Source organism: Oceanospirillum maris DSM 6286 (genome assembly GCF_000422865.1).
GTDB lineage: Bacteria > Pseudomonadota > Gammaproteobacteria > Pseudomonadales > Halomonadaceae > Oceanospirillum > Oceanospirillum maris.
Map to the genome: position 1 here is coordinate 1 of NZ_AUGW01000003.1, position 57,671 is coordinate 57,671.

The following is a 57,671-nucleotide window of genomic DNA, read 5'->3' on the forward strand; positions in this document are numbered from 1 at the left end:
CCGCATGCAGGGTGTTGTGGGGGCTGGAGGCTAGATACCTCCGGCTACCCGATTAGGCATTTTCAAGACTAACACCAAACTTTTTTACTCTCCTTTTATTTATCTCACTTTCGGAAGCTATTTTCTGAAGAGCTTTCGTTGCTCGTTCAGCGATTTCCTTTTGTTGATCATTCGGGTTAGAAAATTGACCAAACTTCAGGCACTTTGTAACAAAAGAAGATAAATGCCTTCCTTCTTCGTTTTTAAATAATTCGTAGTACTCATTAACAGTTGTATTTGCTAATACCGTTTCATCACTAGGATTCCAACCATTACTACTAGCTATACGATCTAAAACCTGTTTTGCGGATTCTTGTGGGACTGATTGGTTATAAATGGCATTAAATTTTTGAACTACGTCTGGATCTCGAATATCACCGAAGATATAAATTTCATCCATATCAAACAGCTCTACCTCATCCTTTCGGTTTTCAATATAGATATCAATTATTTCCAACGCCTTTTGTTCTTCGCCAAGTTCTTTAAAAAGGGTTACGGTACCATTTAAGTTAGTTGGTGTTATGTATTTACAATTTGCTTTAAAGCTTTCATATAATTCGCCAATAACAACATCGCCATTATTATCAAATGTATCGTGATATAGCCTCCACGCGTTAGAAAATGAATTTTCTGATTTTGAAGCAATGATTTGTTGATTTTTTAATTTAGCTTTTTCATTCACTTCACTTTCAACAAAGAAACCTGTTTTTACGGCTTCCGCTAAAACTAAATCTAAATCATCAGTGAGTTGGTAGTTGTACGCTTGTAAGGTAGTTTGCCAACCTTTTTCTTTATCTGTAATTTCATCATCACCTATCCCAAGCAATGAATATCCCTTACTTGTAATAAAATCGAGTGGAGGTATTCCATCATCAGTATTTGAAGTGAAATAGCTCCAAGAATAAAGTACAAGTGTGTGTATAACTTGATCTAATATTTCCGGTTCAAAATCTTTTACTAAAGGTAGAGATAAATCAATTAACCTCTCTATTTTCTTTAAAATTCTTATATTTCTTATATTAAGGCTGGTTGTTAATTCTTTAAGTCGATTGTGATAGCTAGCATTACCCGAGAAAGCAATAGCTGCACTTTCTTTTGGTTCTGGTGAAAAAGCCAACTCTATATCAATAACTTTTTCACGATATTTTTCATAATCTTGAAGCCCATCTTCACCATCATTTAAAAGGAGTACTACCTTGCACCCTTTTTGTTCTTTTAATAATGAGACTAAGCCTAGGACATCTTTAATATCAAGTCCTTTGTCTTTTCTCTCTAGATCATCAATACAAATAAGTGTTTTGTTCAATGATAAAAAGGAAATTGCTTCGATAGCTGGGCTAAATGATTTTACAATAGGAGCGCCCTTAAATAGATTTATAGATTGTCTTCCAACAGATTCTATAAGGCTAGTTGTATTATCCCTAAATGTATCAATGCTTGCAGCAGTACCAATTAGGTCACGTTTTACAACATTTTCAAAAATAGTATATTTGAATGAGTCTAATGAACTTATGCCGAATAACGATACATATGAATAACGTTCAAGTTTCACCTTTTTATCCATACAAGCTTCAATCAGAAATTTTTTCCAACTAAAAGTTTTTCCTACACCCCACTCACCTTTTATTGCCATTACTTCTGGATGATCTGATGATAAGAATTTAAAAATTTGAGCTTTGATTATTTCGACTGACAAGGTGGTGACTCCAAGATGCCTAACGTTCAGGTTAAGGGGCGGGCTTTAGCCCGTCCCAGCGAGCGAAGCGAGTGATTTGAACCGCTTGTTAGGCTCGCGCTTGAGCCGAACGCTGTAAGCGGAAACAGCACGATAGCCGGCAATGCTTTTGCTTTTAAGTGCTGTGCCTGATCTTTCATGCTGTTTGTGCCGTTTCATGTGCTTTTTCTGCTTGGCGATTTTGGAGCGCCTCAGCGCCAGCGCGATGCCATGGCCGGTGTGCCGGATATTGCTGAACCAGGATTGTTTGGCCCGCCCGCGATTTCAAATACCCAAAATTCTTTTCATGAGAAATACACGGTTTTGAACTATTGAATCCGCGATTTTCCATGCGAGCACATTCCTTTGCTTTGTATGCCTAACATTTTAATCATAGGCATGCGCATTTATCCGATTTCAATATACCGGCAAAAACTGAGGAAAGAGTTTGATTAGAAAGGAAAAATCCATTTTCTAATTTGACTGCTTCCCTGCTAAACGCGCATGCGCATATACGTCAATAACCGTGCGCCTGTTATTCCTGCGCCCGTTCCTATAATTCATTGAATTTACAGCTTATCCAATTTCGTAGCACCAGTAAACCGAGCATTAAGTCGGACAAACCGAGCACGTTTTTCTGCAAAACCAAAAATATACTGTATATTTAACCATGCAAGAGCAAATATCACATGGAGGGCGGTTTATGGCTAAAAGTCCATTTTTGGAAAGCATCAGATCAGAGATTCGTTTGCGTGGCTACAGCATACGAACAGAGAAAACGTACATTCACTGGGTTAAACGCTTTATATTTTTTCATCAAAAACGTCATCCAGAATCGATGGGGGCAGAAGAGGTCAAAAGCTTTCTGACATCATTAGCGGTTCAGGGCAATGTTGCCATTAATACCCAAAAGACAGCGTTGAATGCATTGGCATTTCTGTATAACCAGGCTCTGAATCGGCCATTGGGAGACTTGGGTTTTCAATATGCTAGCAAGCCGAGAAATCTGCCCCATGTACTAAATAAGTACGAAGTAGGGAAAATACTAGCCGCATTAGAAGGCAAATACAGACTAATATTTTCAATCTTGTATGGCAGTGGTCTGAGGATTAGCGAATGCCTAAGATTAAGAGTTATGGATATTGACCTTGAGCGCTGCTGTTTAACTGTAAGAAACGGAAAGGGCAATAAAGACAGGCAAACGATACTACCCAGATCGGTGGTCAATGAGTTATCTGTAGCAATAGATGAAGCTATAAAAATCCAAAAAACTGATAACAAACAGGGTATAGGCCCATCGTTACCCTTTGCGCTGGATAGAAAATACCCAAATGCTTTCAGAGAACCGGCATGGATGTTCATCTTTCCATCATCAAGCCATTGTTCACACCCTATTAGCGGAAAAATTTGTCGCCATCATTTGCATGACTCGGTACCACGAAAGCAACTAAAAACAGCTGTGGGAAAAGCCGGTATTTTTAAAAAACGGGTTAATTGTCATACCTTCAGGCACTCATTCGCAACTCAGCTATTGCTGGATGGGAGAGACATACGAACCGTTCAGGAACTGCTTGGCCACAAAGATGTAAACACAACTCAAATCTATACTCATGTTGTTGGCCAATATTACGCAGGTACGAGTAGCCCGCTGGATCTACTTTAGCTGGATATATTCGGTACAAATAACGAGCTACTTTAACTCTCTCCCCAACATCGGTTTACCCACTTCCCCCGTACAAAGCGGACACTTCTTAACCGCAGGCATTATCCCTATGTTTTCTCTCTTTAAGTCTGACCCGACCAAGAAACTGAAAAAGGAATACGCGGCTAAGCTGGAGCAGGCGATGCTGGCTCAGCGTAATGGCGATATTAAAAGTTATTCATTTCTGACGGAGGAGGCGGAGGCGATCTATCAGCAGATTACGGCGTTGGAGGCGGAGGAATCCAAGTAAGGGCGGTATGTATTACCACGCGGAGCGTGGGAACGAGTCGAAACGTGGGAACGAGTTGTAAACGAAAAAAGCCCCGATCGGTCAACCGGGGCAACAAGCATCAAAAGGTGCACCTTTTACGGTGCGTAGAGAGGTAAGGACTGGCGATCAGCTCGGGAAGGCGAAGCTAACGCCTTCACGTACACCGCTGGAGGGCCAGCGTTGGGTGATGGTTTTGCGTTTGGTGTAGAAGCGAACACCATCCGGGCCGTAGGCGTGCAGGTCGCCGAACAGGGAGCGTTTCCAGCCGCCGAAGCTGTGGTACGCAACCGGCACCGGCAGGGGTACGTTGATACCCACCATGCCCACTTCGATCATGTCGGAGAAGTAACGGGCGGCTTCACCATCACGGGTGAAGATGCAGGTGCCGTTGCCGTATTCGTGATCGTTGATCAGCTGCATCGCTTCTTCCATGGTGTTTACGCGCACCACTTGTAATACGGGGCCGAAGATCTCTTCTTTATAGCTGACCATCTCCGGTGTTACGCGGTCGATCAGGGTTGCGCCAACAAAGAAGCCGTTGTCGTAACCGGCTACCTGAGGTTCGCGGCCATCAACGACGACGGTTGCGCCGTCTTTTTCGGAGCTTGAGATATAACCCACGACTTTATCCCGATGCTGGGCGGTAATCACTGGGCCAAAGTCGTTGCTTTGATCAGAAAACGCGCCGACTTTTAGCGGTTTCATCGCTTCCTGTAGTTTACTGACCAGGGCATCCGCCGCCTGATCGCCCACGGCAACAGCCACAGACAAGGCCATGCAACGCTCACCGGAGGAGCCAAAAGCCGCCCCCAACAGCTGGTTTACGGCGTTATCCATATCCGCATCCGGCATAACGATGGCGTGGTTTTTCGCACCGCCTAACGCCTGACAACGTTTACCGTTGGCACTGGCGGTGGCGTAGATATATTCCGCAATCGGGGTGGAGCCCACAAAGCTAACCGCCTTGATACGCTTATCCGTCAGTAGGGTATCCACCGCTTCTTTGTCGCCATTGACCACGTTCAGTACGCCTTCCGGCAGACCTGCTTCGTGCAGTAGCTGTGCAATATAAAGGGTTGAAGACGGATCACGCTCAGAGGGTTTCAGAACAAAGGTGTTACCGCAGGCGATGGCCAAGGGGAACATCCACATCGGTACCATGGCGGGGAAGTTAAACGGCGTAATACCGGCAACAACACCTAGTGGCTGGAATTCGCTCCAGGAGTCGATATTCGGGCCAACGTTTTTGCTGTATTCACCTTTTAATAATTCAGGAATACCGCAGGCAAATTCGACGTTTTCGATGCCCCGTTGCAGTTCACCCATAGCATCGTGGGCGATCTTGCCGTGCTCTTCGCCAACCAGGGCGCAGATCGCTTCGGCATTTTCTTCTAACAACTGCTTAAAGCGGAACATCACACGGGCACGCTTTAGCGGTGGTGTTTGTCGCCATGCGGGATAGGCCGCCTGTGCAGTGGCTATCGCCTCTTCAACGGTGGCTTTGGAGGCCAGACCGACGTGCTTACTAATCTCGCCGGTTGAAGGGTTAAATACCGGCTGGCTGCGCTCGGCGTCCTGTACAATTTGGCCGTTAATGAGATGGCCGATGGTTGTACCTGATGTCGTTGTCATATGGATTCGCTCCTGGTGCTTAAATTGGGTAAAGGTGCTGCGGTCTTAATCAACTTCGTTCAGAGATTCACCGATTGCGTTAATCACGCTATCAATCTCATCGGTCTCAACGGTAAAGGGCATACCCAACTGCAGGGTGTCGCCGCCGTAACGCACATAAAAACCTTTTTCCCAACACTTCATCGCCACCTGATAAGGGCGCAGAGCCGGTTCACCCGGTGCAGATTCCAGCGTGATACCGCCCGCTAAGCCATAGTTACGGATATCCGTTACATGGCGCGAACCTTTAAGACTGTGCAGCATCTCCTCAAACTTAGGCGACATCTGTTTAACACGGGGAATCAGCTGATCTTTTTCCAGAATATCCAAAGAGGCCAAACCTGCGGCACAGGCCAACGGGTGTGCCGAGTAGGTATAACCGTGGGGCAGTTCGATCATATAGTCGTTGCCGCCGTTATCCATAAAGGTATCGTAGATCTCTTGCTTGGCGATCACGCCGCCCATAGGGACAACACCGTTGGTGATCTGCTTCGCTACAACCATAAGATCAGGGGTTACACCAAACTCTTCCGCGCCGGAGTATGAGCCCATACGGCCAAAGCCGGTGATTACTTCATCAAAAATCAGCAGTAAGTTGTGCTTATCGCATAGCTCGCGCAGGCGCTTCAGGTAGCCTTTTGGCGGTGGAATCACGCCAATAGAACCAGCCATTGGCTCCACAATAACACCGGCAACATTAGAGGCATCACTTACCGCAAGCAGCTCTTCCAGATAGTCTGCCAGGTGCGCGCCATCATCCGGCATACCCTGCACAAACTTATTGTCGGGCAGCATGGTATGGGGCAGATGCACCGCATCAATACCCTGACCATAAAGCACTCGGTTCGGGCCGATGCCGCCCACACTGATACCGCCAAAGTTCACCCCGTGATAGCCCTTGGCACGGCCAATAAAGCGGGTTTTAGTGCCCTGGCCTTTCTTACGCCAATAAGCCCGGGCTATTTTTAACGCCGTTTCAACCCCTTCAGAACCTGAACCGGTAAAGAAAACACGGCTTAGCTCATCAGGCATAAGCGCTGTTATACGCTCAGCAAGCTGGAAAGATTTAGGGTGGCCGTACTGAAAAGCAGGGGCATAATCTAACTGTTTCACCTGCTGGCTGACCGCTTCAACGATCTCTGGGCGGGCATGACCGGCACCACAGTTCCAAAGACCCGAAAGCCCGTCAAAAATCTTACGACCATCTGCGTCGGTGTAATAATGGCCTTCAGCAGAAACCAATAAACGCGGATCTTTTTTAAACTCTCGGTTACTGGAGAAAGGCATCCAGTGAGCATCCAGTTGTGATTGGGTTAAATCACAGTTCGCCATGCGCTGTTCTTTTTGCTTCAAGCTATCGTTAGAAGGCATATCACACCTCGGTAAAAATGGTTGTTGGATTCCTCTGTCTGCATAGGGCCGGTTTATTCACTAACCGCCGGTTTGGCCAAACCCTGTAAACAGACAGGTGGTAACGCGTAACACCTTGATCGTTTGACCATTATCAATAAGTTTTTAGTTTATTAAATCCAAACATATTTACTCTAGGTTAACTTTTTAGTTAACTAATGGCTCCGCGCCTGTTCTGATATCCAGAAGCGCTGCAATAGAGACGCGCCAGCTATGAGCCAGAAAGATAACTTCCTACCTCGCCAGATTGGCGATGCCCATATCCGCCTATTGCGCATCTTTAAAGTGGTGGTAGAGTCTGGTGGCTTTGCCGCAGCGGAGGTGCAACTCAATATTAGTCGCCCGGCGATCAGCCAGGCCATTACCGAGCTTGAAGGTTTAATTAATACCCGCCTGTGTCATCGGGGGCGCTCTGGTTTCTCCGTGACAGAATCTGGGGAAGCGGTCTATCAGGCTACGCTGCAATTATTGGCAGGTCTTGAGGATTTTCGCAGCCAAATCAATGCGTTAAATCGAGATTTAAAAGGCGAACTGAACATCGGTATTACCGATAATATGGTGACAGTGCCCCAGATGCGGATCACCCGCGCCCTAGCTGCCTTAAAAGCCCGGGGGCCAGATGTGGTGATCAATATCCGTATGATTCCCCCCAATGATATTGAAAGTGCGGTACTGGATGGCAGCCTGCATATTGGCGTGGTGCCAGATCTACGCACCCTACCGGGCATTGAGTATCAATCCCTGTATGAAGAGCAATCCCTGCTGTACTGCAGCCACCAACACGCCCTATATCAAGATGATGATCGCACGCTAACCAACAGAAAATTAGCACAATACGATGCGGTGCTTCCCGCCTATGCTCAGGCCGCTCAGATCAAAAAACAGCAGTTGGTATTAAAAGCCTCCGCCAGCTCAACGGACCGAGAAGGTATCGCTTTTTTAATTTTAAGCGGGCGTTATATCGGATTTTTACCCACCCATTATGCGCAACGCTGGGTAACAGAGGCGAGATTACGCCCCCTGCAACCCGAGAAGCGTTATTTTCATACCCATTACTCCGCCATTACCCGTAAAGGCGCACGGCCTAACTTGGTACTGGACGCTTATTTAGAAGAGCTGGCTAAAACCGGAGACGAGATAGCAAGCACTGAGGGAAAGTACTAAAAGGAAAACTAATTTAACGGGGTCTATCACTACCTATCAGGTGATATTGTCGTGCCTTGATGCAAAGCGCACACTTAAATTTATTGCACGTGTCCGACAAGATTTTTTTATAAAAAAAGCTATAAAACTCGAACAATTATTCGTAAAGAGCCGCAAGCCTTATCGAATCAACAGACCAGGAATTGAGCTATGACACAGATCCCTATTATGCCACATACACAGCCGCAGCCCCTTAACGTTGAAGAGATCGACTGGGCGGCACAGATAAGCACCATTGCCACACCGAATTACGCCATTATTAATGGTGAAAATGTAAGCGCCCGCTCCGGTAAAACCCAACCGGTAATCAACCCAGCAACCGGTCAAAAAGTTGCTGATGTTGCAGACTGTGGGCCGGAAGATGCCGATATCGCGGTAAACATTGCCCGTAAGACCTTCGAAGCCGGTACTTGGGCTAACTTGGCTCCCGCCGCTCGCAAAAAAATCCTGCTACGCTGGGCGGATCTGATTGAAGAACACAAAGCTGAAATTGCCCTGCTAGAAAGCATCAGCGCCGGTAAACCGATTAGTGATTGTTTTGATATCGATGTACCCAGCTGTTTAAATACGATTCGCTGGACCGCAGAAGCGATCGACAAGGTTTATGAAGAGATCGCCCCAACCAGCCACGATACTTTGGCCCTGGTAACACGCTTACCTCTTGGGGTGATTACCGCCATTGTGCCGTGGAATTTTCCATTATCCACCACCGCGTGGAAGCTGGCCCCCGCTTTAGCGACCGGTAACTCGGTTATCTTAAAGCCAGATCCTAAAACTCCATTTACAGCGCTTAAAATCGCAGAACTTGCCCATAATGCTGGTCTACCCGCGGGTGTGCTACAGGTCTTGCCCGGCGATGGCATCAATCTAGGTAAGCACCTTTCTTTACACCCCGATATCGACGGTCAGACATTTACCGGCTCCACCGGCGTAGGCAAGCTGCTGATGCAGTATGCGGGGCAGTCCAATCTGAAACGCACCTTCCTTGAGCTAGGTGGCAAAAGTGCCAATATCGTCTTTGCCGATGCCAACTTAGAAAAAGCAGCGGATGCCGCAGTGCTTGCGGGCTTTTATAACTCTGGCCAAACCTGTACCGCTGGCACGCGTTTGCTGGTGCAAGATGAGATCTACGATACCTTTCTAGCCATGGTACTAGAGCGAGCCAAAAACTGGTGCCCCGACAACCCTCTCAGCCCAAAAACCAATATGGGGCCGGTGGTGGATCAGCGCCAGCTGGATACCATTCAGGGTTATGTGCAGAAGGGGATCAAAGAAGGTGCCAAACTCGTTTATGGCGGCAAGGTGATGCAACATGAGCTGGGCGGTTTCTTCCATGAACCCACCATTTTTGCAAACGTAGATAACGCCATGGCGATTGCACAGGAAGAGATCTTCGGCCCTGTCATGTCTGTGATCCGCTTTAAGGATGCGACAGATGCGGTACACATCGCCAATGACTCACCTTACGGCCTGGCGGGTGCCGTATGGAGTCTGAATATCAATACCGCGCACAAAGTTGCCGCCGCCGTACGTACCGGCACCATGGGCGTCAATAACTACTTTGGCGGTGATATCACCGTACCCTTTGGCGGCTTTAAAGAATCCGGCAATGGCCGCGATAAATCCCTACACGCCATGAATGACTACACTGAGCTAAAAACGACTTGGATTGAGTTTGAGTAATCGTCATATCCGGTAAGCCCTGCATTCCCACGCGGAGCATGGGAACGAGCCAACATTGACGCCCTAAAGGGCGACCTACAATAAGGCTGGCGGGCTTTAGCCGGTGGGCGTTGGAACGAAGTGAGCATTGACGCCCTAAAGGACGACCTACAATAAGGCTGGTAACCTGTGGGTCGGGCTTTAGCCGGTGGGCTTTGGAACGAAGTGAATATTGACACCCTAAAGGGCGACCTACAATAAGACTGGCAACCTGTGGGTCGGGCTTTAGCCCGTCAGACTGCCCCATATTCCCATGCTCTGCGGCTTGTGAAGTGTATTGTCACAGCCTCGAATCATGGGAACGAGCCAGAAAAGCCCGGTCAGCTATGTGGCTGACCGGACTTTCAGGTATCTCAATTCAACGGGCCGATCAAAGAAACATGCGCCGTAAGTCAGCCTTCACTCTCTTCATAAATCGCATAGAACTTTTTCGCATGACCTATCGTATGCCAGGTTCCTTTGTAGCCCGCAGGTATTACAAAGGCGTCCCCAGCACTTAGAATCTCTTCACTACCTTCTGCATCCGTTAGTACAACACGGCCTGAAATCAAGTAACAAAATTCATCCTCTGTATAATTCAGCTCCCACTTACCCTCGGTTGAAGACCAAACACCACAAAAGAAATTTTCTTTACTATTAGTAAATAGATTTTCAACACATTCTTTAGGTGATCCCGCTAGAACCCGCTCGGGGTTAACAGGATTAACCGCGCCGTCTGCCGCGCTATATCCGCTTTTAATGCGTTGTAATTTTTGTACTGGCTGTGTCATGTCGTGCTCTCGCTTCTTGAGTGATGGCAACTGATACGCGTCATGTTGCGGCTCATCCCATAAACACAGATAAATTATCGGCGTAGATGTTGATGGCTCTTAGAAATTAAATTTAGATATTGATCGGTATTAAATGTGATCAATGGTGCTTATTTTTCTGGCAAATAAGTCCGTAACAACGATGCCAGCATAAATTCAAGATCAGCAAAGGTGCGCTTGGCTCTATCGCCTTTCTGGTTAACCACCACCAGAAAAACACTGTGCGTGGTTTCCAGATACAAACGCCCAAGCCGCTCCCTTTCTCGGATATGGCGATTAATGCCCATCCGCTGAAACACCTCCGCCATGCGGGTGATTTCCAACTCATCATGCTGCTCATCAAGTTCTCGTAACTCCGGCACCGAGAACATCGCCTGTACCAACGCCAATATCGCTTTTTGACGACGATAAACACCAAGCTTAAGCTTCAGCATTTTAGGAAGTAGGGTATCAAGGCCCATCGTTTCAATTGGCCAGCGGGCTATTTCATCCAAGGCCGCTTCTACTTGCTCCAACCAACAGGTGCCCATGGCATGTAAAATGGCATGCTTGTTGGGAAAATAGTGATACAAAGATCCCACCGAGATACCCACCGCCTTCGCGATCAAAATAGTGTTCAGATCATCTAGGCCGATCTGATCCAGTAGCTCCGCTGTGGCATCAATAATCTGTTGAGAGCGCTGCTTAGAGCGATCTTGCACCGGCGCATGACGAGGCTTCAGACTCTGGGATTGTTTCTTTTGACGCACAGCGTTTGATACGGCCTGCGTTTTAGAGCCTGTTTTCGTATCCGTCATGGTGATCATCTTTCCTTATATTAAAAGAATCGGTCTCGGAGGGAATAAAACAACATACCCGCTACCAAACCCGGCCAACGCAGCAAGGTGCCACCGGGAAAACTTGGTGTTGGTACTTTTGCAAATAGATCAAAGCGCTCGGCACTGCCGCTAATCGCTTCCGCCATCAACTTACCGCCCAGTGTTGCCAGTGCAACACCATGACCGGAGTAACCTTGAGCAACGAAAATAGCGTCATCAACCCGATCAAAATGCGGCATACGGTTTAAGGTAATCGCCAAAGTGCCTCCCCAGCCATAATCAATGCGGGCATCTTTTAGCTCAGGGTAATATTCCAGCATATAGGGTCGAACAAAGTTACCGATATCCTTCGGGAATTTAGACGAGTAGTTTTCACCGCCGCCCCACAATAAGCGGTTATCGCCGGAAAGCTTAAAGTAGTTAATCACAAAGCGAGAATCAGCCACGGCAATATCATCACGATTGATACGCCGACAGGTCGCGTCATCTAAAGGTTCTGTTGCCAAAATAAAGTTATTAATTGGCATAATTTTACTGGCAATACGCGGTTCTAAATTGCCTAAATAACCGTTACAAGCCAGTAAGAGATATTTGGCTTTCACCTGACCTTGCTCGCACTCAACGGTTACCTGTGAACCCTCTACCGTTTTATGGCTGGCATAATGGCTAACGCGGCTATTCTCATAAAAACGAACACCTGCTTTCTCTGCGGCTTGAGCTAGGCCAAGGGCATAGTTTAAAGGATGCAGATGGGCACCTTCTGTCCAGTATTCACCTGCACCGAAACGTTCGCAGCCCAGCATGGCAGACACCTCGTCGGGTTCCACATATTTTAGAGCATCGTAATTCAGGACACGATTTTTGTACTCAACGGTTTCTTTAATATGGGCGTTGTGAGCTGGTTTTGCGGCAACATGCATAACGCCCTGCTTTAAATCACATTGAATATCATGTTTGGCGATCAACGCTCTAACAAGGTCGACCGACTCAAGGGACATCTGCCAAAGCAAATCAGCGCTGGCTTTACCCAGTTTTTTCTCAAGCTCTTCATGGCCCATATTATGACCTTGACACACTTGACCGCCATTACGGCCTGAAGCCCCCCAGCCGATGCGTTCCGCTTCAAGTACCGCAACCTGGTAACCTTGTTCCGCGAGATGCAACGCCGCCGAAAGCCCCGTAAAGCCTGCACCCACAATGCAAATATCCGCCTGAACCTCGCCTTTTAGGCAAGGGTAGTCTGGCTTAGCTTGAGCCGTATCGGTGTAATAAGACGGTTCATAGCCTAAAAGTCCGCAGCCCTTCGTCATAACGTGATCTCCAAAGAAAATCGCTGCAACGCTTGGCAAAAGTGCAGCAGTCCTTTAATCGTTAACCGAAAGTCATTGATAATTAACGGTTCAGATAAAGGCAAGTGTAAAAATAAAAGCGAATGTGAAAAAAACAAAACCTCGATAAACCGAATAATACTTCTAATAACTTAACGAAACAACGGGCTGTATACAGATAAAAAATAAACTTTTAACTTTTCCTGTGAAATTTTTATTGCGAAAGTATTTTTTTTAACCTAGCCTAGAAACCGAAACATAATTCGGTTTAATGTCTTGCGCTTACTGGACATCAACTAAGCGCCTGAACGCTTGACTAATAAAAACAGCAGACAGCACGGCACCGCTTCGCTTTAAGCGCCCCTGCTTTATGCCATGCCAAATAATGAAGGTGAGTTATGGAAGCCGTAGCTAGGTTTCTCAAAGAGAACGCAATCTCAGAAGTTGAATCTACTCTGCCAGATATGACCGGCAATGCCCGTGGGAAATTTTATCCACCTAAGAAGTTTCTCGATGAAAAGGGTGGGCGTATACCGGAAACCTTACTGGTTCAAACAGTAACGGGAGACTGGGCCGCCAATCATTTTGATATTGTCGATGCCGCCGACAAAGATATGATTCTGCAGCCCGATCCAGATACGTTGCGTATCGTACCTTGGGCCAACGAACCGACTGCGCAGGTAATCAACGATTGCTACACCACCGATGGCCAGCTTCATCCTCTTTCCAGCCGCTCTATCTTACGCAACGTACTTAAGTTGTTTGAAAAAGAGGGACTAAAACCGGTGATCGCTCCAGAAGTTGAATTCTATCTGGTGCAGAAAAATATCGACCCCGATTACGACCTAAAGCCTGCTATTGGACGCTCTGGTCGTCGCGAAACCGCTCGTCAATCCTATAGCATTGATGCGGTTAATGAATTTGATCCCCTCGTGGATACCCTATATAACTATTGTGAAGCTCAAGGGTTAGATGTCGATACCTTGATTCATGAAACTGGGGCGGCTCAAATGGAGATTAACTTTCTCCACGGAGACCCTCTTAAGCTTGCCGATCAGGTGTTTATTTTTAAACGCACCCTGCGGGAAGCCGCCATGAAACACGGCGCTTATGCCACCTTTATGGCTAAGCCGATGGAAGAAGAGCCGGGCAGCTCGATGCATATTCACCAAAGCCTGATCGATATTAAAACCGGTGAGAATATCTTTGCCGGTAAAAACGGTGAGAAATTTAGCCAAGAGTTTTATCACTACGTTGGCGGATTGCAGAAATATACCCCTAGTGCGATCAGTTTTTACGCGCCTAATGTAAACTCCTATCGCCGCTTTACACCGGATATCTCCGCGCCAGTAAACACAAAATGGGGCGTTGATAACCGCACCACCGGCCTACGGGCACCGGAAGCGCCACCGGCGGCAACTCGAATTGAGAACCGCTTCCCTGGAGCAGATTGCAACCCTTACTTAGCCATTGCCGCAAGCCTAGCCTGTGGTTACTTAGGGCTTAAGAACAAGCTGCAACCGAGTAAACCCACCACCGATGCCGCTGCAGAAGAGGGCGATCAAGTGGAAGTTGCCCGAACCTTAGAAGAAGGTCTGCGCTTACTGGATAACTGTCCAGAGCTGCGTGAAATTTTTGGCAATACCTTTGTCGAGGCCTATATTGGTGTTAAGCGCGCTGAATTTGAAACCTTTAACAAAGTCATCAGCTCGTGGGAGCGAGAATATCTCTTGCTAACGGTATAATCCGAGCCGACTGTATCATCTGAGCTAGCCCTATATAGCCTATGCTGGCCGTACAACCCGTCACATAGATTACTCATAATAATAAATCTGGCGATACAGCCCTGCTTTATGGCGGGGCTTTACCTCAGAATATTTCCTTTATAGGAAAGTGCGAGCTAAGTATTTGTTTAGTAAACTATTTAACAAATACCCCAAACGCTAAAATACAGAAAGACAGGAAAGGAAAGCTGATGAAAAAAAGTATAATGCCCCGCCTCAAGCTAACCCTCTCAGCCCTAGCTTTAGCCTTTACCGCAACGACGGTTCAAGCTGAAGAAGTGCTGAATTTCTATAACTGGTCGGACTATATCGCCGAAGACACCATTGCCAAGTTTGAAAAAGAAACGGGCATCAAGGTGAACTACGACGTTTACGACAGCAACGAGATTTTAGAAGCCAAGCTTCTAGCCGGTAATTCCGGTTATGATCTTGTGGTGCCTAGCTCACACTTTATGGAGCTACAGATTAAAGCGGGCATCTTTATGAAACTCAATAAAGGTGAACTGCCCAACCTTAAACACCTTGACCCAAGCCTGATGAAAACCCTGAACAAAAAAGATCCAGGGAATGAATACGGCGTACCTTATCTGTGGGGCACAACCGGTATCGGTTACAACCCAGCAATGGTAGCTAAAGCCCTAGGCGAAGATGCTCCCGTTGATAGCTGGGATCTTGTGTTTAAACCCGAAAATATGGAAAAGCTTAAAGATTGCGGTGTGACTTTCCTAGATTCTGCCGATGAGATGATTCCATTTGCATTGAACTATATTGGCGAAAACCCTGCGAGCAACAGCCGCTCTGTTTATAAAATGACAGGCCCTGCTGCCCAAGTGCTGCTTCCTGTACGCCCTTATGTTAAGCAATTTACCTCGTCTCAGTTCGTGAATGATCTGGCCAATGGTGATAGCTGTGTTGCCGTCGGTTACTCTGGCGATATCTTCCAAGCGGCAGCCCGCGCAGAAGAAGCAGGCAATGGCGTAGAAGTGATGTATAGCATCCCGAAAGAAGGCACCGAGATCTGGTTTGATATGCTGCTTATCCCTGCGGATTCTAAAAATGCAGATAACGCCCACAAATTTATTAACTTCTTGCTACGCCCTGAGATTATCGCTGAAATCACAGATTACGTGTGGTACGCCAACCCCAACAAAGATGCGACCGCCTTGGTTGACCCTGAAATTGTAGGCGATGGTGCCATCTATCCTAGCGATGAGACCAAAGCTAAGCTTTATATGACCGACAAACCATCAATGGCGATGTTGAAAGTTCGTAACCGTTTATGGACCGATATTAAAACCGGCCGCTAAGAACTCAGTTGCTAAACTAAATAGCGTCAGCAATGGGCTCATCTTGCTGGGCGGTGCCATACACGCCGTATGATCGCCGCTCAGTCTTTCAATCATCTTAGTCATCTAGCCTTTCATCACTCAGTCCTTCATCATCCGCTTTTCAATCATGCGCCATCGTTTATCGTGTGCCATTATTTATCGTGCAACAAAGAAGCTTTATAACCTCATGTTTTAACGGCAACGCACTGTTGCAGATCCTCTACGTTTAACAACAAAACACTAACATTTCCCGCTGCGGCCTGTGCTTAAATTGGTCTATCATTTTATTCGCCACAGAATCACCTAGCCATTACACAAACGATGCTAAGGGTAGGATACCTATGTACGTGGTTCTGCAAAGAAGGACTTTAGAGGAATAGACCATGACGACTTTTTTATCAGTGTTACGCTCCACCTTGCTGATTATTTTAATGACGACAGCGATGGTTATGCTGGTGAATAATGCACAAGCAGGCGTAATGAGCACCGCACAGTTTTACGCTAATAACGCAGACCGTTTAAAGGAAGAGGCTGCCCGCTTAGAGGCTCAAACTAAGAAAGCGCTCAAGCTGCATCAGCAATTATTACAAAGTGAAATCGGCACCCGTGAAGCGTTTCATAATTATTTATATCAGCTGACAACAGCAGAAAAGCATACCGATGATATTCTAAATCCTGCTCGTTTCCGTATCGGCATCCCTTCAAAGCGTGGCATTAAAGCAGAACAGTACCCTGCCATTAAGCTCTCTCTCGACAAAGACCTTCCTTATCGTACCCGTACCGTTGAGATACGTGATCTGGTAAAAAAAGAAAGCCGTCGTTATAAAGAGGTGCTTAAAGATAACGAACAAGCTTTTGTCAACGTTGAAGAGGTCTTAGCAAGCTTAGAAGAACTACGGGAAGATGTTGATAGAAGCCGTACTGATCAGCAAGCCAAACGCACATATGAACATTACCTACGTCGTCTCTCTAGCGCCAAACAGCTTTATTACAAAGCTCTGGATGAGTTTTGCATCGCTGCAGCTCAAGCCGAGTTTCGAGGTTTAACAGGTCGTCGTTTAGCCCCAAGTGACTCACCCTTTCAGCTTTACCCAAGCCAAGACGAGCTTAGCCAAAATGACTCTTGAGGCTGACGTATACATTCAATGGCTAGCTCTATAATCCACTTTCCCGATAGCTTGCCTGCTCAATAAATCGTGCGATCCACTGCCCTACTTTTAAATCATCTAGGGGTTCTCTTTTCAGCCCATCAAGCGCAAGGCTTAACGTAGGCTCAGGAAAGAGAACGCCTAAATCTGCGCTTAGCAGATCCTGCTCATAATCTCGATAAAACTCAGGATGGCCTTGGAGCGTCAAAATATGATGACCGATGACTAAACCCGCATGTTTACAGGATGGGGCGCTTGCAAAGGTATGGCTTTCTTTAGGAGCCTCCAGCACCTGATCTTGATGAATCGCATTGATTGCAAACTGAACAACGGGTTGATCAAAGCAGTCTAGCTGCTGCTCAATATGATAGTGTTGAATGCCTAAATTCCAGCCGCCGGAGAACTTCTCAACGCGACCGCCCAGAGCCTCAGCAATAATTTGATGACCAAAGCAGATCCCTATTAATGGTCGCTTTTGCTGATGTAGGCTACGAATCAGCTCACGCAGGGGGGCCATCCAGGGTAAATTGTCGTAGACACCCTGTGCGGAGCCTGTAATAAGCCAAGCATCGCACACGTCAATACTTGTGGGAAACACGCCGTCAATCAACGAGTAGTAACGATAATCAAAGGTGATATCGGTGCTATTGAGTAAACGTTCAAACAAATTAGCAAAATTGCCGTGATGCTGGAGCGCAGCTGGGCCAGTATCGGTAATTAAAATGCCTAGTGTTATGCTCACTGAACACTCCTTTTTTGAGTTAACCATCTAGACTTTAAATCTTGCCGTTAAGTTTGCAAGGTTATCGGATAGTGTTAATAGCCGTTCACTTTGGTGCGAGGATCGCCCTGCACCTTCTGTCGTTTGCGCAGTAACCCCATGAATCTCCGTTAGACTTTCACTAATATCAGCAACGGTACAGCTCTGTTGATCTGTTGCGGTGGCGACTTGAGCGTTCATCTGACTCATACCTTGAACCGTATCGCTGACCTGATGTAGCGCTTCTAAACTGAGATTTAATTGCGCGCTGTAACGTATGGCATCATCGCTACAGCCCGATAAAGTACTCGCGGCTTGCTGCGCGCCATCTTGCAACCGTTGCACAATTGTTTCAATTTCACCTACAGATTCCTGTGTTCGAGAGGCCAAAGAGCGAACCTCATCCGCCACAACCGCAAAGCCTCGCCCCGCTTCTCCAGCACGGGCTGCCTCAATAGCCGCGTTTAATGCAAGCAAATTGGTTTGCTCCGATACGGCGCGAATCACATCAATCACATCACTTATGCCGTCGCTACGGTCTTTAAGCTCCGCGACCTGCGTCATCGAGAGTAAGACTTGATCCGCTAAATGGGCAATAGCCTGTCGACTTTGTTCTAAATCTTGATGGCTGGAGGTCAATACGCGTTCTGCATCCTGTGCGCTAATACGGGTTTGTTCCGCATGTTGCGCGACCTCGATGGCGCTAGCTTCCATTTCACTGGCTGTAGCCGCCAAGCGATTGGTTTGTGTCGCTTGGGTCTCCGCTCCAGATAAGGTTTGCTCGCCAATCGTTCGGCTAATTTGAGCGGCTTCATGAACCGACTGCACGGTATGTGTCATCTGATTCACAAGATCATGTAAATGCTGAGCCAAGGTATTGGTACTAATCGCCACTTGAGCGATTTCATCATTGCCTTCCACGGGAACCCGAGTGGTTAAATCCCCTTGGGCAATCTGGCCAATAGCCCGAACCAAACGGGCAAGAGCCGTTTGCAAATAGCGGATCAAGCGAACGCCCAAAAGAAGCGATAACAGGGTTGCCGATATAGCACCCAGCAAGATGATATCTTTGCCCAGAGTTAAGGTTTCCTCTGTATGAGCGGTGGCGTTGCGGGCTTGTTCTTTAGCGGAGGTGATAAATAGGGCGATCTGCTGTTCGTTTTTATCAACCAACTGCTCAATTTTTAGCATGGCATCTTCTGATTCTCGGGTGGCCTGTAACGAGGACAAATGCTGCTGCAGGGTTAAATCAGCATCAACCAACTGCGCTTTGTAAGGCTGCCAAGTCTCATTTAAAGTGGTAAAAACCTCTTTATTCAAAGATGGAACGCGGGTGATCGCCTGATCAATACTGGCCAGCTTCCTAGCAATTTCCTGTGCATCACTATTGGCTTGGGCGTAATCCGTTGTATTCAATAACTGTTTTATGCCGCTATTCATAAAGGCGATATCATCGCGAATGGGCTTTAAAACCGACAGATACTCATAGCGGAATTCTTCATAAAGCAGGTCTTCTAAGGTGTAGCCCATTTCTGCGGTAAGGTATTTGAAATCTCGGGCTTGGGCGTCAACAACCGCCTGACTGGCACGGTGTGCCTGTTGTGCTTGAATCATCTGTTCAGCAGTACGAAAAATCTCATCAGTGACCTGCTCTAATTGCGTAATCCCTTGCACACCGATCTGTTTTAGCTGACTAAAATTCTGAGAAAACTCAGTCTGTAACGCATTCAATGACGCATCAATTGAATCCTCTTCAATCTGTTGTCCAGAAAGAAACTGCAATAGCAGGTACTTAGTTTCTGCCAAGCTACTGCGAAGATTACTACTGAGATACACCCTAGGCGATGCTTTATCGACAACAATACCAACATCGCGCTCCACCGAGTTAAAACTGTAGTATGCGCTAGCGGATGTCATCATAAACAGTAGTAAAATAACACCTAAATTAAGCGTGATCCTCTGTCCGACCGAGAGTGACATGAGTGTCGATAACAGGCCTTTCTTCGATGATTTCTTCGATAGCCTTTCTGACCTTGAAGCCTGTGATGATGCCTCGATAGATGACGCCGCAGATGATAACGTCTCAGCATTGGAGCATTCAGAGGATGCAGTAACAGCCATTTTCTTCTACCTTATTGCAGCAAAATTGCGATGCCGTCAGCGTATAAAAAACATAAAACGCCAAGCAGCCCTAACTACGACGCTGCTCGGCGCTCGTTTAAGCCGCTTGGCGTTCATTCCAAACGGCTTGAGGTTCGTTTTAAGCTTTAGGCCCACGCTGATTAAGAAAATCAGCCATCCAATGAGCCACCATAATAGAGTCGGTCGCCGCATCTTTTTCTTGGATAGTCGCTAACCCCAGCTCGGCGGTTTCATCAGGGATAACCTCACCACGACGCAGGGAGATTAAGCTGTTCTCATAGCTGATATTAAATTCAGGGTGTGCTTGAAAGGTCAAAATACGATCGTCGTACACAAGCCCTGCATAAGTACAGAAATCAGACGATGCAAAAACTTCAGCATTATCCGGCTTGGTTAAGACTTGATCTTGGTGCATGGCACTAATACAAAAAGAAGACGGTGCCGCTTTTAAGAAATCAAACGCCGGTTTTACACCATAGCTTTGCAAACCAACGCCCCAGCCACCTTGGTACTTATCAACTCGCCCACCAAAGGCATCAGCCACAATTTGATGACCAAAGCAGATACCGATTAAAGGACGATTTTCCCCGTGGATCTGCAAGATAAGCTCTTTTAGCTGCTGCATCCAAGGCAAGTTCTCATACACGTTGAACTTAGAACCCGTAATAATCCAGCCATCACAGTCTGTAGCGCTACTGGGAAAGTGTCCTTCACGTACATCAAACACTTGATAGTCAAACTGGTGGCCCGCCTGTTGAAAGAGCTGCACAAACATATCCGCATAAGAGCCATGCTCATCAATCAATTCATCAGGCGTAATACCCGTCGCCAAAATACCAATCTTCATTTCGATTACCCGTTGTTTCCGTTATTGCAGTGAAATAACTGTTGCAGTGAACAATGACCATTGCACCCGCCTCTAATGATGATGCTTAAGCGAATGGTTGGCTGCTGGTTTTAGCTCCAGCAGCCTATTTTAGAAATATTTTAATATGACTTTAGTTTTTAATTTTCAGGCTGGGCTAGCAAACGCGCCTGCCGACGCATCTGATACATAGCGCCTATCACGCCAATCGCAACCACTAGAATCATTAACGTGGCTAGCGCATTAACCTCAGGCGTAACCCCTAGGCGTACTTTAGAGAAAATCACCATTGGCAAAGTGCTGTTACCCGGGCCAGATACAAAGCTTGCAATCACTAAGTCATCCAGTGATAAGGTAAACGACAGTAGCCAACCAGAGATAATAGCGGGAGAAATCAGGGGTAGCGTGATCAAGAAAAATAACGATGACGGTTTAGCACCTAAATCCATCGCCGCTTCCTCTAAAGACTCATCCATAGACGACAGTCGAGCCTGAACAATCACCGCCACATAGGCCATACAAAAGGTGGTGTGGGCAATAATAATAGTGCCTGTACCGCGCCCCGCTGGCCAACCGAACATCCCCTCCATCGCCACAAACAGCAGCAATAAAGACAACCCTGTGATCACTTCTGGCATTACCAAGGGCGCAGAAATCCAGCCAGACAGAACCATCTTGCCTTTAAATGGCCCAAAGCGACTTAGGACAAACCCCGCCATAGTCCCCAGAACAACCGCCAACGTAGCCGTGATAAAAGCGATCTTAAAACTGAGCAGTGCCGCATCAATAATCTGATCATTTTTAAACAGCTCGGCGTACCACTTAAGCGACCAACCACCCCAAACCGTTACCAGCTTAGACGCGTTAAAACTATAGATGATCAGCGCAATAATAGGGGCGTATAGAAACAGGAACCCAAAACCAGCACTCATATTTAAAAATAGTGAACGGCGTTTCATTATGCAGCTCCCTCTTTACCCTGACCGTTACGAATCAGCATGATCGGCAACACAAGAATAATCAGCATGACAACGGCGACAGCAGAGGCCATCGGCCAATCACGGTTCAGGAAGAATTCATCCCACAAAACTCGACCGATCATTAGCGTGTCAGAACCGCCCAACAGAGCGGGAATCACAAACTCACCCACCGCTGGAATAAAGACCAATAAACAACCGGCAATCACACCGGGCATTGCCATTGGCAAAGTTACCAAAAAGAAACTTTGGTACGGACGTGCCCCTAAGTCTTCAGCGGCTTCCAATAAGGTCATATCCATTTTTTCCAGGGCGCTATACAACGGCAACACCATGAAAGGTAGGTAGGTATAGACGATACCGATATAGACTGCGAAATCGGTTTGCATCATCACCAAGGGTTGATCAATAAGCCCCATACTCATTAGGGTTTCGTTAATCAAACCATTCTTTTTCAACAGCCCCATCCATGCGTAAACACGCAGTAGGAAAGAGGTCCAGAACGGCAGAATAACCAGGGCTAACAGTAACGCACGGGTTGAACCTTCAGTGCGAGCCATCAGATAAGCAATCGGAAAGGCTACTAATAAGGTGAAGAATGTTGAGATCGCAGCAACTTTAATCGAGCTTAAATAAGCGCTCACATAAAAATCATCTTCCAACAGAAAGAGATAGTTACTAAGGCTTATTTTTACAGTGATGTAGGCTTCTTCAAGGTTCCAGTCTAGAACCGATGAGTAGGGAGGTACCGCAATCGCCGCCTCTGATAAAGAAATCTTGAACACAACGACAAAAGGAATAAAGAAGAAGATCGCCAGCCAGAGATAAGGCACCGCCACAACGGAGAAACGGCCCCAGTTAACACGACTGAAGAAGTTGTATTTGGTCATTTTAGTGTAGGAATCATTGATCCAAGCCACTCTGGATGCAGTACTCATGAGGTCAATACCACGCAGCTGTCCATATCCCATGACAGGAAGACTTTGTCATCCCACGTAAAGCGGCCACCGCTCTCACGGTTAATATTGGGCTGCGTCACGCGAACCTCTTTGCCACTAGGTAGCTTCACTTTAAAGACCGATAAGCTACCCATATAGGCGATATCCAGAATATTGCCTTCAATACAATTGAACGGCTGATCAGGACGTTGTTCACTAATGCGAACTTTTTCAGGGCGCACCGCCACATGGACTTCTTGATTCGGGGCGCAGCTAATACCGTGATTCACACATAGCACACCACCAGCTTCTGTGGATGTCACACAAACGGTATCAGGCTCATCGGTTGTCACTTCACCTTGGAACAGGTTCACCGAGCCCACAAACTCCGCAACAAAGCGACTGTTCGGGTACTCATAAACTTCATGGGGTTCGTCTGTTTGTACGATAACACCGTGGTTCATAACGCCAATTCGAGTGGCTAGGGTCATCGCTTCTTCCTGGTCGTGGGTTACAACCACAAAGGTAACACCTAATTCATCTTGAATATTGATCAGCTCGAACTGAGTTTCTTCACGCAGTTTTTTGTCCAGCGCGCCTAAGGGTTCGTCAAGTAACAGCAATTTAGGACGCTTGATTAGAGAGCGAGCCAAGGCTACCCGTTGACGTTGACCGCCAGATAATTGATTCGGTTTACGCTTGCCCAAATGACCAAGCTGAACCAGATCCAGCATTTCAGCAACGCGTTTTTTTACTTCAGTACCACGAATACCTTCACGCTTTAAGCCAAAGGCAATGTTTTCATTAACCGTTAAATGGGGAAAGAGTGCATAGGATTGGAACATCATATTAACGGGGCGATTCCAAGGCTGGATACCGGCCATATCTATGCCATCAATTAAGATTCTGCCGCTAGACGGTGCTTCAAAACCTGCCAGCATACGCAGCAAGGTGCTCTTACCTGAACCAGAGCCGCCGAGTAAGCAGAAGAGCTCATTCTCATAGATATCCAGCGAGATGTTGTCTACCGCGGTAAAGTCGTCGAATTTTTTTGTAATATTTTCGATCTGAACAAACGGTTTAGCATCGGTCTTCCAGGAAGGAAGTTTGATCTGCGCTTGTTCGCCAATGTTACTAGGATCAATCTTTTGCGGAGAAGTCATAAAACACTCGACTCTTTTGGTTTTGTTATTGTTAAGGCCTCCCCCAAAAGGGAGGCCTCTGAGCTTTTACCGGCCTGTTTTAATATTCACCCAAGTACGGGTTAACAGTCGGTCGAATTTTGCAGCGTGTGCTTTCTGAGCAAACAGCTTGGCTTTAACAGCATCCGATGGATAGATTCCTGGGTTTGAAATCACATCATCATTCAGCAATGGCTCAGCTGCTTTGTTAGGAACGGCGTAATACACGTAATTGGAGATACCCGCAGCGGTTTCACCTTCAAGAACATAGTTGATAAACTGGTAAGCCAGTTCTGGATGTGGGGCATCCGCTGGAATTGCCATCAAGTCGAACCAGATCAGCGTACCTTCTTTAGGAATGGCATAGCTGATGCTAACGCCTTGACCGGCTTCTTCTGCACGGCTTTGAGCTTGAAGGATGTCGCCGTTGTAGCCCAGTGCGACACAGATATCGCCATTGGCTAGATCAGAAATATACTTACCTGAGTGGAAATATTTATAATCACCACGAACCGCCTCTAAAACTTCAGCGCCTTTTTTCAAATCCGCTTTGCTTTCAGAGTTAGGATCAACCCCCGCATAATTCTGAGCGATCGACATCACTTCTGCTGGAGAATCCAGAACACCAATGCCGCAATCTTTTAGTTTAGCGGTTATTTCAGGGTTAAAAATCAGATCCAGAGTATCAAACTCCATATCACCTAAACGAGCTTTCACCGCATCGATGTTATAACCCAGACCAATGGTTCCCCATGCATAAGGAACATTGTGCAGATTACCTTTGTCGTGGGCAGAAACTTTTTCAATAAGAGCGGTATCTAGATTTGAATAGTTGCTCAGCTTAGATTTATCAATTTCCTGATAAATACCGGCCTGTAACTGACGTTCCAAAAAAGCACCGGTTGGTATAACTAAATCGTAACCAGAGCCACCGGCCATCAACTTGGCTTCTAATACCTCATTGCTGTCGTAAACATCGTAGTTCACTTTAATGCCGGTTTCTTTTTCAAAGCGGGCTATCGCTTCTGGTTCGATATAGTCAGACCAGTTATAGATGTTAAGCACTTTATCACTAGCAAAGGCATTGCCAGCAAGCAGTGCAGAACATACCGATAGGGTTAGGGCTTTTTTTATTGTCATGCTCACTTCCTCTTAAAGCAGATCCGATCAAGGTATCGCGCTTTGGGTTTTATTGTGGATAGGGGTTACTTCATTTATTGTCCTAAAATGTCCAGCGGTGGGGTGCAAGCACCCCACATCTGAATGATATTTACAGCTGCCGATCAACCGACATAAAGCGCTACGGATTCAAACACTATTAACACATCGCCTGTTTAGGGGCTGTTTATAGATAGGCTTCGTATTCAACATCCGAGATACGGCTCTGGATCTTGCGCTGTTCCTGCTCTTTTGCAGCAGAGTAAACACGCACAAAAGATTCACCCATATACTCTTTTAAGACTTCGCTCTCTTTTAATGCCAGAGTGGCATCATCCCAACGGGTTGGCAGTCGTGGAAGATCACGCTCTTCCGCTTCAGCGTAAGCATCGCCTTCAATGGCCGATGGTGGCTGTAGTTTGTTTTCGATACCGTATAACGCCCCAGCCAAAACAGACGCCAGTACTAAATAAGGATTGGCATCTGCACCGGAAACACGGTGTTCAATACGACGGGCTACCGGCTCACTTTCTGGCACACGCAGCGCTACAGTACGGTTCTCATAACCCCAGCTAGCAAATGTCGGAGCATGGGCTCCGGCTGCAAAGCGGCGGTAAGAGTTCAAATGCGGAGCAAAGATCAACATGCTGTCGGCCATCGTTTCCATCAAACCGGCAATCGCATGGCGCAGCAGCTCGGAACCGGCATCCGTACCATCGTCAAACACGTTATTGCCATTACTGTCGATCAAGCTGAAATGAACGTGGAAGCCGTTACCGCTTTTATCGGCATAAGGTTTAGCCATAAAAGTGGCACCGTAACCGTGTTTGCGTGCGACACCTTTAACCAAACGTTTAAACAGTGTGGCGTGATCTCCCGCAAGGGCTGGATCGGCAACGTGCATCAAATTGATCTCAAACTGACCGGGGCCTAATTCTGAAATAATGGTATCAGCAGGAATACCCTGCTCTTCGCAGGCGCTACGCACTTCTGCGAAGAAAGACGATAAGCCGTCCATCTCTTCAATGGAGTAGCAATCCGTATCATAGAGGCGACGACCGTGCCCTTCAGAGAGAATCGGTGGCTCAGGAATACGGTTCTCTTCTGATGCGCCATCAAGCAGATAGAACTCCAGCTCGGTTGCCATCACAGGCGTTAGCCCCATATCAGCAAACCGCTTTACAATACTCAGTAGGATTTGGCGTGGATCTGCATCAAAGGGTTTACCATCGGGATCAAACATCATTGCCAAAATCTGGCTGCGGGCTTCTTCTGACCAAGGAACATTGATCGGGGTACTATGAACCGGCATACAAACGCCATCACTATCACCGGTTTCAAACACTAAACCATTTTCTAAAACGTCATCACCCCAGTTATCAAAGCCGATCACCGAGCGCGGTAGCTTAACGCCCTCTTTGAAAACTTTTTTCAAGCTATTGCCTGGCATACGTTTGCCGCGCAGATTACCGTTCAAATCGGTAATAAACAGATCAAACTCGTTATTGTCGGAGTTAAAGCTGTCAAAACTTTTGTTGTCACCATTAAAATCTACAGACATTTTTTATCTCTCTTATAAAACTTTTCGGAACGCTTTCGGTGCTCTTGCAATACCGCGTTAGTATGCAGAGCCTAAATAAACAGAGCCTTGCTACCGCTCTCAACCTTTTTTGCTTTTAGTGTTAAGCATAAATTAGCATTGGGTGTCATTAATGCTAAATGTAATTGCTATTCAGCGGATCTTATTTATTTGTGATCACATTTCCTGATAATGATATGATCATAAATAAATAAATCGGTCAATAAATCAGAGCAACATTTTTACCGCACCATTTTAGTGATCACAAAAACAGTTCTGCACCATTATAGTGACTTATTCCATATCACTATTAATCACAACAATAATGATCGAACCAAACCAGTATTAGGCGACCCGTAATGGACAAGAAATCACCGATACAAGTTACATTAACCAAGCGCGATGATGCTGTAACTATCACCCAGTGGGTATATAGCACTTTGCGGAACGCCGTCATGAACGGTCAGATTCTACCGGGACGAGCCTTAACCATACGAGAGCTTGCGGCAATACTGGATGTTAGTCCTATGCCAGTAAGGGAAGCGTTGCGCCAGCTCGCTGCGGAAAATGCCTTAGAAATACAAGGCAATCGTCGGGTGATAGTACCCAAAATGACCGCCATGAAGTTCAGCGAGCTATGCGAGGCGCGTATTACCCTAGAATCCCATGCGGCAGCACGGGCCCTGCCTTATATTGATCATGATACGTTAGCAGAGCTTATCGCGCTGGATAAAGAGATCGACGAAGCTCAAGCAAATGGCGACCTTGAGCAAATCACAATACGCAACCAACGCTTTCACCGCAGACTCTACACCGCTAACCCTCATCAAATATCCTTGCCGTTAATTGAAAGCCTATGGCTCCAGCTAGGGCCTTTTATGCGCCTAGCAAACTCCCGCCTTAAAGAGCACTACACCATTGACCGTCATAACGAAGCGATCGAAGCCATTAAACAGAAAGACGGCCTAGCACTACAGATGGCGATTACATCAGATATAAGAGAAGGCTTTGCCTTTGCAGGAACCCCAGAGCTGCTATACAACTTTATTGAACAATCTGGCGCAAATACGTTTTAGACGGCCGCCGTCCTCAGGTTTAAGTCTTATAAAACTAGTTTTGTGATCACAATATAAGCATTGAACGTTTGACTTTTTCATTTTGTGATCACAAAATAGCCTCAAGAAAAGAAAACAGGAAAGACATTAGGGTAGGCCTGTTTATCCTAATTTGATCACAAATGTTGAAAACATGATCACAAAAAAGATGACGCTTCGCTAACAATAGCGGATTCGGTGACTCGCCTTTTACCGGTCAGAGAAAGCGCAACAACCCGATAGATAGACAATAGAGGACGAACAAATGGCTGCTGAAAATAACAACACCCGCGAGTGGCAAGCACTGGATGCAAAACACCACCTACATCCTTTTACAGATACCGGTGCCTTAAACAAAAAAGGTGCCCGCGTTATCACTAAAGCGGAAGGTGTTTACCTGTGGGATAGCGAAGGTAAAAAAATGCTAGACGGCATGGCCGGTCTTTGGTGTGTCAATATGGGCTATGGTCGCCAAGAGTTGATTGATGCCGCAAGCGAGCAGATGGCTACCTTGCCGTTCTACAACACCTTTTTCCAGACAACCCATTTACCTGTAGCAAAATTGGCTCAAGCCATTGCTGAAGTAACGCCGGGTGATCTGAACCGTATCTTCTTTGCCAATTCAGGTTCAGAGGCTATCGACACCATTATCCGCATGGTGCGCACCTACTGGGTGACACAAGGTAAACCGTATAAAAACATCATTATCAGCCGCGAAAATGCCTATCACGGTAGTACCGTAGCAGGCGCAAGCCTTGGCGGTATGAGCGGTATGCACAAGCAGGGCATTCCTATGGTGGGCGGTATTGAGCATATTCGTCAGCCGTACTGGTATGGTGAAGGCGGCGATATGACCGAAGAAGCCTTCGGTATTGCCTGCGCTAAAGCCTTAGAAGAGAAAATCTTGGCTGTAGGGCCAGATAATGTTGCCGCTTTTGTTGGGGAGCCGATTCAAGGCGCGGGCGGTGTCATTATTCCACCGGCGAACTACTGGTCTGAAATTCAAAAAATCTGTAAGAAGTATGATGTTTTGCTCGCCGCCGATGAGGTTATCTGTGGCTTTGGCCGTACCGGCAGTTGGTTTGGTTGCCAAACACTGGATATCGCACCCGATATTATGTCTATGGCGAAGGGCTTATCTTCTGGCTACTTGCCAATCTCTGCTGTTGCTGTGGGTGACCGTATTGCTAAGGCATTGGATGAGATGGGCGAAGACTTTAACCATGGCTTTACTTACTCCGGTCATCCGGTGGCCGCTGCGGTGGCTCTGGCTAATATCGAGCTGATGAAAAAAGAGAATATCGTCGATTATGTCGCAAACGATATTGGCCCTTACCTGCAAGAGAAGCTGCGTGAAACCTTAAAAGATCACCCTCTTGTGGGCCATATTAATGGCGTTGGCTTAATCGCTGGTTTTGCACTGGTTAAAGATAAGGCGACCAAAGAGCTGTTCCCATCGGATATTGATATAGGCTATATCTGCCGTGAACACTGCTTTAATAATGGCCTTATTATTCGCGCGGTGGGTAGCCGTATGGTGATGTCTCCGCCACTGGTCATTACCCGTGACGAAGTTGATGAACTGTGCGAAAAAGCAAAACTGTGCTTAGATCTAACCGTCGAATCCATTAATAAGCTGTAATCATTTTATTATTTATCTCCGCTAGAGACAGCGCCCAAGGGTAAATCCTTGGGCGTATTCATCTTACTGCCACAATCCTATACCGCAGCCTTATATAACAAGAAAAATATGCAATTATTCCAATCAGGCAGGATAATAAGCAATAAGCTCTATACTGCTTTAAACACGATTCCTATTAATATTACTGCAGCAACCGGAGCCTCAGCCAACATGCATCCAAAAACGAATCCGGAGCTAATTACTGCCCCCTGCGCCCGCGATATCGCCGCGCTAATCAACCACATTAAAGTACCGAGTTTTATGCCGGTACTGGAAGAAGTGTTAAGCCATCATTGTAACTTCGATACGATTCTTGTGGTGACGTACAAAAAGTCCTTCAAACCGATCATATTACATCCAAAGAGTCCCGCAGAGCACAGTCCAACACTAAAAAACTATATCGAAAAAGCCTATATTCTTGATCCTCTGTTTAACAGTATTCAAGATGGTCTAGGCTCTAACGTGTCTCGCTTGGTTGATATTGCACCGGACTCCTTCGATCAAACCGAATATTACCAATCCTGTTATCGCAAATTTGACCTAGTTGATGAGGTCAATATGACCATCACATTGAGCCAGCATACAACCTGCGCCATCGCCTTAGGTCGAAAGAGCGCCCTGGGCACAATCACCCGCGCAGAGCTGAACCGACTAAAGAGTATTTTTCCCGTCATTGAAGCCTTAGTGCAACAGTTCTGGCATGTGCAGTCAGGGGAGTTTGTGAAGTATGAACGTTCGGAAGGGCCGATCAAACAAGCACTAAAAACCTTCGCCAGCGGCGTACTAACCCAGCGGGAGCAAGAGATTTTGGGGCTTATTCTGCAAGGACATTCTTCCAAAGCGATTGCCGACATTCTTAGCATCAGCGTTGGCACCGTTAAAGTGCACCGAAAAAATATTCACAGCCGCTTAAACACATCCACTCAATCTGAGATATTCACACTGTTTTTAAGCCACCTTAACCAACTAGAAGCTTAACCGGCTTATTTCTGCTGTTTCTTACTACGTCTATTACTGCGGCGAATGCAGTTAATGCGGTTAAGGATTCGTGCTTTTTTGCACACAATTAGGGCGTAATTTTTTTATCTTTTTTTGTAAACGACATCATATTTGAAGCCATTGAGCCCACCTCATAAAATTTGATGTCGCTTTTTATCCCTGCCTATTACTATCCCAATCTATTACTATCCCAACCTATGTCAGACTTAATAGACCTCCATACCAACGGGTATTTTACTTAACCTTCGCTAAATCGCTGTCGAAATTCACTTGGGGTTAACCCCATAATATGAACAAAGCGTTTTCGACAAGCGCCAGCATCCTCATAACCAGCTTCTCGAGCGATCGTTTCAAAGGGTGCACGGCTCTCTTCCAGCCGCTCGCATGCTTTTTGAATACGTAAACGCTGCATATATTCTTTTGGTTTATATTGGGTCACTTTTTCAAACCGTCGTAGAAATGTTCGCTCTCCCATCGCCACTTGTTCAGCTAAGTCTTTTACGGAAGGCAGGTTAGGAAAAACCGTTTCTAGGTGCTCTTGGGCGGTGCGAATCAGTGCGTCACCGTGATGAAGATCGGGCTTAAAACGTCGATAAAAACGTTGGGATCGCCGTCCAGTATCCACCACTAAATATTTACCCATCAGGGGTACGATGCCGCTTGGCGCATATTGGGCGACCACTTCAAAACCGAGATCCAGCCAAGACATCATCCCCCCTGCGGTAATAACGGAGCCTTCATTAATCAAGATCTGATCCAGATCGAGCAACACGTTAGGGTAATGCGCTTTAAATAGAGATTCGAACGCCCAGTGAGTTGTGACTCGCTTGCCGCTCAACAAAGGCGTGGCGGCTAAAATAAAACTCCCCGCGCAAGCAGAGCAAATAATGGCGGATTGTGCCTGTTGCTGTAACCAATGGATTAACGTATCCGGTGGCTGTAAGTAGAAATCACTGCGTTGCCCAGGCGGTAAAATCACCACATCAAAGACCTCAGCACAGGACAGTTGATCCAGCGTGAGCACTTGAGGCAAAAAAAGTGAGGCGGTTTTTTGCTCTCTATTCTTCTCTCCATTCAGTCCTTCTTTCTGTTCACCATTCCGCCCACCACTCGATTCATTATACGGTTCACGACATAGCCGACTGGCTAAATGAAACAGCTCTTCTAAACCATAAACCGCTGATTTAAGGCTATTGGGATAAGCGAGAATAGCAATTCGCACGCCGTTCTCTATGGCTTTGTTATCTAGGTTTCGCCCCATGCTGACATGGCTCCTGTTGCTCTCTATTTTTAAATTTATAAGCGACCAAATATCAGACAAATGTCGTTTATGACCTTAAATATGTCATTTTTGACTCTAAAGATTAAGTCTATCGTCATTTAAAATACGATCATTCATAAAGCAATCCACAGAAAAGCTTAATCAAGCGCGGTCTTAATAAGACCTTATTTAAAACTGGAGCACTTCGCTATGTCTCAATCAACATCTCAAAAAACGACCCAAAAAGCCCTGATCGTTATCGATCCTCAAAATGATTATTTTCCTGAAGGTAAGTACCCGCTTTGGAATACCGAAACCGTACTGGCGAATATGCTAACGGCTATCCACACAGCCCAAGCGAGTCAGATGCCGATTGTTTTAGTGCAGCATGTTGGTAAACCGCAAAGTCCTTTCTTTCAGCCTGAAACAGAGGGTGTTGCCATCCATCGCGCCATCAAAGCAGCGGCTCCAGAGGCGAAGATTGTCGTTAAAAATTTTGCGGATAGCTTTGAACAAACCAAGCTGCACGAACTATTATCCGAGGCGGGTATCAATGAAATTATCTTATGCGGCATGATGACTCAGAACTGCATCACCCACACCGCATTATCGAAAACAGCAGAGCACTATCACGTTAAAGTGATTCAAGATGCCTGCACCACCGTTGATGGGATGATTCATGGTATTGCGATAAATGCGCTGTCGGTTAGAACAGAGCTGATTGATACCGGAGAACTGTTAGCTAACCGGAATCTACGCTCTCAGAAAAAGAGTAATTAATAAACACTAATACATAATACGACAGGCTATCAATCAACCTCCACCTACCATAAAATATGCGTGAATAAATACTCACCATTGGTACATTGATATCATCGATTAGTATGGCTCAAAGGCTTTTCAAGGGCTTGCTGTATATTTTTCTAATACGTGTATGACCATCAATATATCCAGCAAATCACCTATTTTATGGGGGTCCGCATGTTCTGGAAAAAAAGAGTCTTGCCCGAAACGCAGCCACAGGAATCACCGGTAAAAGTCATCCATCTACACCAAAACCAAATCAACCAGCAGCAACTTCAATCTCTGGCCTTTCATGATGGACAAGCTGCTTTAGTAATGGCTTTTATCTCTCCTTGGCTGCCCTTTGAGCAGACCGCCCGAGCTCTGAAGCAATCTCTGCCCTTTGCTCAGCAATTTATCGCGGTAATGACCGCCGGTGAGCTCAGCTCTTGTGGCCGCAGCTTATATCATAAGGCTGATGGCAAATGGGACAATATAGTATTACAGAGTTTCAGCCATCAGCTGTTCAATGCTCTGGAATTACGCACAGTTAATCTGCATTGCGATGATATAAAGCGCGGCCAGCCAAAAATGAGCGAACAGCAGCGCACGCAAAAAATTGAGCAGGAAATCAAACGCATCAATTTACCGTTTGATGTACAAGCGCAAGATACGCTAGCGTTAACCTTTTTTGATGGCTTAACCGCCAGCGAAAACTTCTTTATGCAGGCACTTTATGCCAGTAATAAGCTGCCTTGCTACTTTGTTGGCGGATCTGCTGGAGGTAAGCTCGATTTTCAGCAAGCGGCTGTGTTCGACGGCCAGCAGGTTGTCGATGGCAACGCTTTGATTCTATTTTGTAAACTCAGCCCAGAAACTCGCTATGGCATATTTAAAAGCCATAACTTCCAAAAAACCGGCACTCATTTCACCATTATCGAAGCCGATGCTCACACTCGAACTGTGCAATCTGTTATGCGTGATGGTGAGCACAGAGCCGTGTCCCTGGTTCAAGTATTATGTGATCATTTCCATTGTACGTCTGACACACTAGATCACCATTTAACTGGGTACTCTTTTGGCGTTGATATTGGCGATGAGCTGTTTATACGTTCGGTCGCAGATATTAATCAAGCAACGGAAACTGTCACCTTCTTTTGTGATCTTCATTTTGGCGATAGACTGCATTTGGTCAAGGCTGGTAGTTTTACCGATCAAACCGATCAGGCCTACAGGAAGTACTCTGCGGATAAACCTCAGCCAGTGGCGATGCTGGCTAACGATTGTATTTTACGCCGCATCAATAACGGGCCGAACCTAGACCGACTGAGCACCTTTAACCAGATTCCAACGGCGGGGTTTTCCACCTTCGGTGAGCTACTGGGGGTGCATATGAATCAGACCCTGACCGCTGTTTTCTTCTACCAACCGCTGAAAGGAGTACCTTTCCGTGACGAATACGCCGATAACTTCCCTCAATACTACAGTCACTTCCGTATGTATTTTATGGAATCACGGCTAAACAGTTTGCGTCAGATCAACCAGCTACAGGCACTGTTGATTGACCGTATGGCAGAGTACAAACCTTTGGTGAAATCTATTATAGGAGGCTTTGATTCACTGCAGAGTTACACCGCAAGTTCCCAGGATGTACTGAGCAATATTCAACAGCGTTTTGACTATTTCAACAACCTAATCCTTGAGCAAGAATCTGACCGGATACAGCTACGTTCCGATGTAAATGTGCTACAAAACAATGCAGAAGAGGTGACAGCCGTCTTAGGTGTGATCTCCAATATTGCCGACCAAACCAGTCTGCTGGCGCTGAATGCCGCCATTGAAGCCGCAAGAGCTGGGGATGCTGGCCGAGGCTTTGCCGTCGTCGCCGACGAGGTACGCAACCTATCACAAAATACGCAAAAGAGTGTCGACGAAACCGGAAAAACCATCAGTAATGTTTCCAACTCTATCATCAGTATTAAGGGCACCATTGACCGCACCAGTCAGTTTGTTGAGGAGATCGCCTCTGGTTCTTCAGAACTAAGCGATGATATTAACAATATGGTCACATCTTCAGTCCAAACCGGAGAGGAGGTTAGTGCAAATATTGAACATATGAATAATTTGGCGCAGCGACTAGAAGAGATCGACGAGGAAGTGGATGCGATCCATCACCTAAAATCTCTAAGCGAGTATTAACACAAGCTCAGGTCTATCTACCCCAACATGATCGTCGACCCTAATGCGGTGCGGCGGTCTGATCCAGCGCCTGAATCTCAGGCTTATGCGCGTTATCACCCAGTTCTGAGATCACCATCGCCACCACAATACAGATTGCGCCAATAACCCCCATAACGCCAAGATGCTCATTCAATACAACCCAAGCCGTGATATGGGCAAAAATAGGCTCTAAAGCAAACACAAGGGCCACTTTATGGGAAGGAAGTAACTTTTGACACGCGGATTGCGCCCAAACCGCATAGGCCGTACCCAGTGTTGACGCCACCACAATGGAAAAAATAACCACGGGCTTACTGAACAACGCCCAACCGGTAATAGGCGGTGTTCCCGCGTAATAAAAGATCGGATGGTCGCCTATGGCAGCACCAATAACACTATAAATGGACACGGCTAATAGCTGTAAAATACTTAAGGTAATAACGGGCATATCGCCAACCCATCGACCGGTCAGCACAATATGAGCGGCAAAGCCAAAGGCGCAGATCAGCACTAAAATATCGCCCTTATTAAACTCATAGGCTGCGCCCCCCATTGTGAGCAAGTACAAACCCAGGGTCGCTAGCGAAACACCCAACCACACCATGGTACGTACTTGCTGGCGAAAAATAAGAAAACCTAACACCGGCACCAAGGGCACACTTAACGCCGTAATAAATCCCGCATTAGAGACACTGGTAAAGCGTAGGCCTTCTGTTTGCGCGTAAAACCCAATAAACAGCATTAAGGCCAAAACAGGTGCCATAAAAAGCATTTTTTTCCAGTGCTTAGGCCTTACTTTCTCACCGCTAAAATACAACAAAGGCAGTAGCGATAAAGCGGCCAAGAAAAAACGAATCGCATTGAAGGTATGGGTTGGCACTTCGGCCACCGCTAAATCGATCAGAACAAACTCTGTGCCCCAAATAAGGCTGATCAAAAAGACCAAAAAGAAGGCCAATCTTGGCGAGCGTATTGTCATTATTATCGTCCTTTCTTAAAAACCTAAAAGCCCCTGAACCGTTACCGGCACAGAGGCTCGTGTAAGGTATCCCTACAGCGTTATGCCATCCAGTAACCCAGCACAATAAAGCTGACAAACGCAAACGCCGCACCCAGTAGGGCGTATGGGATCTGTGTTAAACCATGTTGCATCGGTGTACAACCAGAACCCTGTGACGACAGCACGGTGGAATCACTAAAGAAGCAAGCGTGGCTACCAAAGGCAGAAGCAGACAGCAAAGCACCAACCGTTAGCGGCATCGACATATCCATCACCAGCGCCATTGGAATCACAATCGGCAGAGATACCACAAACACACCCCAGCTAGAGCCTGTTGCAAACACCACGGCAGCCATCGCCGCAAAGACCAAAGCAGGAAGCATCTCTTTAGACATATAAGGGGTCATCGTATCGATGATATAAGGCGTCATACCCAGTTGGTCGTTGATGTCTTTTAGCATAAAGCCCGCACACACGACGGCGATGGGGTGTAGCATCACTTTAAAACCATCTAGCATGGAATCGACCAGATCGCCAAAGTTCAGAAGGCGCTGCCAAAAATACAACACCATGGTGAATAAAGACGCCACTAACGCACCAAGCAATAAGTCAATATCGTAGTAAACACTAGCGGCGATCAACACTGCCATCGGCAAGATAAAGTTAATTAAGCCAACAATCGGAGAGGTCTTGCGAATACTGCTGGTATCAAAGCCCAGTTGACGACAACCGTCCGGTATACATTGACCTTTTTGCGCGCGCTCTTCTGCAGCCTTCATCGGGCCAAAATCACTCAACCAACCTGCCGCGACCAAAAAAACCACAATTAACGCGATCCAGCCATAGGCCATAAAAGGAATGGATTCAATATACAGCGACATCCCTTTCCCTTCTGCGACAGCGCCGTTTTCTTCTAACAGTGCCGCAAAGTAAACCGCCCAGGTGGATACCGGAACCAAAATACAAACCGGCGCTGCGGTCGAGTCAACCAGAAACGCCAGCTTCTCCCGAGAGATTTTGTAGCGATCGGTTAGATTCTTCATCGAAGCCGATACCGCCAACGAGTTCAGGTAATCATCAATAAAGACCATCAGACCTAAACAGCAGGTGGTTAGCATGGTGCCGCGCCGAGTTCTTATCCGTTTAGCCAATAGCTCACCGAAGGATAAAACACTGCCGCCGCGCTCTAGCATATTGATCAAACCACCCATCATGCCGCACACCAGTACGATCCACGCGATGGTTTCATCCATAACAACAGCAAGGGAAATATCACCCAATCCGGTGATAACACCGGCAGGGTTTAGCAGCAAAAGACCGGCGATAATGCCAGCAAAGATCGATTCAAGAGGTTTTTTGGTTAAAACAGCGACCACAAGAATCAGTAATGCGGGTAATAGACTTAGAAATCCGTAGCTTTCGCCTTCAGCGGGTACTGTCGACAGATAAGCAAAGCCTGCCATAACCGCCCCGTAAAAAAGAACCCAACGGGTTGGATTAGCAACAGTGGTCAGAGCTATCGACTCACCGGCAGTGGCAGAAGATGTAGAGTTTGAGCTGCTCATAAATATACCTATTTATATTTCTTATACCCTGTAAGACAAGCATCCTGCTGACTTCAGGTGGCATTGTGTGGCTTATTCAACCTCGAAAAATCAACCTATTAATCGATAGTTTGAATAAGCAGTTATCAACCGCAGTCAGCCTCCGTGTCTGCGACAATCTTGATTAGATAAAATCAGATAAAGGGTGTAGCTCAAGTCCGCCCTATCGTTTTAAGTTATAACTTATCGTTTTACGCTATAAATAGGGCCATAAATAGGATCATAAATAGAGCGGCAAGCTAAAATAAAACGATGCACGTAATGGCTGCTCTGCAGTCGATATATCACTTTATATACGCACTGCAGAGCGTCCCTTTTACCGGCCCTCAGAGACTAGATACCCATTTTGTCACGCAAGGTATAATAAGCGGCACCCATTGCGGTATAAGGCACACGGAACATACGACCACCGGGGAAAGGGTACTGCGGTAGGTTAGCAATAATATCAAAACGCTCCGCCTGGCCTTGAATCGCATCGGCTAAGACACGGCCTGCAAGATGAGAGCTGGTGACACCGTGGCCACTATAGCCTTGTGCGTAATAGATGTTACTGCCAATACGACCAAACTGAGGCAGTCGCATCAAGGTTAGTAAGAAGTTACCGGTCCATGCGAAATCCACCTTTACGTTTTTCAGCTCGGGGAAGGTCTTCAGCATCTTAGGCACAATTAAAGATTCGATCTTATCTGGCTCTCGGGCACCATAGGTAACACCGCCACCGTAGATGAGGCGACCATCACCGGATAGACGGTAATAGTCCAGCAGGTAGTTACAGTCTTCCACACAGTTATCTTTTGGCAGCAGGGCTTTCTGTTGCGCCTCTGACAAAGGTTCGGTGGTAATTACCTGAGTACCACACGGCATCGCTTTCTGTTCTAACTTAGGAATCAAGCCGCCCAGATACGCATTACCCGCCACAATCACATAATCAGCAACAACGCAGCCCTTTGCCGTACACACTTTAGCTTTAGAGCCTTCTTCAACACGAATAACCGGAGACGCTTCATAAATGGTGCCGCCTAAGGATTCAAAAGCAGCCGCCTCGCCTAGAACCAAGTTCAAGGGGTGGAAGTGGCCGCCACTTTTATCCAGCAAACCACCGGGATAACGAGTTGTACCAACATGACCTTGAATACTGTTAGCATCCAACAGTTCTAGCTGAGTATGTCCGTGCTGCTCCCAGAGTGCTTTCTTTCCTTCCAGCTCTTTCATCTGTTTGCTATTACAGGCCGCAAAGATGCCGCCATTTTTCAGATCACAGTCAATATTGTACTTTTTCACAAAGCCACGAATAATTTCGCCACCTTCAAAAGCCATCTTACCCATCTCATCGCCGGTCTTTTTACCGTAATGACGAGAGATAAAATCCATATCACGACTGTAGCTGTGTACGATTTGGCCACCGTTGCGACCCGATGCACCAAAGCCTATGCGGCTGGCTTCTACTACAGCGACTTTAAAGCCGCGCTCTGCCAAATGCAGCGCACTAGACAGGCCAGTAAATCCAGCTCCGATGACACAGATATCAGCGGTTACTTCACCCTGTAATTCAGGCCGCAGGACTTTGTCATTTGCCGAAGCGGCATAATAAGAGGTTGTATGTGAAGGTGCGGTCATAAATCAACTCCGGCGTTTACTCTGCACGGGGACAGAGCAGTGGTCTCAACAAAAAGGTATCTCGTACACGAGAGAGCCTGTGGGAAAGTGGCCATAAAAAAAGCGCACCCTCGTAATAATTTCAATAATGACGTAAAGATACGATAGAGACAGAAACGCAGATATACCTACCAGGGGGTAATTTTTTGGCGGCTTTTTACAGATTTTGTAGTAATCTGACCGACTTTATCCGTGAACACCTTCTTTCTAAAAGGATTAATAGTATGCCTAAGGCAAGTGAAATAAAGAAAAATGCAGCGGTTGAGCTGGATGGCAGTGTTTGGTTTGTTCGTGATATCGAACGCTCAGTGCCCCAAGGCCGCTCCGGTGGCAGTATCTATCGTATGCGGATGTATGATGTGGTGACCGGTGCTAAACGTGATGAATCATTCAAAGATTCCGATATGCTGAATCTAGCGGATCTATTCCGTCGTCCTGCGATGATGTCTTACATTGATGGTGACGAGTACGTCTTTATGGACAACGAAGACTACAGCGCTTACAACCTGCGCAAAGAATCTATTGCTGATGAAGCGGGCTTTATCACCGAAGAAACCCAAGGTATTCACGTACTTTTGGTCAACGACAGTCCAGTAGCAATTGAACTGCCAACCACCGTAGAGTTGGATGTTGTTGAAACAGACCCATCAATTAAAGGCCAATCGGCGACGTCTCGCACCAAGCCTGCAACCATGAACACCGGCCTAGTCATTCAAGTACCAGAGCATATCTCTACCGGTGATCGTATTAAGGTAAACGTGGAAGAGCGTAAATTTAGCGGCAGAGCTTAATGCCTAATATCTGTCACTTGTCACCTATCACCTGTCGTTAAAAGCGCCGATGAGTATCAAGAAATCATAGGGAAAATCAGCTGATAGCTTGATTGACTCATCGGCATAGTCGCTTAAACACACCGCTGCCTACCTTTTGTTATTTCAGCGGTCACTTCAGAAAAAACAATTAATTCGACGCGAAACGCTTCATCAGCCAGCCATGGCTACTCACCAGCAGAATCCCCGCAACAATAAATCCAGCACCAATGATAAAGTTAGGCTCAACCTGCTCATTAAGCCACCAACTGCCCAGCAAGACACCTAGCACCGGCGTCATAAAAGATAAGATGCCCAACTGGGAAGCCTTATAGTGCGTCAACAGCCAAAACCAAAGCAGAAAGGCGAGAAAAGCAACACCAATACCATGAAATGCGAGACTCATCATAACGGCAGATGTTAGATGTAAATCTGTCTGCCCTGTCCATACAGACCAAAACGTTAACGCCACAAACCCAATTAATAGCTGATATAACAGGACTTGCTTCGCAGGTAACGCCGTTAACCCTGTTGTTCGTACGACAACCGTGGTCGCGCCCCAAGCGACACCTGCTAGAAGTGCCAGAAAATCCCCCCAAAAGATCGAGGAATTAAGCTTTAAATCATCGCCCCCACCCAAAAATGCTAAGGCGGTACCACCAAAAGCAAGCACGATACCAAACCACTGTAGGCCGTTCATACGCTCATCAGGAAGTTTGATATGTAGACCAATCGCCGCAAATATCGGAGAAGTATAGAGCAACACTATCGTATGGGAAGCACTGGTGTACCTTAACGCTTCGCCCAAAAACAGAAACTCTAAACTGAACAAGACCCCAATCCATAAAGCCGGTAACCGATTCTCAGGCTTTAAGCCAATCGGTGCTCGCTTGGAGCGAATCAGTACTATAAGCAACATCGCTGCAATACCATAACGCAGCGCTATCTGAAATACCGGCGCAATATCCTCTGCAACCGCCTTTAATACCACTTGCTGCGAGGCCATCACGACGCAAAATAACAACATACAGCTAAAAGCAAAAAGATCGAGTGGTTTGCGGGTTCCCATAACGGCTCCTCAAAATGAATGAGGCTGCATTATGATTTGTCTAGTTTCATTGGTATAGCCAGAATCAGACAAAGCATCATCAAAATCAGAAAGTGCAGATTCCAAGCTAATGTCGTTATATTCTCCACGTCGAATAGTATTCCTGCGTGCAATGCTCGTTCATTATCTTGATGAAAGATTTTGGCCAGATCTGAATTAGTAACAATACACCGGCTATGCTTGTCATGTATACGAATGTAGGCATCACTACCACTGACCACCACTGGAAGGTATCTTATCTTTTATCATCTCCCTCCTCCCGAATCGCCAGGAAACCATTGATTGTTTATAAAGCCAGGATCAGCGAAAATAGCCTTCAATTACGATTAACCTAACAAATCTGGCGGGGAAACGACCTGAAATAGGGTATTTCCGAAAATGCGCTCAGATCTGTGTACAAATTAAAAGATTGCTTAATGTCGAATCCAAAAGTTTTCAATGAAACCAATAAACGCCGCACGTTTGCTATTATCAGTCACCCTGATGCGGGTAAAACCACGATCACCGAAAAACTCTTACTGTTGGGCAATCTTATTCAGACTGCGGGGACGGTAAAAGGTAAGAAAAGTGATCGCCATGCCACTTCAGACTGGATGAGTATGGAGCAGGAGCGTGGTATCTCGATCACGTCTTCGGTGATGCAGTTTCCGTATAATGATCGTATGGTCAACCTGCTGGATACTCCGGGGCATGAAGACTTCTCGGAAGATACCTACCGTACGTTGACGGCGGTAGACTCCGCACTAATGGTTGTTGATGGTGCGAAGGGTGTTGAAGCACGTACTATTAAACTAATGGATGTGTGTCGTTTGCGCGATACGCCGATTTTCTCCTTCGTGAATAAAATGGATCGTGATATTCGTGATCCTATTGATTTGCTGGATGAGATTGAAGCGGTACTTAAAATTCAAGCAGCCCCCATCAATTGGCCAATCGGTATGGGTAAAGAGTTTAAAGGTGTTTACAACCTTTATACCGATACCTTGCACGTTTTCACACCAGGAAAAGGTCATACGTTACATGATGATATTCGCATTCAAGGCTTAGATAACGATGAAGCTCGTGCGCTAATTGGCGATGAGTATGAGGATTTTGTTGAAGAGATGGAGCTGGTACGTGGTGCTACGTACAAGTTTGACTCTGAGGCATTTTTGGCGGGCCAATTAACGCCAGTATTCTTTGGTACGGCATTGGCTAACTTTGGCGTGCGCGAGATGTTAAACGACTTTGTTGAGTGGGCACCACCGCCGATTGCCCGTAAAACGGAAACCCGCGAAGTTGCGCCAACAGAAGAAGCTTTTTCTGGCTTTATCTTTAAGATTCAGGCCAATATGGACCCGAAACACCGTGACCGTATCGCTTTTATGCGGGTATGTTCGGGTAGCTATCGTCGTGGTATGAAGATGAAGCATGTACGCACCGGTAAGGATGTCAAAATTGCCGATGCAGTAACCTTCCTAGCCGGTGATCGTGAAAACGTCGAAGAAGCTTGGTCTGGTGATATTATCGGCCTGCACAACCACGGTACGATTCAGATTGGTGATGCCTTTACTGAGGGTGAATCCCTGAAATTTACCGGCATTCCGCACTTTGCCCCAGAAATGTTCCGCCGTGTGCGAGCGACTGATCCGCTGAAAACGAAGCAGCTACAAAAAGGGCTTAAACAGCTATCAGAGGAGGGCGCGGTGCAGCTATTTATGCCGATGAACAACAACGATCTGATTTTGGGTGCGGTGGGCCAGCTACAGTTTGAAGTGGTTGTTTTCCGACTGAAAGACGAATACAAAGTCGATTGCATGTATGAGCCTGTAAACGTACAAACCGCCCGCTGGGTTGAATGCGACGATCAAAAAATAATGGATGAATTCCGTCGTAAGAGCAGTGATAACCTTGGCGTTGATGGCGCGGGCTTACTAACCTACTTGGCTCCAAGTCGTGTGAATTTATCACTGGCACAGGAACGCTTCCCAGAGGTACTGTTCAGAGCGACCCGCGAACATTAATGCTCTTGGGCAATCCTCTTAAATTTTTTATATTGTTACAAAAAAGACGACCGGCTGCCCATCATAGGCGGCCGTTTTTGTATCGACGCGTTATAGGCCTTTTTGCTCACAGCCAAGCGCAGACAAAATCGCCATAATATCCACTACCGATTATAAAAAAATAACGATAATAAAAGTGAACCAGAGGTTTTTCATGCTGATTGACAGCCACTGCCATCTTGATTTTAGTGATTTCCACCACGACCGTGCCACCCTGCTCCATCAAGCGTTTGACGCGGGTATCCGGCGGATTGTGATTCCGAGTATCGCCCGTAAACATTGGCATCGGACATTACAGCTTATCGGCGAGAACTGCGGTGTTCGTCTTTACCCCGCTCTTGGAATGCATCCCTTTTTTATGGCGTTACATCAGGAATCTGACCTAGCCGTACTGGATCGACTGTTAAGCCTGAAGGCAGGCCAAATAGTTGCCGTTGGTGAGGTCGGTTTAGACTTTGCCAAGGCCAAAAATAATAAAGAAGCGCAGTTGGCTCTGTTTGAAGCCCAGCTACAACTGGCTAAAAAGCATCAACTGCCGGTTATTTTGCATGTGGTAAAAGCCCATGACCAAACGCTCAAACTGCTGAAGCAATACCCAGAGATTACCGGCATTGTTCATGCTTACTCGGGCAGCCTGAACCAAGCAGAGCAATATATTAAACAGGGGTTTTTAATCGGTATTGGTGGTGCGATTACGTGGCCCACCGCGAATAAAAAACGCGTGTTATTTTCTCAGTTACCGCTAGAAAGTTTGGCGCTGGAAACCGATGCGCCGGATATGGCTCCTGACGGTTTAAAAGGCCAGCGTAATACGCCCAGCCAAGTGGCGGTTGTCGCCCAGGCACTGGCTACATGTCGAGGTGAGCCGCTGGAAAAAATCATTCAGGTAACGACCAATAACGTGATGAATACATTGCGCTTAGCGGATATTTGCCTTTTGTCCTAAGGGTTAAGGGTTAAGGGTTAAAAGACTAGGTGCAAGGGGATTCTTAAGATGGTTTTTTCAGCTAAGTTGTCAAACGGTTCCGCTGGGGGTAATGTTGGTCGCTCCACAGAAGGGGATAGGACCGCATGGCCCAGGAAAAAGTACAGTTTCAGTCGTCAGCATCGGCATTAAGAGCCTTAAAAGTTGGTAAACGTAATCCAAACTGGGTAGATGCTGCAGAGTTTTTGATTAACAAAGCGTCACCAGAGGTAAAACTTCTTTTAGAAGCCGCCCAAGAAATTGAACGACAAAAAATCCGTGGCGAACTGCCCTCAGAAGAACATAACGGAAAAGAAAATAGCAAAAAAGTTGTCACCAGCCTTTTTAGCACAGCCCAATGGGCAATAATGGGTTTAGTCGGCGCTATATTTACAGGTCTGATGGTCTGGATCGCCAGCCAGATTGGTATTGTTGCCTGCTAGAACGATTAACACTAAAAAAACGGTTACGCCCCAGACATGACCATAAAACCCTATAAAAGGTTTATGGCCTATGGTATTTCTAAGGTGTAACCGGCGTTTAATCGGTCATCATTTTTAGAGTATGTTTTTTAGAGCGCTACCGCAAAAGAATCTCCCCAGACTCTAGATAGAAGGTCGCTTTACCGAAGTCCTCTTTTAGTACACGACCAATATCGGCGATAACAATGTTGCAGCCAGAGTAGGCCTTTTTAAGCGCTTTAACACGGGCCTTACGACGCGACTGCATCTCGTCCTCTAGCTCTTGGCGGCGCTGTTCTAACCCTGCCATTGCTTTGCTAATGGTTTCTCGGGCTTTCAGAATCTGCTCTTTTTTCTCGGGAGAGATTCGGCGTCTCTCTTCTCGAATTCGATGAATAAGGTCTTTTAACTGCTGGGCTTGTGCCATGCCCTCACGTAATTTCTGCTGAACTTGACTCATTTCATCACGGACAGCATCCAGTGGGCCAACCTCTAGAATGGTTGGCACGGATGCTAGCGTTCCAAGTTGTCCCGCTTCAATATATTCCGTGGCACGTACGTGGCCACCAACAAGCTGACCGGCACCAGAGAGCTTGATAGAATCTGAAGCCCAAAGTCGGCTATGCATGATAAGTGTCTGAGCAAAAATGCTCGCATTACTTTCAACCCATGCATCTTGAATAAAGCGAGCTTTAATCATGCCTTTCGCTCGAACAACGGCATTTTCTCTAGTGGGTTGTTCCGCGTTTAAATGGGGAGATTTTTGACCAATAACACCACCGGCAATCTCGACATTACCGCCGGATATAACCGTAGCGTTGTCAACCAGCCCACCAATTTTAACGTCCCCAGTGGCTTCTAATAACATACCAGGGCTTACACCTTGCTTAACCTGTACGCTGCCATCAAAGCGGATATTACCCGAGCCTAGGCTGACTTCTTCCAGCTTCAAAATATTCTCAACATGCACGCCTTTATCCGTAAATACGGGCATACCTTTTATCGTTGAAACATAAGTACGTCGGTCGGCATAGTCGGGGCGGACACTGGAGTCCATTTTTATCTTTTTCTCTTTGCCGTTGTAAGCTTTGATGGTTTTTCCGTTAACAGAAAAACCATCTTCACCGCTGACAGGCTCCGTTAATTTAAATAACGGTGTTTCTGCAGGAAGTACCGAAAAGTCGCCAAGTTCTCTGAAATCAACCTTTTCATGGGTGCCTTTTAACACTTTAGGCCGTCGTTCAGAAACCTCATCAACAAGAGGAATGATATCGCCATCCTCGCCATCTTTTGGCTTTTGCCCGAAGGCAATTAAATAGCAGCAAGGTTCCGTTATCTTTGCAAGTTGGTCGTCAGAAAACGTCTGATCAATAAACGCGGTGTCTAAGCCGCGAAAGATCCTATTTTTCTGTAATAACTGATCAAACACTTCCCTCGTAAGGGGCGCGCCGCTGCCCATGGCTGGCGTAATTTCAACACCGGCAATAGTTTGATCTGGAGAAGTGTAAACTCGCATTTCAGAATCAACGGGGCCGCCAATCTCAATTTCAAAGCTTCGTCGTTGTTCTATCCCTTTGGCAAGATCAGCTAAACGATCAGGATAAAGGGGAATATCAGCCTCAAGATAGCCTTCGTCGGCAACCATCTGGCGAATGGCCTCCACTGAAATAGGCTGCATCTGAGGGGTTGGTTTGAATGTCGCAATCAATTTACCGTTGTTGTTGACGGCAAAATCCAAACCCGTCACATTCTCCTTAGCTTTAGAGGAGGATTGTTCTGCATTTGGCGTCATTCCAGACGGATTCTCGGTTGTAGGTATAGCTGCAATATCCATATTTTTACTATCATTATTATTGGTTGGGTTCATAGCATTGGATCGCCCTGAGCTAAGCACACATGAAGTTAAGCGACTTCACCATAAAGTCGTTTTGGATTCCACTTTTATAAGTTTACCGCTACTTTTCTTTACCATTGTGTGACTTAGGTTAACGAATGAAAAAGTGTATTTTATTAGCTGGATTCAATATAAATACTCAAAATAAGACTTTTTAACAATCCTTTTTTATTTGAAAGAATTGCTTTGTATTAATATTTAATAAATTGAAGGCCTTGGCGTAGGCAAGTCCTTTAAATCAGGTTATTATCATTCGCGCAAATAATTGTCTGTCGTAACACTAGCAGAGTAAAAAACGGGGCTAAAGGGTATTTAATGACTGATTCATCTAAAATTAGCGAATTGCGCCTGAAGAGGCTGCTCGGCATTGTGCTGCTATCTGAGCTTATGTCTGGTAAACGCAATTTGTTGAATGTGATGCTCGACAAAGGCACCACGATGGAGAAGGACCGTAAAGAACTTGAGTTGCCGCCTATGCCACATAATGCTTGGCAAGGTCTACCCCTTAAGGAACAGCTTCGTAAGGCCCGTCTTGAGTCCGCTATTTTGACGCTATCAGCAGATCGCACCGTTAATCCTAAAAAGAATTTGGTCTATCAAGATCATGTTTATCAGCCGTCTTCTGGCACGGCTAAAAATAAATCGTAAGTGTTTGTTACCACTTTTTTTTGCTAAAGCTATACCTTCGTTTTAAAGACTATCGCATAATTACCCTCTAGCACTCGTTTATGCTGCCTGATGTTCGCCGGCGGAGTGCTACGATTTAAATTTTATGCGTGTCGATTTGAGGGTTCCCATGTCCGTTAATGTAATCAAACATCCGCTCGTCCAGCACAAGCTAGGCTTAATGCGCCAGTATGGTATTAGCACCAAAAGTTTCCGCGAGCTAGCCGCCGAGGTCGGAACACTCCTTACGTACGAAGCAACCCAAAGCCTTGAAATGGAATATGTCACCATCAAAGGGTGGGACGGTTCTAATATTCAAGTAGAACACATCAAGGGTAAGAAAATCACGGTTGTACCCATTCTTCGTGCGGGTTTAGGCATGATGGACGGCGTTATCAACTTGATTCCTAGCGCTAAAGTCAGTGTTGTTGGCTTACAGCGTAATGAAGAAACTTTGGAGCCTGTCCCTTACTTTGAAAAGCTCGTGGGTAAAATTGATGAGCGTATTAGCTTAGTGATTGATCCTATGCTGGCAACCGGCGGCTCAATGATTGCCACGATTGATATGCTGAAAAAAGCAGGTTGTAAAGATATCAAAGTGATTGTGCTGGTTGCTGCACCTGAAGGTATTGAACGGACTTTAAATGCCCATCCTGATATCGAAATTTTCACCGCATCGGTTGATGACCATTTAAATGATAAAGGTTATATCATTCCTGGTTTAGGCGATGCAGGTGATAAAATCTTCGGTACGCTGTAGATCGTTTTGCTTTCCGAATTATAAAAAAACGCTTTTCTAATTCTTAAAATAATGAAAATGTCAGGATGTAGCATGACAACGGAAAATCAATTCGCTTCCGCGACCTCTCCGAAAACAATTCTTACCGGAGCTCAAATGCTGTTTGTTGCATTTGGAGCCTTGGTTCTAGTGCCCCTGCTGACAGGGCTTGATCCTAATGTGGCACTGTTTACTGCAGGTTTTGGTACCTTAATATTTCAGATCGTTACTCGGGGGAAAGTACCGGTTTTCTTAGCATCTTCTTTTGCTTTTATCGCACCGATTATCGCTAGCGTTCAAAGCTGGGGGATTCCCGCTACGATGGGTGGCCTTTTTGCTGCAGGCTTAGCGTATATGCTGCTTAGTGGCATTGTTCGGGTAAAAGGCGCGGGAATTCTTCACCGTATTTTGCCTTCCGTTGTGGTTGGGCCAGTGATTATGGTGATTGGTTTAGCTTTGGCTCCGGTTGCAGTAAATATGGCGATGGGCAAAGCAGGTGATGGTTCCATTGTACTGGTTGAGTATGACAAGGCTATTCTTGTCTCAATGTTCTCTTTGCTTATAACCCTGTTAGTTGCGGTTTTTTCAAAGGGTGTCTTTCGCTTAATTCCTATTTTAGCCGGTGTTGTTTCAGGCTATGCCCTGTCACTAATGATGGGAATTGTGAGTTTTGCGCCAGTGGAAGAAGCCGCTTGGTTCGCAATGCCAGCGTTCACATTACCAGAGTTCCATTGGCAGGCGATTCTCTTTATGGTGCCTGTCGCCATTGCGCCTGCCATTGAGCATGTGGGTGATATGGTCGCTATTAGCCAAGTAACCGGTAAAGATTATCTGAAAAAACCGGGGCTTCATCGCACGTTATTAGGCGATGGTTTAGCCACATCAACCGCCGCACTATTTGGTGGGCCACCTAATACAACCTATTCCGAAGTAACTGGTGCGGTTATGCTGACACGCAACTTCAATCCAATCGTAATGACTTGGGCTGCCATTATTGCCGTCGTCTTAGCTTTTGTCGGTAAGATGGGCGCAGTACTACAGACAATTCCTGTTCCTGTTATGGGCGGGATTATGACCTTACTCTTTGGCTCTATCGCTGTTGTTGGTATGAATACTTTGGTTAAATCAGGCCAAGACTTAACAGCCCCACGTAACCTTAGTATTGTTGCTCTGATTCTAGTTTTTGGTATAGGCGGCATGTATATCGGTGGTGGTGAATTCAGCTTGCAAGGCGTTAGTCTGTGCGCGATTGTTGGTATTATGCTCAACTTAATTTTGCCTAAACATTTAGGTGAAGATTAATATTTTACGATACGGGTTTTAAATTTTAGAGAGGTTTTCGGTTATACTTGAAAACCTCTTTTTTTATGCCTTTCTTTTTTATGTTTTTAGTTGAATCTGAATCTTAATGATTCAATTATAATATATAATTTAAATATTCCACCTATAATGCCACCCTGTTTATTATTGGTATTTACTTCTGCGCAATACCTGCGCAATAAGCGCTTAGTGCCTTCGATTGAGGATCGTTTTCTATGCATGCTAACCAAACTGGTTCGAACGATGGTATTCTAAAACGAAGCGGTATTCAGGAAGAGTACTGTATTGCTCGTCAGCCTATTTGCGATAAGAACTTGAATCTAGTCGCCTATGAGCTGCTATATCGCAATACAACTTCATCTATCAGCGCCTCCGTTAGCAGCCCTCATGAAGCAACAGCTCGGGTCTGTACCGTTGCCTTTATGGATATTGGTATTGACCGTCTTGCGGATAAACACCCCGTTTTTATTAATATGACCGATGAATGGTTGCTAAAAGGCGATATGTTGCCGGAACCCGCATCACGCATTGTGTTAGAAGTTCTTGAAGATATTAAGCCCACGCCAGAGGTATTAGCCGCCCTTAAGAAACTTCGGGCGCAAGGCTATACCATTGCCCTTGATGATTTCGTTTTAACACAAGAAACCAAAGCCTTTTTACCCTTCGCCGATATCGTCAAGCTGGACGTTATGGCCTGTTCAACGGCGGTCTTAGAAAAACGCGTCTCTATTCTTAAGCGGTTGAATATTCCCCTATTAGCGGAAAAAATTGAAACATGGGAAGAGTTTGAAGCCTGTAAGCAGATGGGGTTTAGCTTATTTCAGGGTTATTTTATATCCAAGCCTGAAACTATGCAGAATCGCCCCAAGTCTGATAGCGGTATCGTTTTAACTCAGCTGATGGCGATGCTCCATCAAGAAGAACCTGATATCAGCGAAATAGAGCAGCAGATCTCCCGGGACCCTCAGCTTTATTATCGAATTTTACGCTATATCAACTCAGCCCAGTATTCACTGCCAAGAAAGATCGAAAGCCTACGCCAAGCCATTGTCTTGCTCGGCTTCGATAATCTTAAATCCTTGGTCAGTATGATGGTTTTAGCGGGATCGAGTCGTCGGGGTGATACCCTAATGCCTATCGCACTCTTAAGGGCCAAAATGTGCGAATGCTTGGCAACGAGAAGTAAACTGTCTCCCCCGGAGAACTACTTTACCGTAGGCCTATTATCAATGCTGGATGCTTTTTTTGATCGTCCGTTAGCCTCTATTTTAGAAGATTTATCCCTTCACCCTAGCGTAGAAGCTGCGTTAATCCATTTTGAAGGCCCTTTAGGGCATGCTCTAGAAGTGATCGAAGCTTATGAGCGCGGTGACTGGGCTTTTGTTGAGCAAAGCAGCTTTGATCATAAATTGTTGACGGAGTGCTATGTGGAAGCCATGGCTTGGGCCGACGATGTCGTTGGCGCAACCATTGCTGGCTAATCTGATACGAGATGGATTAAAGGGTAATGGGCGGCGACAGGATAATGGACGGCGATAGAAAGAATAAGCCACGGAAAATCATTCATGCGGATTGTGATTGCTTTTTTGCCGCGGTAGAAATGCGAGACAACCCAGCCTTAAGAGATAAGCCCATTGCGGTGGGTGGCTCGGCGGATAAGCGTGGGGTTATCGCAACGTGCAACTATGCCGCCCGCGCTTTCGGTGTGCATTCCGCCATGCCAACCGCTCAGGCATTAAAACTGTGCCCCAAGCTAGTTCTTTGTAGCGGGCGAATGGACGAATACAAAGCAACTGCCGCTAGAATACGCGCTATATTTTACCAGCTCACCGATAGAGTCGAGGTGGTTTCTATTGATGAAGCCTACCTTGATGTTTCTAATGTGTCCGACTTTCAAGGTAGCGCCACCCGAATGGCGCAATGGCTGAAAGCGGAGGTTCAGCAACAGGTTGGCGTAACCATCTCGATCGGCATCGCCTCTAATAAATTCTTAGCGAAAGTCGCCTCTGACTGGCAAAAGCCCGACGGCTTATTCGTTATCCACCCTGATTACGTTGCAGATTTTATACCTAGCTTAGCCGTAGGACGAATTCATGGTGTAGGTAAGGTCACGGAAGAAAAACTTAAAAAGCGAGGCATTCTAACCTGTGCAGACCTTCAAACATTACCGATGACCGAGCTGAGCGACGTTTTCGGTAAGTTTGGTATAACCCTTTATCAAAGAGCCAGAGGGGATGATTACCGTGAGGTTGTTACCGAGCGCATACGCAAATCAGTCAGCGTTGAACGCACCTTCTCACAAAACATCAGCGATAGTCATCAGTTACAACTGGCCCTAGACAAACTGCTGCCGATTCTTACTCAGCGCTATCAAGGTTATGAATCTCGCCAAGTGCGAAGTGTCTTCGCTAAGGTGCGCTTCGCTGACTTTACGGCAACAACGGTAGAAAGTACGCTGAATACCGCACATCTAACAGGTATACGTTCAACCACAACAGACTGGATTAATGCGAAATGCTTCCAACCCTTGGTACAGGAAGCGGTCGGCCGAGGCGATCTTAATATTCGGTTACTAGGAATTGGTGTTCGTCTACGTGACCCCGAAGGCCCTTGCGAACAGCTTAGCCTTTTTTAAGTCGATGATTTTTCACGACTTAGCTCATTTTTTTACGGATCAATGCTTTTCACTAGTGATCTTTTGCTGCAAATTGCATAGGATTGCAGAATAATTAAAAATCTTCTTGTTTACATCTTACCTTCCGGAAGTATTGCTCTATGGAAAGCTTGGCCGTACAGGACTTATCAATTGTTTTGGTAGAACCTTCCAATACTCAGCGTAAAATCATTATTAATGAACTAGAAGGAGAAGGCGTCGCTACCGTGGAAGGGGTGGGAAGTGCCCGTGAAGCCTATGCGCGACTTAAAACGTTTCAGCCGGATCTTCTTATTACATCAATGTACTTACCCGATGCTACCGCTGCGGAACTTGTTGAACTGCTACAAAGAGACCCTGTAACGGCAGATATTCCTGTTATGGTCGTTTCTAGCGAACAAAACTACGATAACTTAGAAGCGGTACGCCAATCCAAAGTTATCGCTTTACTGCCTAAGCCTTTCTCACGCCAAGATTTACACCGAGCACTTTTAGCCACCATCGACTATATCAGCCCAGATGAGCTGGATCTTGAGCTTTATGATATATCCAGTGTGCGCCTGTTAATTGTTGATGACAGCCGAATGGCGCGCAAACATTTAGCTCGTGTTATGAGTCAAATTGGCATTGTTGATATCACCGAAGCCGTTGATGGATTAGATGCCCGCAATATTATCCAAAATAATTCTTTTGATCTGATCCTGACCGATTACAATATGCCGAATATGGACGGGCAGGAGCTCATTAGCTATATCCGCAATGAGACAGAGTTGTCTCACGTCCCTATCCTCATGGTCACGTCTGAGGAAAATGAAGCTCGCCTTAGTTCCGTTAAACAGGCAGGGGTTTCAGCGCTGTGTGATAAACCTTTTGAAGTAACACAAGTAAAAGGGTTGCTGGCCTCGTTGCTAGAAGGATAGAAACATACTTTAACGGGCGCTTAACACGGACGTATCAGCCGGAGAATGGATTGGTGTTTGAATTGAAGCATAAGCCAGCACAAGAAAAAAAAATAGATCGTCGAATGACCTTTACAACCGATGTACCTGTTAGTGACGTTATTCATAACAGCTTATTAAGCTGTAGCCTAGAGGCCAGTTTGCATGATGCGGCCCTGGAAATGAATAAGCATCATGTCAGTTCGATCCTTGTTATGGATGCAGGTAAACCTGTCGGTATTTGGACCGAGGCTGATGCCCGTAAACTGGATTTTACCGATCGCCATATCGGCGAGAGAAAAATCAGCGATTACATGAGCACACCGGTCGATACCGTATTTTCTGATGAAAGTTTAAGTGAAATAGCGCTTAAATTTCAAAGACTTCGCCGTCGACATTTCCTTGTCGTCGACCACGACGAAACCCCAATGGGAGTGGTGTCCCAGTCCGATGTTATTCGGTCTCAAGGTTTAGAGCATTACCTTTGTATGCGTAATGTTCGCACAGCACTTAAGCAAGCCCCCCTTGTTCTTGATGAAAACCTTTCGCTATCTGATGCCGTCGTTCGCCTGCAAGAAAGCCAACGTGATGCGGCGGCGGTTCGCAGAAATGAAGAGCAGTCTTACAGTATTATCACAGAACGAGACATTGTTAACTGGCTGGCAACGGATGTTACCGATCGCACCTTAAAAGAGGTATGCCATAACGAGCTTTATGCCGTTGATGAAGATACAGGACTACTGCAAGCCAGCAATCTACTGAAGACAAAAGGCTTTCGCCATTTAGGTATTACTAATCATCGAGGCAGTTTAATAGGGATTTTATCTTACAGTGATATTCTAGACAGCGTTGAGTACGAATACGTTAATCGACTGCAAGAAGCCTTACATTCCCGAGACGAAGCCTTAAAGGCATCAACCACCCATTTACGCTTAGCCCAGCGCGTGATTGAAGCCAGCCTTGACGGTATTATCATCACCGACAAGCGGGGCATCATTGAGTCGGTAAACCCCAAGTTCACGCAAGTAACGGGCTATAGCGAAGTCGAAGCGATAGGCCAAAGCACTAAATTGCTCAGTTCTGGTCGCCATTCTGCCGATTTTTACAACCATCTTTGGAATGAACTGCAGCATAACGGTTATTGGCAAGGTGAAATTTGGAACCGTCGTAAGAATGGTCAAGTTTACCCTGAGTGGCTGACCATTACCGGTATCTACGATGATGATGGAGAGATAGCCCAATTTGCCGCTATTTTTAGCGACATCACCGACCGTAAAAAAGATGAAGAACGCATTCGGCGCTTAGCTTTTTTTGATGATTTAACCGGGGTCGCTAACCGTCGCTTGTTTCAAGATCGACTGGAGCAGGCAATCTCTAATGCCCAGCGCCACCAACACCGTTTAGCGGTTTTGTTCCTTGATCTGGATATGTTTAAGCGTATCAACGACTCTCTAGGACACCTGATCGGCGATGAAGTCCTTAAAGTTGTCGCGGGACGTTTAGCACATACGGTTAGGGAAGGGGACTCTGTCGCCCGTTTAGGCGGTGATGAGTTTACCGTTATGGTGCCAGAGGTCGACTCGATGGAAGGACTGATGGTTTTAGCTCAGCGGGTTAATGAATCCGTTAGCGAGCCGATCTCGGTCGGTAACCATGAGCTTTATATCTCAACCAGCATAGGTATCAGCATCTATCCTGATGATGGTTTAAACCCAGAAGATCTTATTAAGAATGCCGATGCAGCGATGTATCGCGTTAAAGCCGATGGCCGAGGCAGTTATCACCGTTATACCGATGCCCTACATTACGACTCAGTTCGAGAGTTGACGATAGAAACACGCTTAAGAAAAGCGATCAAAGAATGCAAATTTGAAGTTAAATATCAGCCTAAAATTGAATTGGATACAGGCCGGTTAGTGGGCTTTGAAGCACTACTGCGTTGGCATGATAAAAAAAGCCGCTTAATCGTATCCCCTGCGGAATTTATCCCAGTGGCGGAGCGACTAGGCTTAATTGGCACCTTGGGTGAGTGGGTTTTAGAAGATGTTTGCCGTAAATTGGTTGAGTGGGATAGCGCCGGTTACAACGTTGTCCCGGTTGCGGTAAATATATCCGTTCAGCAGTTAATGAAAGGTGACTTATCTGCCACTATTGCTCGTATTGTGAAAAATACGGGGGCTAAGGCAAGCTGGCTAGAATTAGAAGTGACAGAAAGTTGCTTTATCCCTGAACAGGCCGACCGTATTGCCGATATTTTGCATGCCCTGAGGATGCAAGGTATTAGTATCTCGATTGATGACTTTGGAACCGGGTATTCCTCTTTAAGCTATCTTCGACGACTGCCCTTAGACGCCCTTAAAATCGATCGTGCTTTTGTGATGGATGTTGCAGATAACGCCGATGATGCTCGTTTAGCCTCCACCATTATCGCCATGGCAAAAGGTCTAGGCTTAAGAGTTGTGGCAGAAGGCATTGAAAACGAAGCTCAGCTAAACTTCCTGCGAAGCCATCACTGCAATCAAGGGCAAGGCTTTATGTTTGCCAAGGCAGAATCTGCAGATCAGGTCGCGCTATGGCTATCCGGTGAATGGAATCCTTTGGTAGAGCTGGGGGTTCTGGATGCTGAATGCCTATAAGATGACTGCAAGCTAAATGCCGTTAAACGGGAATCTATTAACCGCTAACGTTGTTATTGTCATCAAAACGTCGTCAAAACAGAATAGAAAATAAGCGCGGGGATGGTCGAGGCGGTAATAAAAAGCCAAGACTAAACCCGCATATTTTTCACCGATCAAACCAAGCTTTCATTACCTGCGTGATTTTTCTGAGCTGCTCTGGCGTTATAATATAAGGCGGCATCGTATACAGATAACAACCAAAAGAGCGCAGCCAAACGCCTCGTTGAGCGGCAAAATCTTGTATACCCGCTAGACTACTGGCATTTTTCACTTCGATAACAGCCGTTGCGCCCAACACCCGTGTCGTTAAAACCTCATCATGCTGAAAGCTAAGTAACTCATCTTTTAATAGTTGATTCAGTACGGCAATTTTCTCAAGGTAATTATCTCGCTCAAACACCTCAATGCTTTTTAGGGCAACAGCACAGGCCAAGGGGTTCCCCATAAAGGTTGGGCCATGCATAAAAGCTTTGCTCGGATCATCATCCCAAAAGGCATCAAACACACGATCGGTAGCGATCGTCGCGGCGTGCCCAATATAGCCACCGGTTAATCCTTTGCTTAACACCATAATATCGGGGGTAACCGCAGCGTATTCTGCGGCAAAAAGCTTACCGGTACGCCCAAACCCCGTGGCAACTTCATCAAAGATAAAGAGAATATTGAACTCATCACAGAGCTTACGGGCTTCTTGAAGATAGATAGGGCTATACATATTTAGCCCACCAGCCGCCTGAAGCAAAGGCTCCACTAAAAAGCCGGCAATCTCTTCATGGTGTTGCTCAAAAACCTGACGTAGGGCGGCAATATCAGGGGCAACCTCCTCTGCGGTTGCATCAAATACCGCTGTCGGAGCGGGCGCAAAATGATGCTTAGGTAACAAACCACTAAAAAGGCTGTGCATACCCTCTTCGGGATCACAAACCGACATACAACCGGTTGTATCCCCATGATAAGCCCGCATAAGAGAGGCCATTTTGAATTTTCTATGCAAGCCTTGGTTTTGCCAAAACTGGACAGCCATCTTCATGGCGACTTCCATGCCTACAGAGCCGCTGTCACTGTAAAAAACATGGTTTAACCCATTTGGTGTAATCTCAACCAATTTCTTCGCCAGCGCCACAGCAGGGCCATTTTTTAGCCCACCCAGCATCACGTGGGAAAGCTTGTCCGCTTGATCGTGAATGGCCTCGGTAATATCTGGATGCTTATAACCATGAATCATACACCACCAAGAACAGGTGGCATCAAGCAGGCGCATACCGTTAGTCAGCTGAATGTAAGGGCCTTCGCCCGTTTCCACTTCATAGTTGACTTCCAGATGCTTCATTTGAGCATAGGGAAACCAGAGACTCGTATCCTGCATAAACCACCCTTGGTAAACCAAAAAACATTAAATTAGTTTACCATAAGGTGATAAATAGAGCACCATCGGAGAAACAGCATTGATTATTGGGCAACCGGTCAGCCAGAGAATTTCGCACTATTTCGTTAAAAAGCCCGATTAATGACCATTCAGTCGATTCAAAAAGCTAATAATGGCACCGTTTACCGCCTCAGGCTGCTCCATAGGGCTTAAATGCGCAGCGCCTTCAATTAAGGCAAAGTGGCTTTGCTTGAGTTGTTCCGCTAGAAACTCACCGTATTTGGGCGGAGTCATTTTATCTTGGTCTGAACTAATCACGAGGGCAGGACAGGCAATTTCACCAATATCATCAAGACGATCAAAGCTATTACAGCTGGAGAAATCGTTAAAAACGGCACTGCGTTCACTTTGCATCAGCAGCTCTATAAATTGGTCGCTAATATCTTGATCAACGGTGTCATTTAACGCGTATTGAGCAAGCGTGCGAACAAATAGAGGATAATCATCATGGATTTGCTCTAAAAAAGTGCTCTGAACTTTTAAGCGCGCCCCAGTATTAACCAGCACCAAGCCCGCAAGTTGATCGGGGTACTGCATAGCAAATTCAAGGCAAACCGCACCGCCCATGCTGTGACCCGCTAAGATGAGTTGCTCGCTACCAAGCTCTTGAGCCAACTCTGAAAGAGTATGAGCGTAGTGAGCAATACTTTGATCACCGCCATGATGGGCGCTCATCGCATGACCGGGTAGATCAACGGCGATCATGTTAGCGTGATCACGTAATCCTGTAAGTTGCTCATTCCATTGGGCATGGTTAAGTCCCGCGCCGTGTACCATCAGTATCGTCGGCAGATCGTGGTTAAGCGCTCTGTGGCTAGAAAGGTAACCAAGTTCATTAAAATCCTGAGCAAACATAGGGATCATCCTTGTGCTGTTATAGAGTTGTGTCAAAGCGGAGTCGTGTAAAACCGTTATATTGTAAAACCAACTATTTTTATCGTTAGCTTTTTCAAATAAGTGTTCAGACTAAACATAGATCATAAATAATACAAATGAACCGCCTTGATAGGCATCAAAAAGTGTATAAATTTTTTATAAGAATCACTATAATTCCGACTAAAATAGTTGGTTAACTGGGTAAGATAGCTG

General features: G+C 46.2%; 45 protein-coding genes and 1 pseudogene. 24 read left to right on the forward strand and 22 right to left on the reverse strand.

All coding sequences use genetic code 11. From position 1 onward, the window contains the following. Positions 1-52 precede the first annotated feature (52 nt). Positions 53-1,735 carry a hypothetical protein gene (locus G517_RS0100005; RefSeq protein WP_028302680.1) on the reverse strand — a complete coding sequence of 561 codons (1,683 nt, stop codon included), beginning with the start codon at positions 1,733-1,735 and terminating at the stop codon, positions 53-55. Positions 1,736-1,912: 177 nt separating this feature from the next. Here G517_RS0100005 and G517_RS20645 point away from each other — a divergent pair, with 177 nt between their 5' ends. The 3 genes from G517_RS20645 (at position 1,913) to G517_RS0100025 (ending at position 3,705) form a co-directional block, all read left to right on the forward strand. Beyond that, on the forward strand, positions 1,913-2,089 hold the full coding sequence (locus tag G517_RS20645; protein WP_157833121.1) for a hypothetical protein: 177 nt from the start codon (positions 1,913-1,915) through the stop codon (positions 2,087-2,089). A 367-nt stretch (positions 2,090-2,456) separates the two neighbouring features. Further along, the gene (locus tag G517_RS0100020) at positions 2,457-3,416 is read left to right on the forward strand and encodes an integron integrase (protein ID WP_028302681.1); all 960 of its coding nucleotides are present in this window, start codon (positions 2,457-2,459) and stop codon (positions 3,414-3,416) included. A gap of 109 nt (positions 3,417-3,525) precedes the next feature. Continuing rightward, positions 3,526-3,705 (forward strand): DUF6435 family protein, encoded by a 180-nt coding sequence (locus tag G517_RS0100025; RefSeq protein WP_028302682.1) that lies wholly within the window; start codon positions 3,526-3,528, stop codon positions 3,703-3,705. A 147-nt stretch (positions 3,706-3,852) separates the two neighbouring features. Here G517_RS0100025 and G517_RS0100030 read toward each other — a convergent pair whose 3' ends face one another. Continuing rightward, entirely contained in the window at positions 3,853-5,358 is a 1,506-nt protein-coding gene (locus G517_RS0100030; RefSeq protein ID WP_036589933.1) for a CoA-acylating methylmalonate-semialdehyde dehydrogenase, read from the reverse strand. Positions 5,359-5,403: 45 nt separating this feature from the next. After that, a complete protein-coding gene (aptA, locus tag G517_RS0100035) occupies positions 5,404-6,768 on the reverse strand; it encodes an omega-aminotransferase AptA (RefSeq protein WP_425413760.1) in 1,365 nt (454 codons plus the stop codon). A gap of 252 nt (positions 6,769-7,020) precedes the next feature. Between aptA and G517_RS17110 the strand changes: the two genes are divergently transcribed. Together G517_RS17110 and G517_RS0100045 are read left to right on the forward strand one after the other, a co-directional pair. After that, positions 7,021-7,971, forward strand: coding sequence for a LysR family transcriptional regulator (locus G517_RS17110; protein WP_036589935.1), 951 nt, complete (start codon positions 7,021-7,023; stop codon positions 7,969-7,971). Between the two features lie 189 nt (positions 7,972-8,160). Next, positions 8,161-9,693 (forward strand): aldehyde dehydrogenase, encoded by a 1,533-nt coding sequence (locus G517_RS0100045; RefSeq protein ID WP_245543154.1) that lies wholly within the window; start codon positions 8,161-8,163, stop codon positions 9,691-9,693. 431 nt (positions 9,694-10,124) lie between these two features. On the opposite strand, the gene G517_RS17115 is transcribed toward G517_RS0100045, so the two are convergent. The 3 genes from G517_RS17115 to G517_RS0100060 all read right to left on the reverse strand — a co-directional run bounded on the left by G517_RS17115 (position 10,125) and on the right by G517_RS0100060 (position 12,669). Beyond that, on the reverse strand, positions 10,125-10,502 hold the full coding sequence (locus tag G517_RS17115) for a cupin domain-containing protein (RefSeq protein ID WP_036589936.1): 378 nt from the start codon (positions 10,500-10,502) through the stop codon (positions 10,125-10,127). 149 nt (positions 10,503-10,651) lie between these two features. Beyond that, a complete protein-coding gene (locus G517_RS0100055) occupies positions 10,652-11,338 on the reverse strand; it encodes a TetR/AcrR family transcriptional regulator (RefSeq protein ID WP_051205745.1) in 687 nt (228 codons plus the stop codon). Between the two features lie 20 nt (positions 11,339-11,358). Continuing rightward, positions 11,359-12,669, reverse strand: a complete 1,311-nt coding sequence (locus G517_RS0100060; protein ID WP_028302687.1) for an NAD(P)/FAD-dependent oxidoreductase — start codon at positions 12,667-12,669, stop codon at positions 11,359-11,361. A gap of 416 nt (positions 12,670-13,085) precedes the next feature. Between G517_RS0100060 and G517_RS0100065 the strand changes: the two genes are divergently transcribed. The 3 genes from G517_RS0100065 to G517_RS0100075 all read left to right on the forward strand — a co-directional run bounded on the left by G517_RS0100065 (position 13,086) and on the right by G517_RS0100075 (position 16,926). Further along, positions 13,086-14,432, forward strand: a complete 1,347-nt coding sequence (locus G517_RS0100065) for a glutamine synthetase family protein (RefSeq protein WP_028302688.1) — start codon at positions 13,086-13,088, stop codon at positions 14,430-14,432. Between the two features lie 230 nt (positions 14,433-14,662). Further along, entirely contained in the window at positions 14,663-15,778 is a 1,116-nt protein-coding gene (locus G517_RS0100070; RefSeq protein ID WP_028302689.1) for a polyamine ABC transporter substrate-binding protein, read from the forward strand. Positions 15,779-16,182: 404 nt separating this feature from the next. Beyond that, positions 16,183-16,926: a hypothetical protein gene (locus G517_RS0100075; protein WP_028302690.1), complete on the forward strand. Its 744-nt coding sequence runs from the start codon at positions 16,183-16,185 to the stop codon at positions 16,924-16,926. 28 nt (positions 16,927-16,954) lie between these two features. Here G517_RS0100075 and G517_RS0100080 read toward each other — a convergent pair whose 3' ends face one another. The 8 genes from G517_RS0100080 to G517_RS0100115 form a co-directional block, all read right to left on the reverse strand. After that, a complete protein-coding gene (locus G517_RS0100080; RefSeq protein ID WP_051205747.1) occupies positions 16,955-17,689 on the reverse strand; it encodes a type 1 glutamine amidotransferase in 735 nt (244 codons plus the stop codon). 27 nt (positions 17,690-17,716) lie between these two features. Then, positions 17,717-19,828, reverse strand: coding sequence for a methyl-accepting chemotaxis protein (locus G517_RS19865; protein WP_084631981.1), 2,112 nt, complete (start codon positions 19,826-19,828; stop codon positions 17,717-17,719). Positions 19,829-19,967: 139 nt separating this feature from the next. Next, complete coding sequence (locus G517_RS0100090; RefSeq protein ID WP_211224202.1) at positions 19,968-20,696, reverse strand: glutamine amidotransferase-related protein; 729 nt, start codon at positions 20,694-20,696, stop codon at positions 19,968-19,970. A gap of 158 nt (positions 20,697-20,854) precedes the next feature. Continuing rightward, entirely contained in the window at positions 20,855-21,673 is an 819-nt protein-coding gene (locus G517_RS0100095) for an ABC transporter permease subunit (RefSeq protein ID WP_028302693.1), read from the reverse strand. Further along, on the reverse strand, positions 21,673-22,629 hold the full coding sequence (locus G517_RS0100100; protein WP_028302694.1) for an ABC transporter permease subunit: 957 nt from the start codon (positions 22,627-22,629) through the stop codon (positions 21,673-21,675). The genes G517_RS0100095 and G517_RS0100100 overlap by 1 nt, the downstream gene beginning before the upstream one ends. Then, complete coding sequence (locus tag G517_RS0100105; protein WP_036589943.1) at positions 22,626-23,792, reverse strand: ABC transporter ATP-binding protein; 1,167 nt, start codon at positions 23,790-23,792, stop codon at positions 22,626-22,628. The genes G517_RS0100100 and G517_RS0100105 overlap by 4 nt, the downstream gene beginning before the upstream one ends. Before the next feature lie 66 nt (positions 23,793-23,858). Beyond that, complete coding sequence (locus G517_RS0100110) at positions 23,859-24,950, reverse strand: polyamine ABC transporter substrate-binding protein (protein WP_028302696.1); 1,092 nt, start codon at positions 24,948-24,950, stop codon at positions 23,859-23,861. A gap of 205 nt (positions 24,951-25,155) precedes the next feature. Then, positions 25,156-26,529, reverse strand: a complete 1,374-nt coding sequence (locus G517_RS0100115; protein ID WP_051205751.1) for a glutamine synthetase family protein — start codon at positions 26,527-26,529, stop codon at positions 25,156-25,158. A 377-nt stretch (positions 26,530-26,906) separates the two neighbouring features. Between G517_RS0100115 and G517_RS0100120 the strand changes: the two genes are divergently transcribed. The 3 genes from G517_RS0100120 to G517_RS0100130 all read left to right on the forward strand — a co-directional run bounded on the left by G517_RS0100120 (position 26,907) and on the right by G517_RS0100130 (position 30,300). Further along, entirely contained in the window at positions 26,907-27,623 is a 717-nt protein-coding gene (locus G517_RS0100120; protein ID WP_028302698.1) for a GntR family transcriptional regulator, read from the forward strand. 283 nt (positions 27,624-27,906) lie between these two features. Then, the gene (locus G517_RS0100125; protein ID WP_028302699.1) at positions 27,907-29,283 is read left to right on the forward strand and encodes an aspartate aminotransferase family protein; all 1,377 of its coding nucleotides are present in this window, start codon (positions 27,907-27,909) and stop codon (positions 29,281-29,283) included. A 210-nt stretch (positions 29,284-29,493) separates the two neighbouring features. Next, positions 29,494-30,300, forward strand: coding sequence for a response regulator transcription factor (locus G517_RS0100130; protein ID WP_036589947.1), 807 nt, complete (start codon positions 29,494-29,496; stop codon positions 30,298-30,300). 259 nt (positions 30,301-30,559) lie between these two features. On the opposite strand, the gene G517_RS0100135 is transcribed toward G517_RS0100130, so the two are convergent. Further along, a complete protein-coding gene (locus G517_RS0100135) occupies positions 30,560-31,582 on the reverse strand; it encodes a GlxA family transcriptional regulator (protein ID WP_051205752.1) in 1,023 nt (340 codons plus the stop codon). 210 nt (positions 31,583-31,792) lie between these two features. Between G517_RS0100135 and G517_RS17125 the strand changes: the two genes are divergently transcribed. Together G517_RS17125 and G517_RS21165 are read left to right on the forward strand one after the other, a co-directional pair. After that, positions 31,793-32,362, forward strand: a complete 570-nt coding sequence (locus G517_RS17125) for a cysteine hydrolase family protein (RefSeq protein WP_036589949.1) — start codon at positions 31,793-31,795, stop codon at positions 32,360-32,362. A gap of 201 nt (positions 32,363-32,563) precedes the next feature. Next, positions 32,564-34,477, forward strand: a pseudogene (locus G517_RS21165) (methyl-accepting chemotaxis protein); the annotation flags it as partial. Positions 34,478-34,604: 127 nt separating this feature from the next. Here the strand turns inward: G517_RS21165 and G517_RS0100150 are convergent. From G517_RS0100150 to G517_RS0100160, 3 genes are all read right to left on the reverse strand, one after another. Continuing rightward, entirely contained in the window at positions 34,605-35,564 is a 960-nt protein-coding gene (locus G517_RS0100150) for a DMT family transporter (protein WP_028302703.1), read from the reverse strand. 80 nt (positions 35,565-35,644) lie between these two features. After that, positions 35,645-37,150, reverse strand: coding sequence for a Na+/H+ antiporter NhaC family protein (locus G517_RS0100155; RefSeq protein WP_051205755.1), 1,506 nt, complete (start codon positions 37,148-37,150; stop codon positions 35,645-35,647). A gap of 372 nt (positions 37,151-37,522) precedes the next feature. After that, positions 37,523-38,806 carry an NAD(P)/FAD-dependent oxidoreductase gene (locus tag G517_RS0100160; RefSeq protein ID WP_028302705.1) on the reverse strand — a complete coding sequence of 428 codons (1,284 nt, stop codon included), beginning with the start codon at positions 38,804-38,806 and terminating at the stop codon, positions 37,523-37,525. Between the two features lie 263 nt (positions 38,807-39,069). Between G517_RS0100160 and efpL the strand changes: the two genes are divergently transcribed. Continuing rightward, a complete protein-coding gene (gene efpL, locus G517_RS0100165; RefSeq protein WP_028302706.1) occupies positions 39,070-39,636 on the forward strand; it encodes an elongation factor P-like protein EfpL in 567 nt (188 codons plus the stop codon). A 169-nt stretch (positions 39,637-39,805) separates the two neighbouring features. Here efpL and G517_RS0100170 read toward each other — a convergent pair whose 3' ends face one another. Continuing rightward, a complete protein-coding gene (locus G517_RS0100170; RefSeq protein ID WP_028302707.1) occupies positions 39,806-40,723 on the reverse strand; it encodes a DMT family transporter in 918 nt (305 codons plus the stop codon). A 455-nt stretch (positions 40,724-41,178) separates the two neighbouring features. Between G517_RS0100170 and G517_RS0100180 the strand changes: the two genes are divergently transcribed. From G517_RS0100180 to G517_RS0100190, 3 genes are all read left to right on the forward strand, one after another. Further along, entirely contained in the window at positions 41,179-42,765 is a 1,587-nt protein-coding gene (locus G517_RS0100180; RefSeq protein ID WP_028302709.1) for a peptide chain release factor 3, read from the forward strand. A 193-nt stretch (positions 42,766-42,958) separates the two neighbouring features. Beyond that, positions 42,959-43,750: a TatD family hydrolase gene (locus G517_RS17130; protein WP_036589955.1), complete on the forward strand. Its 792-nt coding sequence runs from the start codon at positions 42,959-42,961 to the stop codon at positions 43,748-43,750. Positions 43,751-43,875: 125 nt separating this feature from the next. Continuing rightward, a complete protein-coding gene (locus G517_RS0100190; RefSeq protein ID WP_028302710.1) occupies positions 43,876-44,211 on the forward strand; it encodes a hypothetical protein in 336 nt (111 codons plus the stop codon). Between the two features lie 136 nt (positions 44,212-44,347). Here the strand turns inward: G517_RS0100190 and G517_RS0100195 are convergent, their stop codons facing one another. After that, positions 44,348-46,096 (reverse strand): flagellar assembly protein A, encoded by a 1,749-nt coding sequence (locus G517_RS0100195; RefSeq protein ID WP_028302711.1) that lies wholly within the window; start codon positions 46,094-46,096, stop codon positions 44,348-44,350. Between the two features lie 342 nt (positions 46,097-46,438). On the opposite strand from G517_RS0100195, the gene G517_RS0100200 reads away from it, so the two are divergent. The 7 genes from G517_RS0100200 (at position 46,439) to G517_RS17135 (ending at position 55,114) form a co-directional block, all read left to right on the forward strand. Next, the gene (locus G517_RS0100200; RefSeq protein ID WP_028302712.1) at positions 46,439-46,771 is read left to right on the forward strand and encodes a hypothetical protein; all 333 of its coding nucleotides are present in this window, start codon (positions 46,439-46,441) and stop codon (positions 46,769-46,771) included. 148 nt (positions 46,772-46,919) lie between these two features. Beyond that, positions 46,920-47,549: a uracil phosphoribosyltransferase gene (upp, locus tag G517_RS0100205; RefSeq protein WP_028302713.1), complete on the forward strand. Its 630-nt coding sequence runs from the start codon at positions 46,920-46,922 to the stop codon at positions 47,547-47,549. A 72-nt stretch (positions 47,550-47,621) separates the two neighbouring features. Beyond that, positions 47,622-48,869, forward strand: coding sequence for a uracil-xanthine permease family protein (locus G517_RS0100210; RefSeq protein WP_028302714.1), 1,248 nt, complete (start codon positions 47,622-47,624; stop codon positions 48,867-48,869). Between the two features lie 233 nt (positions 48,870-49,102). Continuing rightward, positions 49,103-50,368 (forward strand): EAL and HDOD domain-containing protein, encoded by a 1,266-nt coding sequence (locus tag G517_RS0100215; protein WP_051205757.1) that lies wholly within the window; start codon positions 49,103-49,105, stop codon positions 50,366-50,368. Between the two features lie 44 nt (positions 50,369-50,412). Continuing rightward, positions 50,413-51,522, forward strand: a complete 1,110-nt coding sequence (dinB, locus tag G517_RS0100220) for a DNA polymerase IV (RefSeq protein WP_036589956.1) — start codon at positions 50,413-50,415, stop codon at positions 51,520-51,522. Positions 51,523-51,662: 140 nt separating this feature from the next. Then, positions 51,663-52,460: a response regulator gene (locus G517_RS0100225; protein ID WP_028302717.1), complete on the forward strand. Its 798-nt coding sequence runs from the start codon at positions 51,663-51,665 to the stop codon at positions 52,458-52,460. A 104-nt stretch (positions 52,461-52,564) separates the two neighbouring features. After that, positions 52,565-55,114, forward strand: a complete 2,550-nt coding sequence (locus G517_RS17135) for an EAL domain-containing protein (RefSeq protein ID WP_036590006.1) — start codon at positions 52,565-52,567, stop codon at positions 55,112-55,114. Between the two features lie 148 nt (positions 55,115-55,262). On the opposite strand, the gene bioA is transcribed toward G517_RS17135, so the two are convergent. Both bioA and G517_RS17140 read right to left on the reverse strand, forming a co-directional pair. Next, positions 55,263-56,522, reverse strand: coding sequence for an adenosylmethionine--8-amino-7-oxononanoate transaminase (gene bioA / locus G517_RS0100235; RefSeq protein ID WP_028302718.1), 1,260 nt, complete (start codon positions 56,520-56,522; stop codon positions 55,263-55,265). 138 nt (positions 56,523-56,660) lie between these two features. Beyond that, positions 56,661-57,437, reverse strand: coding sequence for an alpha/beta fold hydrolase (locus G517_RS17140; protein ID WP_051205761.1), 777 nt, complete (start codon positions 57,435-57,437; stop codon positions 56,661-56,663). Between the last annotated feature and the right edge of the window lie 234 nt (positions 57,438-57,671).

Bases quoted from the DNA above. Each gene is read 5' to 3' on its own strand.
- upp (WP_028302713.1), top strand. From the start codon at position 46,920: ATGTCCGTTAATGTAATCAAACATCCGCTCGTCCAGCACAAGCTAGGC.
- G517_RS0100030 (WP_036589933.1), bottom strand. From the start codon at position 5,358: ATGACAACGACATCAGGTACAACCATCGGCCATCTCATTAACGGCCAA.
- G517_RS0100075 (WP_028302690.1), top strand. From the start codon at position 16,183: ATGACGACTTTTTTATCAGTGTTACGCTCCACCTTGCTGATTATTTTA.
- G517_RS0100090 (WP_211224202.1), bottom strand. From the start codon at position 20,696: ATGAAGATTGGTATTTTGGCGACGGGTATTACGCCTGATGAATTGATT.
- aptA (WP_425413760.1), bottom strand. From the start codon at position 6,768: ATGCCTTCTAACGATAGCTTGAAGCAAAAAGAACAGCGCATGGCGAAC.
- G517_RS17135 (WP_036590006.1), top strand. From the start codon at position 52,565: ATGACCTTTACAACCGATGTACCTGTTAGTGACGTTATTCATAACAGC.
- G517_RS0100170 (WP_028302707.1), bottom strand. From the start codon at position 40,723: ATGGGAACCCGCAAACCACTCGATCTTTTTGCTTTTAGCTGTATGTTG.
- G517_RS0100200 (WP_028302712.1), top strand. From the start codon at position 46,439: ATGACTGATTCATCTAAAATTAGCGAATTGCGCCTGAAGAGGCTGCTC.
- G517_RS0100020 (WP_028302681.1), top strand. From the start codon at position 2,457: ATGGCTAAAAGTCCATTTTTGGAAAGCATCAGATCAGAGATTCGTTTG.
- bioA (WP_028302718.1), bottom strand. From the start codon at position 56,522: ATGCAGGATACGAGTCTCTGGTTTCCCTATGCTCAAATGAAGCATCTG.
- G517_RS0100055 (WP_051205745.1), bottom strand. From the start codon at position 11,338: ATGACGGATACGAAAACAGGCTCTAAAACGCAGGCCGTATCAAACGCT.
- G517_RS0100115 (WP_051205751.1), bottom strand. From the start codon at position 26,529: ATGTCTGTAGATTTTAATGGTGACAACAAAAGTTTTGACAGCTTTAAC.
- G517_RS0100225 (WP_028302717.1), top strand. From the start codon at position 51,663: ATGGAAAGCTTGGCCGTACAGGACTTATCAATTGTTTTGGTAGAACCT.
- G517_RS0100210 (WP_028302714.1), top strand. From the start codon at position 47,622: ATGACAACGGAAAATCAATTCGCTTCCGCGACCTCTCCGAAAACAATT.
- G517_RS17130 (WP_036589955.1), top strand. From the start codon at position 42,959: ATGCTGATTGACAGCCACTGCCATCTTGATTTTAGTGATTTCCACCAC.
- G517_RS0100135 (WP_051205752.1), bottom strand. From the start codon at position 31,582: ATGGGGCGAAACCTAGATAACAAAGCCATAGAGAACGGCGTGCGAATT.
- G517_RS0100025 (WP_028302682.1), top strand. From the start codon at position 3,526: ATGTTTTCTCTCTTTAAGTCTGACCCGACCAAGAAACTGAAAAAGGAA.
- G517_RS0100190 (WP_028302710.1), top strand. From the start codon at position 43,876: ATGGCCCAGGAAAAAGTACAGTTTCAGTCGTCAGCATCGGCATTAAGA.
- G517_RS0100155 (WP_051205755.1), bottom strand. From the start codon at position 37,150: ATGAGCAGCTCAAACTCTACATCTTCTGCCACTGCCGGTGAGTCGATA.
- G517_RS0100095 (WP_028302693.1), bottom strand. From the start codon at position 21,673: ATGAAACGCCGTTCACTATTTTTAAATATGAGTGCTGGTTTTGGGTTC.
- G517_RS0100215 (WP_051205757.1), top strand. From the start codon at position 49,103: ATGCATGCTAACCAAACTGGTTCGAACGATGGTATTCTAAAACGAAGC.
- G517_RS17115 (WP_036589936.1), bottom strand. From the start codon at position 10,502: ATGACACAGCCAGTACAAAAATTACAACGCATTAAAAGCGGATATAGC.
- G517_RS17140 (WP_051205761.1), bottom strand. From the start codon at position 57,437: ATGTTTGCTCAGGATTTTAATGAACTTGGTTACCTTTCTAGCCACAGA.
- G517_RS0100100 (WP_028302694.1), bottom strand. From the start codon at position 22,629: ATGAGTACTGCATCCAGAGTGGCTTGGATCAATGATTCCTACACTAAA.
- G517_RS0100125 (WP_028302699.1), top strand. From the start codon at position 27,907: ATGGCTGCTGAAAATAACAACACCCGCGAGTGGCAAGCACTGGATGCA.
- G517_RS0100065 (WP_028302688.1), top strand. From the start codon at position 13,086: ATGGAAGCCGTAGCTAGGTTTCTCAAAGAGAACGCAATCTCAGAAGTT.
- G517_RS20645 (WP_157833121.1), top strand. From the start codon at position 1,913: ATGCTGTTTGTGCCGTTTCATGTGCTTTTTCTGCTTGGCGATTTTGGA.
- G517_RS0100045 (WP_245543154.1), top strand. From the start codon at position 8,161: ATGACACAGATCCCTATTATGCCACATACACAGCCGCAGCCCCTTAAC.
- G517_RS19865 (WP_084631981.1), bottom strand. From the start codon at position 19,828: ATGGCTGTTACTGCATCCTCTGAATGCTCCAATGCTGAGACGTTATCA.
- G517_RS0100110 (WP_028302696.1), bottom strand. From the start codon at position 24,950: ATGACAATAAAAAAAGCCCTAACCCTATCGGTATGTTCTGCACTGCTT.
- G517_RS0100130 (WP_036589947.1), top strand. From the start codon at position 29,494: ATGCATCCAAAAACGAATCCGGAGCTAATTACTGCCCCCTGCGCCCGC.
- G517_RS0100195 (WP_028302711.1), bottom strand. From the start codon at position 46,096: ATGAACCCAACCAATAATAATGATAGTAAAAATATGGATATTGCAGCT.
- efpL (WP_028302706.1), top strand. From the start codon at position 39,070: ATGCCTAAGGCAAGTGAAATAAAGAAAAATGCAGCGGTTGAGCTGGAT.
- G517_RS0100105 (WP_036589943.1), bottom strand. From the start codon at position 23,792: ATGACTTCTCCGCAAAAGATTGATCCTAGTAACATTGGCGAACAAGCG.
- G517_RS17125 (WP_036589949.1), top strand. From the start codon at position 31,793: ATGTCTCAATCAACATCTCAAAAAACGACCCAAAAAGCCCTGATCGTT.
- G517_RS0100060 (WP_028302687.1), bottom strand. From the start codon at position 12,669: ATGACGAAGGGCTGCGGACTTTTAGGCTATGAACCGTCTTATTACACC.
- G517_RS0100180 (WP_028302709.1), top strand. From the start codon at position 41,179: ATGTCGAATCCAAAAGTTTTCAATGAAACCAATAAACGCCGCACGTTT.
- G517_RS0100070 (WP_028302689.1), top strand. From the start codon at position 14,663: ATGAAAAAAAGTATAATGCCCCGCCTCAAGCTAACCCTCTCAGCCCTA.
- G517_RS0100120 (WP_028302698.1), top strand. From the start codon at position 26,907: ATGGACAAGAAATCACCGATACAAGTTACATTAACCAAGCGCGATGAT.
- G517_RS17110 (WP_036589935.1), top strand. From the start codon at position 7,021: ATGAGCCAGAAAGATAACTTCCTACCTCGCCAGATTGGCGATGCCCAT.
- G517_RS0100160 (WP_028302705.1), bottom strand. From the start codon at position 38,806: ATGACCGCACCTTCACATACAACCTCTTATTATGCCGCTTCGGCAAAT.
- dinB (WP_036589956.1), top strand. From the start codon at position 50,413: ATGGACGGCGATAGAAAGAATAAGCCACGGAAAATCATTCATGCGGAT.
- G517_RS0100150 (WP_028302703.1), bottom strand. From the start codon at position 35,564: ATGACAATACGCTCGCCAAGATTGGCCTTCTTTTTGGTCTTTTTGATC.